This window comes from Synechococcus sp. Cruz-7E5 (genome assembly GCF_024345995.1).
GTDB lineage: Bacteria > Cyanobacteriota > Cyanobacteriia > PCC-6307 > Cyanobiaceae > Regnicoccus_A.
Map to the genome: position 1 here is coordinate 54,516 of NZ_JAGQCE010000009.1, position 53,704 is coordinate 108,219.

Below are 53,704 nucleotides of genomic sequence, written 5' to 3' on the forward strand. Positions count from 1 at the left end.
CGGTCAGCCGCCCGTTCAGCCAGTCGTCACCTACCAGGGCGGGGAAGCCATCGAGGCTCTGCAACACCAGTCCTTCCTCAGGGGAACCGGCGATCAAGGCGGCATCGTCAGCGCCAATCGGAGCCCCATCCGCCTGTCCGGCTCCAGCTGCGGCCCCACTCAGCCGCTCCAGGGCAGCGCGCAGGGGAGCGGCGCCCAATTTGGCGGCGCAGCCCCGGCAAGGGCTCTGCTCGGCCATCGGAGCCAGAGCCTGGAAGCGGGTGATGAAGCGGCGGTCGATCCAGGCCTTGCACCGCCACAGCCAAAGGGAGGGACCCAGGCAGAGCGGTCCCCACAGGGCCAGAGCACGCGGTTGGCCATCGACGGCCCCACCATCCCCCAGCAGCTGCAGAGCATGGCGTGGCGGGTTCCAGCGGCGCAGGGGTTCAGAGCGCAGGGAGCGGCGCAGGTTGAACGCCAGCACGGGAGCCACCCGCACGGCCCACACCCCGCTGGGGGGGCGTGGCAGCGAGCGCACCAGGCCGCAGTCGCCGCAGGCGAACACACCGGGATGGCCCTCCACCTCCAGGCTGGCCTCCGTGAAGACCCGTCCCGTGAGCGGGTCGCAGGGCAGACCGCCGGCCGCCAGCCAGAGCGGAGCCCGGCTGCCGGTGCAGCGCACAAGTGGACCCGATCCATGGGCCGAGGCCCTGGCATCAGCCCCGGGGTCCAGGCTCTGCAAGGGCACGCCCGCCGCCGCCAGCATCCGCTCCCCGGCCCGGTTGGCCGCAGGCGTCCCCAGGGCAAGGCTTTGCCCTCGCCGCACCAGCTCCACCCGCAGTCCCCGGGCCTTCAGGGCCAGGGCCACCTCCACCCCGGCCGCCCCGCCGCCCAGCACCCGGCAGGGAGTCGGGCCAGGTACAAGCGACTCCCACCAGTCCAGGAACGGCTCCAGCGGCTTGATCGCCATCCCACCCGTGCCCGTGGTGACAGCCCCCACATCCAGGCTGAGCCGGTCCCAGCACAGGGGGGGACGGCCGGCCAGCTGCAGCTCACGCTTGGCTGGATCCAGGCCGGTGATCTCGGCCCGCACGAAGCGCACCCCAGCACGATCGCAAAGGCGGCGGAGATCGATGGAGGCTTCGCGGCGGCTGTAAAGCCCTGCGATCAGGCCCGGCACCATGCCGCTGTAGAGAGCTGTGCTCGCACGACTCACGAGGGTGATCAGCGCCCCCCGGGGCAGGCCCTCCATGGCCCAGCGGCGCAGCAGCAGGGCATGGCTGTGGCCACCCCCGGCCAGGATCAGGTGCTGCTGGAGTGTCTCCTCAGTCCCCACGCGGCCCATAGCCCTGGGGATTGGCACTCTGCCAGGCCCAGCCATCGCGGCAGATGGCGTCGAGGTCGCGGTGCGTCCGCCAGGCCAGCCGCCGCTCAGCCAGCGATGGATCCGCCACCGTGGCCGCCACATCTCCTGACCGCCTGGGCACCAGGTCATAGGGAACGGGGGAGCCGCAGGCCCGCTCGAAGGCGGCCACCACCTCCAGGACCGAATGGCCCCGGCCGCTGCCCAGGTTGAGGGTGAGCAACTGGGGGGGCTCGACCATCAGCACCTCCAGGGCCGCCCTATGACCGTCGGCCAGATCCATCACGTGGATGTAATCGCGGACGCCGGTGCCGTCAGGGGTTGGCCAGTCGGAGCCGAACACCTGCAGCCGGGGCCGACGCCCCACCGCCACCTGGCTCAGAAAGGGGAAGAGGTTGTTGGGGATGCCGCCTGGATCCTCGCCGATGCGGCCGCTGGGGTGGGCACCGACGGGATTGAAATAGCGCAGGCGCGCCACCCGCCAGCCCGGCTCGCTGGCCCACACATCGGCCAGCATCTGCTCCACCGCCGCCTTGGTGTAGCCGTAGGGGTTCACTGGAGCGACCCGGGCGCATTCGGCGATCGGCACCGTCTCCGGGGCGCCGTAGAGCGTTGCACTGCTGCTGAAGACGATCGTGCGGCAGCCGGCCTGAACCATGGCCGCCAGCAGAGCGCGGCTGCCGCAGAGGTTGACGTCCCAGTAGCGCAGGGGATCGGCCACCGATTCAGCCACGGCCTTGAGACCGGCGAAATGAACCACGGCCTCGATCGGCGCCGCAGCGAAGGCCCGCTTCAGGTCGGCGCCGCTGCGCAGATCGCCTTCGATCAGCTGCAGCCGTGGGGCGGCCAGCGGGCCGGCCAGCTCCTGGACGCGTCTGAGGGCTTCGGGTGAACTGTTGGAAAAGTCGTCGAGCACCACCAGCTCATGACCCGCCTCCAGCAGCACCAGGCAGGTGTGGCTGCCGATGAAGCCAGCACCGCCGGTGATCAGCAGCTGGCTCATGCCAGCCTCAGATCGAGGGTGCGCAGACCGGCCGCCGGAGCGGGCCATGGGGCGCCGTGGACGCCCCAATCATCTTTGGGGTCAGGGGCCTCATTGGGCTCGAAGCTGATCCGATCCGATCCCTCTGCCCCCAGCTGGAAGCGAGCCGGGTCGGCGGCCGGGCCGCTGATCTCCAGCCGCAGCGGCAGGTGCGGATCGATGCAGGGGTGGAGGGAGGGATAGAGGCGGCTGTGGCGGTAGCGCAGGCCGAGCCAGCCGTCGCCCAGGGGAAGTTCCCGGCCGTTCAGTCGCAGCGAACAGGACTGCAGGAATGCCGTGTTGGCCTTCAGCTCAAGGCGCTGCAGGGAACTGTCCACGAAGCGGCTGGTGTTGCCCCCCTGAACCGGGGTATCGCAGAGCAGGGGCCATGGCTCGAGAGCCCTGCGAATCTCCAGCCTGGCTCCCTCCTGCTCCCAGCTCAGCAACAGCGGAAAACGCCACTCCCAGATGGCACGGAAAGGTTCAGGCTCCAGCACCAGGCCATCGCGCGCCAGCAGATCCAGCACCCCCTGGAGGTCGGACCAGATGGCCTGAGGCAGCTGCATCGCATCGTGGAGACGATCTCCGAAGGGCTCGAGCCGGGTGGGGCGGTGGGCCGGATCGAGCAGATGGGCAGCCAGTGCGCTCCAGAGCAGGGCGATGGCCGCTGTCCAGTCGGGATCGGGCAGCGTTTCGATCGCCCGGAACTCGATCAGGCCCTGGCATCCGGCCGCCCAGGCGGGATTCCAGAACTTGTCGAAGCTGATCTCGCTGCGGTGGGTGTTGCCGCTGCGGTCGGCATGGAGGTGGCGCAGGGTCTCGCTGATCAGGATCCGCTGATCCCCCTCAGGAAGAGATTCGATCGCCCGGTGGGCCAGCTGCAGATCAAGGGAACTGGCGCTGCCTTCATCGAGGCGGGGGGCCTGGGACGCAGGTCCGACGGAACTGTTTCCGAACAGGTAGGAGAGGCTGGGGTGCCGCTGCCAGAAGCGCAGGATCCCCACCAGCCAGGCCGGTCTTGAAAAGAAAGGATTGGTCTCGAGGCTGGGGCCACCCCAGAGCAGATGGTTGCCACCGCCAGTTCCTTCCTGTCGATGATCCCCCACCTGCTTCCAGCTGCGCAGCCCCACCGCTTCCGAGGCCTCGCTCAGGGTACGGATCCAGAAGCTGTATTCAGCCCAGCCGTGGCAGACCGGCAGGTTCACCTCCAGCACGCCGGGATCAGCCGTCAGGCCCAGCACGTTCCAGCGACCGTCGAGATCGTGAGGGAGGACGCCGCTGAGTTCGGGCTGGCTCCAACCGGCACTGGCCTCGGCGATCAGATGCAGCAGCTGCTCCAGGGGCTGGCGGTGCAGGGGAGGCAGGAACAGGTTCCAACCACGGGGGCTCACCTCCAGGGTGAGCACCTGGCGCAGCACTCCCTCAGGAAAGTGCTGCAGCGGCAGGCGCAGCCCCGCCGGGCCGCTGGCTGGAAGCAGCTGGCGCAGGGGTTTGGCCAGGGGCCAGCGGGCCGCCTGCCAGCCTTCGGGGAGATCGGGTTCCTCCTCTGTCGGGATGCTGTGGGACAGGGGGACAGCCCAGACCTTGGAGCTGGGATCGAGGGGATCCTTGAGCCGCAGGGGGTGGACCTCATGGCCGAGGGCCTTGCCGATCCCATGGAGAAACTCCTCGGCCCGCTTGGCCGGCAGGGGGATGGGAGCAGCCTGATCGGCCGGGGATTGGGCCGATGCCTGCTGGGGCCATGGCACCAGCGGGCTGCCATCGAGGCCTGTGATCAGCCTCAGCGCCCAGCGTGGGTTGACCTCGCCGTCGTAGCGCTTACCCGGGCAGTACATCAAGGTGCTGCCGGGCCAGACCCGCCGCTGCAGTTCGGCGGCCAGACGCCGAGCGTAGCTCAGCTTGGTGGGGCCATCGGCCGCCACCGACCACTCGGCACCCTCGGGGTCGATCGGCACCACCGTGGGCTCACCGCCAAGGGTGAGCTGAATGCCTTTGGCACTCAGGCGCCGCTCCGCCTCCGCGGCGGTGACGGCCATCCAGCCGGGATCCACGGATGCGGGCCGGATCGACTCAGTGACCACCATCGGCTCAGCGGGTGCCCGGCTGGGCCGATGACAGAACCGTGCAGGCATTGATGGGCATCGACTCCACGTTCCAGATCCGTTCTGCATAGTCGCGGATCGAGCGGTCGCTGCTGAAGAAGCCGCAACGGGCAGAGTTCAGCAGAGACATCCGGCTCCAGCCGACGGCATCCACCCAGGCCGCATCCACGGCGTTGTGAGCCTGGCGGTAATCGCCGATGTCGGCCATGACCCGGAAGGGATCGCTGCCACAGAGGTTGGCCAGCAGGGGGTGGAACAGGTCGCGATCGCCCTCACTGAAATGTCCCGAGCCGATCAGATCGATGGCCTCCCGTGCGATCGGATCATTCTCCAGCCATGGCATCGGGTGATATCCGCCTCTGTTGATCGCCTCCAGCTGCTCAGCGGTGTGGCCGAACAGGAAGAAGTTGTCGTGGCCGACGAGATCCCTGATCTCGATGTTGGCGCCATCGAGGGTGCCGATCGTGACGGCCCCATTCAGTGCCATCTTCATGTTTCCGGTGCCGGAGGCCTCCAGGCCAGCGGTGGAGATCTGCTCGGAAAGGTCGACCGCTGGGTAGACCTTCTGCCCCAGGCTGACACTGAAGTTGGGCAGGAACACCACCCGCAGGCGCCCGTCCATGGCCGGATCCATGTTCACGATCTCGGCGATGCCGCCGATCAGGCGAATGATCAGCTTGGCCATGGCGTAGCCAGGCGCAGCCTTGCCGCCGAAGATGAAGGTGCGCGGCGGCAGGTCCTCGCCATTGCGGATGCGCAGATACCGCTCCACGATCTGCAGGGCAGCCAGGTGCTGGCGCTTGTATTCGTGGATCCGCTTCACCTGCACATCAAACAGGGAGGAGGGATCCACCAGCACGCCCACCTGCTGGTGGATCAAGTTGGCGAGGCGTTGCTTGTTCAGTTCCCGCACATCGCGCCAGCGCTCCAGGAAGCCTTCGTCATCGGCATACGACTCCAGACGCGAGAGCTCGCCGAGGTCGCGGCGCCAGGTGCTGCCGATGGTGTCATCGAGCAGGCCCGAGAGGGACTGATTGGCCACGGCAATCCAGCGCCTGGGGGTGACTCCGTTGGTGACATTGGTGAACTTCTCCGGCCACAGCTCCACGAAGTGAGCGAAGAGGTCCTTGCGCACCAGCTTGCTGTGCAGCTCCGCCACACCGTTGACCCGGTGGCTGCCCACCACCGCCAGGTTGGCCATGCGCACCTTGCGGTAAGGCCCCTCCTGGATCAGTGACATCCTCTCCAGCAGAGCCGGCTGGCCGGGGTTACGGATGCGCACCATGCGCAGGAAGCGGGTGTTGATCTCGAAGATGATCTCCAGCTGTCGAGGCAGCAGCTGCTCGAACAGGTCGACTCCCCAGGTCTCGAGGGCCTCCGGCAGCAGGGTGTGGTTGGTGTAGCTGATGCAGGCTGTGGTGATCGACCAGGCCGTATCCCAGTCGACGCCGTGTTCATCGATCAGCAGCCGCATCAGCTCGGCCACCGCGATCGCCGGGTGGGTGTCATTGAGCTGAACGGCAAACTTGGTGTGGAACTCCGTGACCGGCAACCCCTGACCCTTGAGGATGCGGAACATGTCCTGCAGGGAGCAGCTCACGAAGAAGATCTGCTGACTCAGGCGCAGTTGCTTGCCCTGGTCGGTCTCATCGTTCGGATAGAGCACCTTCGAGAGGGTCTCCGAATTGATCTTCTGCAGCACCGCCCGGGTGTAGTCACCGGCATTGAAGGAGGCGAAGTCGAAGGACTCCGGCGCCTGGGCCGACCACAGCCGCAGGGTGTTGGCGGTGTGAACCCCGTAGCCCAGGATCGGGGTGTCGTAGGCCACCCCAAGCACAGTGTGACCGCCGATCCTGACCGGATAGGACCATTCAGCGCGTATCACCTCCCAGGGATTGCCCTGGGCCAGCCAGGGATCGGTGCTCTCGACCTGGCAGCCCCGCTGGATCTGCTGGCGGAAGATGCCGAATTCGTAGCGGATGCCGTAGCCGATCGCCGGCAGCTCAAGGCTGGCCATCGATTCCTGGAAACAGGCGGCCAGACGACCGAGGCCACCGTTGCCCAGACCAGGCTCGGGCTCCTCGGCGATCAGGTGCATCAGGTCGAGGCCCAGCTCATCGCAGGCGGCCTGGGCCGCCTCACGCAGACCCAGGTTGACCAGGTTGTTCTCCAGGTGAGGGCCGAGAAGATATTCGGCTGAGAGGTAGGACACCGTGCGCACCCCACTCTGGGTGTAGGCCTCGGCCGTATCCACCCAGTTCTGCAGCAGCTGATCGCGCACGGCCATCGCCAGGGCGCAGTAGTAATCGTGGTTGGTGGCCAGTGACGGGGACTTGGCCTGGGTGAAGAACAGGTGCCGGCGCATCGCCTCGGCCAGGGCGTGGCCATCCAGGGATGGCGACGCGCCAAGGTCGGTGGGAGGGACGGTACTTGCTGCCATGGAGGCGGATCGAGTCAACTTCTCCCTTCATGCTGCGGGAGCCCACCCCATCGCTGCTGGAACGGTTACCGATTCAGGTTCATTCCAGGTTCCCTGAAGATTCAGCTCAGGCAAGCAGCAGGCTGCCTCGCCAGACACGGCCGTCGTCGCGCTCACCGCCGCCTCAGCTGGCTCCAGACATGGTCGAGGGAATCAGGGCCACGGCGTCGATCGGTACCGGCTTCACCTTCCAGATGCGCTCGGCATACTCACGGATCGAACGGTCGCTGCTGAAGAAGCCGCAGCGGGCGGTGTTGAGCAGGGACATGCGGCTCCAGCTGGTGGGCTCGAGCCAGGCATCATCCACCGAATTCTGGGCGCGGCGGTAATCGCCCAGATCAGCCATCACCCGGAACGGGTCAGAGCTGCAGAGGTTTGCCAGCAGCGGATCGAACAGATCGCGGTCGCCTTCGCTGAAATGGCCCGAGCCGATCAGATCGATGGCCTCCCGTGCGATCGGATCATTCTGCAGCCATGGCATCGGGTGATACCCGCCTCTGTTGATCGCCTCCAGCTGCTCAGCGGTGTGGCCGAACAGGAAGAAGTTGTCGTGGCCGACGAGATCCCTGATCTCGATGTTGGCACCATCAAGGGTGCCGATCGTGACGGCACCGTTCAGGGCCATCTTCATGTTGCCGGTGCCGGAGGCCTCCAGGCCGGCAGTGGAGATCTGCTCGGAAAGGTCAACCGCTGGGTAGACCTTCTGACCCAGGCTGACGCTGAAGTTGGGCAGGAACACCACCCGCATCCTGCCGTCCATCGCCGGATCCATGTTCACGATCTCGGCGATGCCGCTGATCAGGCGAATGATCAGCTTGGCCATCGCATACCCAGGTGCCGCCTTGCCGCCGAAGATGAAGGTGCGCGGCGGCAGATCCTCGCCATTGCGGATGCGCAGATAACGCTCCACGATCTGCAAGGCCGCCAGGTGCTGGCGCTTGTATTCGTGGATGCGCTTCACCTGCACGTCGAAGAGGGAGGTGGGATCGACAAGAACCCCCAGGTCCTGATGGATGGCATTCGCCAGCCGCTGCTTGCTCTGATCGCGCACCGTCCTCCAGCGCTCCAGAAAGGCAGGGTCGCCAGCATGCGGCTCCAGGCCCTTGAGCTCGCCTAAATCTCGCCGCCAGCCGGTTCCGATCGCCTCGTCCATCAGAGCCGAAAGAAACGGATTGGCGACGGCGATCCAGCGGCGTGGTGTGACTCCGTTGGTCACATTGGTGAATTTGTCAGGCCAGAGTTCCGCGAATTCGGGGAACAGCTGTTGGCGCACCAGGGTGCTGTGGAGTTCGGCCACACCATTGACATGGTGACTGCCCACCACAGCGAGGTTTGCCATCCGTACCTTGCGATGCGGCCCCTCCTCGATCAGCGACAGTCGCTCCAACAGAGCCGACTTGCCGGGATAACGGATACGCACCATCCGCAGGAAACGGGCATTGATCTCATAGATGATCTCCAGATGCCGGGGAAGCAGATGGGCGAACAGATCCAGGCCCCAGGTCTCGAGGGCCTCCGGCAGCAGGGTGTGGTTGGTGTAGCTGATGCTGGCTGTCGTGATCGTCCAGGCCGTATCCCAGTCGACGCCATGGTCATCGATGAGCAGCCGCATCAGCTCGGCCACCGCGATCGCCGGGTGGGTGTCGTTGAGCTGAACGGCGAACTTCTCATGGAACTGGGTTACCGCCATTCCCTGACCCTTCAGGATGCGGAACATGTCCTGAAGACTGCAGCTTACGAAGAAGATCTGCTGACTGAGGCGCAGTTGTTTGCCCTGTCCGGTCTCATCGTTAGGATAGAGCACCTTCGAGAGGGTCTCCGAATTGATCTTCTGCAGCACTGCCTGGGTGTAGTGCCCGGCATTGAAGGAGGCGAAATCGAAGGATTCCGGCGCCTGGGCCGACCACAGCCGCAGGGTGTTGGCGGTGTGAACCCCGTAGCCCAGGATCGGGGTGTCGTAGGCCACCCCAAGCACCGTGTGACCGCCGATCGTGACCGGATAGGCCCACTCCGGCCGGATCACCTCCCAGGGATTGCCCTGGGCCAGCCAGGGGTCAGTGCTCTCCACCTGATGGCCGTTCTGGATCTGCTGGCGGAAGATGCCGAACTCGTAGCGGATGCCGTAGCCGATCGCCGGCAGCTCAAGGCTCGCCATCGACTCCTGAAAACAGGCGGCCAGACGGCCTAGTCCGCCATTGCCGAGCCCCGGCTCCGGCTCCAGGGCAATCAGATCCTCCAGGGAATGCCCCAGTTCGGCGCAGGCAACTTCCGCGGCTTGGCGGATGCCGAGATTCACCAGATTGTTCTCCAGGTGGGGGCCCAGGAGATACTCCGCCGAAAGATAGGTGGCGGTGCGTACGTGTTGCTTGGTGTAGGCCTCGGCCGTGTCCACCCAGTTCTGAAGCAACAGATCACGCACTGCCAGGGCCAGGCAGCAGTAATGGTCGTGAGGGCTAGCCAGCGACGGCGACTTGGCCTGGCTGTAGAAGAGATGCCGGTGCATCGACTCGGCCAGAGCACGCGCATCTCTCTGGGGACCGCTGAGGTCGATGGACGGCGCGGTGGAAGAAGCCATGACGTGTGGGCCTTCGATGGGCTCCTTCATGCTTCGGAAGCCACCCCGGGTACTGCGCCAACGGTTACCAATTCATGTTCATTTCCCCTTTTGTGCGCTCCCTGACCGGATCAGTAGTGGAGCAGGTTGGGGGCAACGTGCTCATCGCTGAGCACCTCAGCCTGGATCGACCAGCTCATTTCGCTCTTCACGCCCGGCGGTCCTGAGAAGGTCCCCGACACCGCCGCAGTGAGACTCGGCTTGGACGAGGTGGCCAGGGGGATGTAGCGGTCATCGATCGCGCCCATGCCGCTGGGATCGAATCCACGCCATCCTGCTCCGGGCAGGTACACCTCCGCCCAGGCATGGAGGTCATAGCGCTTGGGCGTCGGCTCGACGAGGTGATAGCCGCTCACGAACCGTGCTGGCAGGCCCACGCAACGGCAGGCCTCAATCATCAGCACCGCCAGGTCGCGACAGGATCCGACCCGCTCCCGCAGGGTCCGGCCCGCAGGCCAGGCTGGGCCGGCGTGGCGCTGGGTGTACTTCACCCGGTCCTGGATCATCTCCACGAGTTGCTGCAGAAACATCAGCGCCCTTTGATCGCTGCCCATCAGCGCCTCCTGAGCCAGCTCCACCGCCGCCGGATCGTGCTGCCCGTTGGGCAGCCAGCCTTCGAGGCTTCCGATCAGATCGCCATTGAGATGACCGACGGGATAGGGAAGCTCCGGCTCGTTGTCCGCCAGGCAAGCCTGCAGCAGGGGCGGCACCTTCGTCTCCACCTCACTGACGGCGCGGATGTCAAAGGTGTCGGTGCAGCCGATGAAGCGGGCGCGCAGGATGTCGTCTCCGCTGGCAGCCACGAGCGGGTGCAGATGGTGCGGATCCGGCGAGAAACACAGATCGAAACTGATCAGGCGCTGAAAGCCCTGAGCCCGCGGCTTCATGCACAACCTGTGGGGGCCGAGCTGGACGGGCGCGCTGTAGCGATAGCCGAGGGAATGGATTACGCGGGCGCGCATGCCAGGGGGGTGGGGGATGACGGCAGGGGGGTGGCGGGAGGAACAGCGACGGTTGCCGGGGATGGCGTCGGCAAGACGAAATAGCGCTCGTTGATCAGTTCGTGAAGACGGTTGAGATCGCCCTGAAACTGATCGATCGCCTCGTGCAGGCCCCTGTTGACCAGCTCATCAATCCGCACATAGCTCCAGTTGGCCAGCATCAGGCCGGCAAGGCATTCAAGATCGTCGGGCGGCCCCGGCACCGGATTGCCACGGATCACCCTCAGGGACTTATTCAATCCCTCCAGGCAGTAGCGCACCGAACGGGGAAAGATCGGGTCGAGCAGAAGGAAAGCTGCCACCGCCTTCGGAGCGATCGCCTGCTGCTGTGACTGGCGGAACATCTGATAGGCCCCGGCGGAGCGCAGCAGTGAGATCCACTGGAGCTCATCTAGAACACCTCCCACCTCCTCAGGACTGGGCAGGAGCAGGTAGTACTTGACATCCAGAATGCGGCTTGTCTTGTCGGCGCGCTCAACCAGCCGACCCAGTTTGCTGAACTGCCAGGAGAGATCGCGGCTGAGGGTGGCATCGGTGATGCCATAGAAGAGCTGACAGCCCTTGCGGATCTCATTGAGCTGCTCCTGGCCAGGCAACTGCCAGAATCCCTCGCTCTCCTGCAGGATGAGATACAGGTCGTTGATCTGCTCCCACATCTCGGTGGTGATCACCTCGCGGATCTGGCGGGCGTTCTCCCGGGCGAAAGCGATGCAGTTGACGATGCTGCTCGGATTGTCGGGCTCATTGACCAAGAAGCGCACCACGTCGGCAGGTCGGCCCTCGGGACAGAGCTTGTCGAACAATTCACGATCGCCGCTGGCGTCGATCAGGGGCACCCAGGGCTCGGCGCTGCCGGGTGGGCAGTCAAGCGCCATCGCCTCACTGACTTCCAGGAAGCGGGAAATGTTCTCCGCCCGCTCCACATAACGATTGATCCAGTAGAGCGAATCAGCGACGCGACTCAGCATGAGGATTCATCCACGATCCAGGTGTCCTTACAGCCGCCGCCCTGGGAGGAGTTGACCACCAGCGAACCGCGGCGCAAAGCAACGCGGGTGAGCCCGCCGGGACTAACCCAGGCACCCTTGCCGCGCAGCACATAGGGGCGCAGATCCACATGGCAGGGATAGAGCTCCCCCTCACTGAGGGAGGGAACGGTGGAGAGCTCCAGCGTGGGCTGGGCGATGAAATTGCGAGGATCGGCCTTGATCTTCTCGGCGAACTCGAGGATCTCCTGCTGGGAGGCATGGGGGCCGATCAGCATGCCGTAGCCACCGGCCTCACCCACCGATTTCACGACCAGATCCTTGAGGTGGGCAAGCACATAGGCCTGGTCGTCGGGCCTGGAGCAGATGTAGGTGGGAACGTTCTCGATGATCGGCTCTTCGCCCAGGTAGTAGCGGATCATCTCCGGCACGTAGGCATAGATCAGCTTGTCGTCGGCCACGCCGGTGCCCGGGGCATTGGCGATCGCCACCCTGCCGGCGGCATAGGCATCCATCAGGCCTCGCACCCCAAGCATCGAATCGCTGCGGAATACAGCCGGATCGAGGAAGTCGTCGTCGATGCGGCGGTAGATCACATCCACCGGCGCGTGGCCGGAGGTGCTGCGCATCCAGACGCGGTTCGCCTCGCAGACCAGATCCCGTCCCTCCACCAGCTGGATGCCCATCTGCTGGGCTAGATAGCTGTGCTCGAAGTAGGCGCTGTTGAACACCCCGGGCGTGAGCAGCACCACGGTAGGGGTGTCGGTCCAGGGGGCGAGTTCCCGCAGGGCCTGCAGCAGATGGGAGGGGTAGTCGTCGATGGGATGAACGGTGCGTCCGGCGAACAGGCTCGGGAACATCCGTTTCATCACCCGGCGGTTCTCGAGGAAGTACGCCACACCGGAGGGACAACGGAGGTTGTCCTCCAGCACCCGCCAGGTGCCCTGGCCATCACGGACGAGATCCAGGCCGGAGATGTGACACCAGCGGTTGAGGGGCGGGCGGAACCCCCGCATCTGGGGTCGCCAGCCATGGGAGGTCTCGATGTCCTCGAGCGGCACGATGCCATCAGCGACGATCTTCTGCTCGCCGTAGACGTCGCCCAGGAAGTGATCAATCGCCTCAAGGCGCTGGATCAGGCCCCGTTCGAGCGTCTGCCACTCACCGGAGCGGATCAGCCTTGGCAGGGGATCGAAGGGAAGGATGCGCTCCACTCCCTGCTCGCCGGAATCGTTGAGGCGGAAGGTGGCTCCAAGCCGCTTCAGCAGCATGCCGGCGGCTGCATGGCTGCGGTTGATCTCCTCGATTCCGAGCTGGCCGAGGGAGGAGAGGAGGGGCTGAAGCGCGGAACGGGGCTCGGCGGCGGCGCTGAAGTACTCGTCGTAGCCCTTGCTCGGCTTGTAGGCGGTGAACATCGACTCGGCCTCGGGCATGCCGTGATCATGCAGAGTTGGCATGGCTACAGCCAGTGGTCGTTGCTACGGAATCGGGGGGCTCGCTGGCACCTTCACTCTGACACCGGCATTGCCGAGGCGGAAGGGAGAGCAGATTTCAGAGCAGAAAGTAAAGCTGGGCCATCGGCAGCACCTCGGCGGGCTCGCAGGTGAGCAGTTCGCCGTCAGCGAAGACCTCGTAGGTCTGGGGATCCACCTCCACCTTGGGCAGAGCGCTGTTGTTGCGCATCTCGGCCTTGCCGATGCCGCGGGTGTGCACCACCGGTACGCAGGGCCGCTTCAGACCAAGTTTCCGGGGCAGGTCGTCGTCGAGCGATGCCTGGCTCAGAAAGGTGAGGCAGCTGGGGGCCAGGGCCGAGCCAAAGGCGGCGAACATCGGCCGGCCATGCACCGGACCGGGCGTGGGGATCGAGGCGTTGGCATCGCCCATCTGGGCCCAGACGATCGAGCCGCCCTTGATCACCAGCTCCGGTTTGACGCCGAAGAAGCCAGGCTTCCAGAGCACCAGATCAGCCAGTTTGCCCACCTCCACCGAGCCGATCTGACTGTCGAGGCCGTGGGCGATCGCCGGGTTGATCGTGAACTTGGCCACGTAGCGCTTGAGACGCACGTTGTCGTTGCGACCCTTCCCGGGACCGGCGCTGTCCTCCGGCAGTGTGCCGCGCTGCACCTTCATCTTGTGGGCGGTCTGGAAGGTGCGGGTGATCACCTCACCGACCCGGCCCATGGCCTGGGAATCGCTGGCGATGATGCTGAAGGCGCCCAGATCGTGAAGGATGTCCTCAGCGGCGATCGTCTCGCGGCGGATGCGCGACTCGGCGAAGGCCACGTCTTCGGGGATGGCCGCATCGAGGTGGTGGCACACCATCAGCATGTCGAGGTGCTCCTCGAGCGTGTTGCGGGTGTAGGGGCGGGTGGGGTTGGTGGAACTGGGCAGCACGTTGGCCTCGCCGCAGATCCGGATGATGTCGGGGGCATGGCCGCCGCCGGCCCCCTCGGTATGGAAGGTGTGGATGGTGCGACCGCCGATCGCCCGGATCGTGTCCTCCACGAAGCCCGCTTCGTTGAGTGTGTCGGAGTGGATGCAGACCTGCACATCGAACCGGTCGGCCACGGAAAGACAGCAATCGATCGCCGCCGGGGTGGTGCCCCAGTCTTCGTGGAGCTTGAGGCCGCAGGCCCCGGCGCGGATCTGCTCCTCGAGGGCCTCGGGGGTACTGGCGTTGCCCTTGCCGTAAAAGCCCAGATTCACCGGCAGCCCCTCGGCGGCCTGGAGCATGCGGGCCAGATGGAAGGCCCCAGGGGTGCAGGTGGTGGCGTTGGTGCCGGTGGCCGGGCCGGTGCCGCCCCCCAGCAGGGTGGTCACACCGCTGGCGATGGCCGTTTCGATCTGCTGGGGACAGATGAAGTGGATGTGGGTGTCGATGCCCCCGGCCGTGAGGATGTGCCCCTCGCCGGCGATCGCCTCGGTGCCGGGCCCCACCACGATCGTCACCCCGTCGGTGATGTCGGGATTGCCTGCCTTGCCGATCGCGCAGATACGGCCGTCGCGCAGGCCCACATCGGCCTTGACGATCCCCCACCAATCCACGATCAGGGCATTGGTGATCACCGTGTCCACCGCCCCGTCGGCGCGGGAGGTTTGGGCCTGGCCCATGCCGTCGCGGATCACCTTGCCGCCGCCGAACTTCACTTCCTCCCCATAGGTGGTGAAATCCTTCTCCACCTCCAGGATCAGTTCGGTGTCGGCCAGCCGCAGCCTGTCGCCCGTGGTGGGGCCATAGGTCTCGGCGTAGGCCCGGCGGTCCATCCGATAGGGCATGGCTGGTGCGGGTGACGAAGGAACGTGGGATGGGCGGGGCGGCCCCTGGGCCGATCAGTCGAGGGGGCCGTTGATCAGGCCGTTGAAGCCGAACACGCAGCGGGATCCGGCCAGGGGCACCAGCTGCACGGGGCGTTGATCCCCCGGCTCGAAGCGGATGGCTGTCCCGGCGGGAATGTCAAGGCGCTGGCCCCTCGCCGCCTCCCGATCGAAGACCAGGGCATGGTTGGCTTCGTGAAAGTGGAAGTGGGAACCCACCTGCACAGGACGATCACCCCGGTTGGCCACGTCGATCGTGGTGACCGGCCGGCCGGCGTTGAGCTCAAGGCTGCCGGGCTCGGGAAAGAGTTCGCCAGGAATCATCGGATCGGTTCATGCAGGGTGACGAGCTTGGTGCCATCGGGGAAGGTGGCCTCCATCTGCACCTCGGGGATCAGCTCAGGCACCCCCTCCATCACCTGCTCACGGCTGAGCCAGGTGGTGCCCTCGGCCATCAGTTCCGCGACGCTGCGGCCGTCGCGGGCCCCCTCGAGAACGAGGAAACTGAGCCAGGCGACCGCCTCGGGATGGTTGAGTCGCAGACCTCGCTGCAGCCGGCGCTCCGCCAGAAGCGCTGCCGTGACGATCAGCAGCTTGTCCTTCTCCTGGGGGGTGAGATACATGGGCCAGGGCGTTCCGCTGGCACTCTGGCAGTGGCGGCGGCGATGGGCAGGTTCAGCAGGAACTTTCACCGCCGCCGCCCGGCCGAGCGACCAGCATGCTGAGAATCCCGGCAGGCCCATGGCCATGGCCGAGCCGATCGATCTGATCGTGCTGCCGACGGCCCTGCGTCGCCGCACGGTTCTCGCCTACGGCCTCGGTGACGCCGGCACCGCGATGGCCGCGGCCCGCGCACCCCTGTTTCTGCCCGGCAACCTGCTCAGCTGGAGCTGCTGCGTGGCCGGGCTCGTGGAGCTGGGCCAAGGGAGCACTCCAGCCCATCAAGGATGAACTCCAGTCCGAAATCGAATGCATGAAGCCCGTCGTAGCGGCGCTCCATCACCTCACGGCTCAGCGCGTTCAAGTGGGGGAAGCGATCGGCAGGAAGCTGGGGCAGGAAAGAGGCGGCCATCGCGGCATAGTCCTGAGCCTCGATTGGGAAATTGATCTCCTGCAGGGTGAAGCCGTAAATGTGGCTGTCGATGGCGTTCCAGCCGTGGTCGGCCTGCTCCAGGGAGAAGCCCGCCGCCACCAGGCATCCGAGGGTGGCATCAATGGAGCGGAGCATGGCCGGCCCGGTGTTCAGCCGCGAGAGAATCGCCAGGGCAGCCCAGGGGTGGCGCAGCAACGCCTGATGAGCCGATAGAGCCCGCCGGCGCATCGCTTCCTTCCAATCGCCGCCGATCTCCGGCAGGGCGATCTCGCTGACCACGCTTTCAACCAGACCATCGATGATGGCGTCCCGGTTGGCCACGTGGTTGTAGAGCGACATCGCCTTGACCCCCAGCGCCTCGGCGAGCTTGCGCATCGAGAGGCCCGCGAGCCCCTCCTGATCGGCGATCTCCAGCGCCGCCGCCAGCACCCGCTCCCTGCTGAGGGGAAGTCGGGCGATCGGCGCCGAAGGGCTCGCTCCAGCCAGATTCCCCGCTGCCAATCCGATCCAGTAAAGGCGCAAACCTTACGGCGTATGCTTTGCTTACGGCGTAAGTCGTGAACGTCGATGCTGAATCCTGGCCCGTCCACGTCCACCATGCGGGCGATCGTCCAGGACGTCTACGGCTCCGCAGACGTCCTCTTGCTCCAGACGGTTGGGAAGCCCGCCATCGGTGACAAGGACCTGCTGATCAGGGTTCACTCCACATCCGTCCACGCCGGCGATTGGCACCTGATGCGCGGCGAGCCGTTTCTGGTCATTCGGCTGCTGTTCGGGGGCCTGCGCCGACCAAAGTTCCGAACCCTCGGCTGTGATGTCGCTGGAACCGTGGAGGCCGTCGGCAAGGGGGTCGGCAGATTTCGGGTGGGCGACGCGGTCTTCGGTGATCTCTCGGTCTGCGGGTTTGGCACCTTTGCCGAGTACGCCCGTGCCACGGAAGACGCCTTGGCGCTCAAACCCGCCGCGATCTCCTTCGAGGCCGCCGGCACGGTGGCCTGCTCGGGGTTGGCCGCCCTGCAGGGCCTGCGAGATCAGGGCCGGCTCCAGGCGGGGCAGCACGTGTTGATCCTTGGGGCCGCCGGCGGGGTGGGCTCCTTCGCTGTACAGATCGCCAAGGCCTTCGGGGCTGAGGTGACCGGCGCCTGCAGCGCCCACAAGAAGGCCATGGTGCTCTCCATCGGAGCTGACCACGTGATCGATTCGGCCAGGGCGGATTTCAGTGCGGGCGGCCACCGCTATGACCTGATCCTCGATACGGCGGCCTATCGCCCCCTCGCGCAAGTCCTGCCGGCCCTTGCACCCGACGGCACCTACGTGCTGGTCGGCGGCTCAACGGCACTCCTCTTCAAGGTGATGCTTTTACAGGGTCCCTGGATCTCCCGAACCAGCCGCCGCCGGATCTGCGTGCTGGTCTCGAACCCCAATCCGGCCGATCTGCAGACCCTGGCTGATCTGCTCGAGACCGGCAAGATCGTGCCGTTCATCGATCGCCGCTGTCGCCTGACGGATGTGCCCGAGGCCATCACGGCACTGGAGCAGCGCCAGGTTCAGGGGAAGGTCGCCATTACGGTTGCGCCAGAGAGCGGCTGCAACGAGCCCTCAGACCGGCCTGAAAGAGCCCTCTGAGACTTCGACAAGCCATGGGTCTTCCTGGAACGGCCAGACCCGGGGGAGAACCGGGGACGCCAGGCCTCGCTCGGCGCGGATCCGCGCCCAGATCCTGGTGAACCAGAACCGCGCCGCCTGGCTGGAAGGCCCCCGGTAGCGGGCCACCAGGCCAAGATCGAGCCGGCCACAGGCCATGTCCCCCTCCAGTCCGGCCCGATCGGCGCGGCAGAGCTCCAGCAGCGTTTCGGGCACCGGCGCCGGTGCCGCCCAGACCAGGCTGCCGAACACCGGCATCCCCGCCAGCCCGTGGGAGGAACGCAGGCTCTCCCCCGCAAGCTCCAGTTGATCGACCACGCTCCAGCGCCCCTGGCGGCGCACCTCCAGGCGGGAACGCCAGCTGCCCTCCCCCAGGGTTTCGGCATCGGCACTGCGGCCCAGGCGCACCACATCGGCTCCGAGCCAACTGGCCCCCTCGGCCAGCTCCACCCGGCAGCTCTGTTCGATCAACCCCCCGGCGAACACCACCACCTCCTGGGGCAGCCATTCCAGATCCGCCCCCTCCTGCAGCTCGAAGCTCAGCCGCTGGCGACTCCAGCTGCCGTCGGGCGCCAGGCGGGAGCGGCCCACGGACCCATACACCTTCTGGGCGGCGACGCTGGTGAGCAGCACGCGACTGTGGGGTCCGAGCTCAGCGCCGATGCTCAGCTCATCGCCCCCCACGAGGCCACCACCGGTGTGCAGCAATGGCAGTTCGCAGCGGCCATCGGCGCGGGCGAAGGCCCGCTGGATCTTGAGAGGGGCCGTGGCACCGCCCTGGTGCTGGGTGCCGCGATCAGCCTGGCGATGGAAGCTGAGGCTGGCCTCAGCGCACCAGGGCTGGGGGAGGGCGCTCAGCGTGACCAATTTGCGCTCCTTAGATGTGGGCACCATCCGGGGAATCCTGACCCAGGCAGCCAGGGCTGATTCGGTAGCCATCGGCACAATCGTTGCTCCCCGGCCTGGGGAGGCTGGCTACAGGTTCTGAGGCTGTCGGCCCTGTGTCCACGCCCCCGAGCTGGAGTACCCCCCCGGTCACGCGTCCGCTGCAGCTGGAGTTGCGTTGCGACGCCCCTGACCAGGGACAGGAGCCCGACGGGGACCTGCTGCTGCTGAGCCTGCCCCTGAGCGCCCAGGAGCGCACGAGCCTGCGCGGGCGCCGGCGCACCGCCTGCGGCCGCGAGCTGCTGCTGCAACTGCCGCGGGGACCTGCCCTCGAGCCGGGTGAGCGGTTGATGCCGGCCGATGGCCGTGTGCTGGTGGTGGTGGAACCGGCGCCTGAGCCGGTACTGGTGGTGCGCAGCCCGGATCCCCTGGTGTTGCTTCAGGCCGCTTACCACCTGGGCAACCGCCATGTGTCGCTGGAGCTGCGCCCCGGGGAACTGAGGCTGCTGGAAGATGGGGTCCTGGAGGAGCTGCTGCGGCAGCGGGGGCTGTTGATCGAGCACAGTCTGGTGCCGTTTCTGCCGGAGCCTGGCGCCTATGCCACGGCCAGCCACTCCCACGGTCACGCCGGCGCTCACGCTGGCAACCACGACAGCCATCACAATCACGGCAGCGTTCAGCCGCGATGAGTGTCGCCGGACTCCATCTGCTCCAACTGGTGAGCCCCGCCCTGCCGGTGGGAGCCTTCAGCTACTCGGAAGGGCTGGAAGTGTTGGTCCAGCGAGGAGACATCAGCACGGCGAAAGCGCTCCAGGACTGGCTCGAAGCGGAGCTGACTCGCGGCGGCATCCGTATCGAAGCGGCAGCCCTGGGCCCGCTGCAGGAGGCCCTCCGCGAGCATCAGCTCATGGCCACAGCGGGAGCAGAGAGCGATGATGCCCAGCTGGCACGGGGAGCGTTGATCGACCTCGACGGCTGGCTGCTCGCCCAGCGCGAAGCGAGCGAGCTGCGGGCCCAGCAACGTCAGATGGGACGCTCCCTGCTCCAGCTGCTGGCGCAGCTGGGCTGGCCGCTGCAGCCAGAGGGTGAACTGGCCTGGCCGGCGGCCTGGGCCTGGGCGGGGCTTTGCCTGGAGATCCCCCTGCCTGATCTGGTGGAGGCCTACCTCTATGGCTGGTGCGCCAACCAGATCAGCGCCGCCGTGCGCCTGGTGCCGCTTGGACCCACCCAGGGGCAACGGCTGCAGCTCGCCCTGGCCCCGTTGCTGGTGGAGCGGGGCCGGGAGCTGGCGATCGCCGATCCACGCGAGCAATGGAGCGGCGGTATCGGCTCCGGCCTCTGCCAACTGCACCACGCCGAGCTTTACTCCAGGCTGTTCCGCAGTTGATCGCCAAGGCAGGCCACCAGCATGAGCAAACTGCGCGTTGGAGTGGCCGGACCCGTGGGATCCGGCAAGACAGCCCTGGTCGAAGCCCTCTGCCGGCGGCTGCGTCAGGAGCTTCAGCTGGCGGTGGTCACCAATGACATCTATACCCAGGAAGACGCCCAGTTTCTGACCCGCGCCGGAGCGCTGGAGCCCGAGCGTATCCGCGGAGTGGAAACGGGGGGGTGCCCCCACACGGCCATCCGTGAAGACTGTTCGATCAACCGTGCTGCGGTGGAGGAGCTGGAGAGTGAGTTCCCCGATCTCGACCTGGTGCTGGTAGAGAGCGGCGGCGACAATCTGGCGGCCAGTTTCAGTCCGGAGCTGGTTGATCTGTGCATCTATGTGATTGACGTAGCCGCCGGAGACAAGATCCCCAGGAAAGGGGGCCCCGGCATCACCCGCTCCGACCTGCTGGTGATCAACAAGATCGATCTGGCGCCGATGGTGGGCGCCGATCTGAACGTGATGCAACGGGACACCGAAAGGATGCGACCAGGGCGCCCCTGGTGTTTCACCAACCTGCGCAGCGGAGAAGGCCTGGAGCGGGTGGAATCCTTCTTACGTGAACAATTACCTAGTTCATAGACCTGAGCCAGGCCGCAGTGCTCACCAGCAAATCCACACACGCTGCGTCACGCCAGGCATTTCGTGTGATCGGATACATAGCGCCGTGGGCAACCTCCGTAAGTTCCGAGCTGCCGTCAGCATTGCGGCATACCATCACCTTGACAAAGCACCAATGGTTCGGAATCTCTCTCGGCGGCTGTTTGCTGGACTGGCTACTACCGCCGTCAGCATCACTCTGATTTCCTGCGGTGGTGGCGGCGGCGGAGACTCCGCAGGCAGCTTCGACGGCGAGATCAAAGTTGGCATTCTCCACTCACTGAGTGGAACCATGGCAATCTCGGAAACGACCCTGAAAGAGGTCGAAGAGATGGCAATCAAAGAGATCAATGATGCCGGTGGCGTCAAGGTTGATGGCAAGTCGTACAAAATCGTCCCTGTTATCGAGGACGGAGCTTCCGATTGGCCCACCTTTGCCGAGAAATCACAGAAGCTGATTGATTCCGACAAGGTGGCCGTGGTTTTCGGCGGCTGGACTTCCGCCAGCCGCAAGGCGATGCTGCCGGTGTATGAGGCCAAAAATCATATGCTCTTCTACCCGATTCAATACGAAGGGCAGGAGTGCTCCAGGAACATCTTCTACACGGGTGCAGTTCCCAACCAGCAAGCTGAGCCAGCAGTCGACTGGCTGATGAAGACCTACGGCGACAAGCTTGGCAAAAAGGTCTATCTCGTCGGCTCTGACTACGTCTATCCACGGACTGCCAACACCATCATCAAGGAGCAGATGAAGGCTCTCGGCGGAGAAACCGTCGGGGAAGACTACATCCCTCTTGGCAACACTGAGGTGGCCCCGATCATTGCCAAGATCAAAAAGGCGTTCCCTGATGGTGGCATCATCATCAACACCTTGAACGGCGATTCCAACGTTGCCCTCTTCAAGCAGTTCAAGGCGGCTGGCATTGATCCGGAAAAATATCCGATCATGTCCTTCTCGATCGCCGAGGAGGAAATCCGCCAGATCGGCCCTGAGTACACCACAGGCACCTATGCAGCCTGGAACTTCTTCATGAGCCTGGACACCCCAGCATCGAAGAAGTTCACCTCCGACTTCCAGGCCATGTATGGCGCCGATCGGGTCACGGGTGACCCGGCAGAATCGGCCTACAACATGTTGTACCTCTGGAAGAATGCCGTCGAGAAGGCCGGTACGTTCGAAGATCTCGACAAGGTCCGCAAGACCATGATCGGCATCAAGTTTGCCGCGCCCCAGGGCGAGATCGAGATGTTCCCCAATCACCACACATCAGAGCGTGTGCTGATCGGGGAAGCCGAAGCAAACGGTCAGTTCAAGATCCTCGAAGACAGCAAAACGGCTATTCCGCCCCTGCCCTGGAACCAGTTCGTGCCCGAAACCAAGGGCTTCACCTGTGACTGGACCCAGGATCGTCCCGACGCCGGCAAGTTCAAGATGTGATCACGGCCATCTCCGGGAGGCGATGAAGGATCGGTGGTTCCTCAGGGAGCCACCTTCATCCAGATCGATACAACACCACCTTCGAACTGGTCCAGCATCGTTAATGCGACGCTGGACCTAACTTTCAATATTCATTCCGTTGGAACTCTTCTTTTCTCAGATTCTCGATGGCCTAAGCATCGGATCCGTTCTGCTGCTTGCAGCCACTGGTCTGGCCATCGTTTTTGGCTTGATGGGGGTCATCAACCTCGCCCATGGTGAGTTCATGATGCTGGGCGCTTATGTCACCTACGTGGTGCAGTCGGCGTTCAAACCCATGGGTGGTGTGATCTTTGAGCTTTATTTTCCAGTCTCCTTGGTCCTTGCCTTCATCGTCACTGGACTGATTGGCGTGCTGCTGGAGAGAACTCTGATAAGACAGCTCTACGGCAGGCCCTTGGAAACCCTGCTCGCCACTTGGGGGGTCAGCCTGATTCTCATCCAGCTGATTCGAAGTGTGTCAACGGCCATGATGCTTGGCATCATCGTCGGTGTTGCCTCCGGCATTTTAATTTCTAAGCTACTGCGCGCGAAGTTCTCACTCAAGCCTTTCTTTACCTATCTCAATGGACTCGGCTGGGCTGTATCAATTCTCATCGGTCTGATTGCCGTCAACATCTTCGATAAAGTCCGCCCGCTCTCCAAGGCCTGGTTCGGTCCCCGCAACATCGACGTGACTGCCCCGAAATGGTTGCAGGGAAGCTGGGGGATGATCGGCACCATCGAACTGCCCGGACTGAGGATCTTCATCATCCTGCTTTCGGCCCTGTTGCTTCTGGCCACCTACTGGTTCCTGAACAAGAGCGTCTGGGGTCTGCGCATCCGTGCGGTCACCCAGAACCGTCAGATGAGCAACTGTTTAGGGATTCCTACCGATCGCGTTGACAGCATCACCTTCGGCATCGGATCCGGACTCGCCGGCGTGGCTGGGTGTGCCATAACGCTGTTGGGGTCGGTGGGCCCCAACCTCGGAGCCGCCTACATCGTGTCCTGCTTCATGGTGATCGTGCTGGGCGGAGTTGGCAACTTGCTCGGCACAGTGATCGCATCGATGCTGCTCGGGATCATTCAATCCGTGATCGGCTCAGGCACCTTGCTCACCGTCTTCCCTGACATGCCGGAAGCGGCTAGAGGAGTCACCGAATTCTTCGCGACCACGAGCATGTCTCTGGTGCTCGTCTTCATCTTCATCATCGTTTTCCTCCAGTTCCGTCCCAACGGCATGTTCCCCCAGAAGGGACGATCTATCGATGCCTGACCCAATCATCCCAACCCGCAGCAGTTTCCCGTTCCATCTCCCCACGAGGAGGCCTCAACCTTGAAACTCTTCCAAAGACTTGTCCCCTGGATTCTGCTGGCGGTTGCCCTGTTCATCCTGCCGGCGGCCCTCGACGATTTCCGCCTCAATCTCTTCGGTCGTTACTTTGCGCTTGCCATCACGGCTCTGGCGATCGATCTGATCTGGGGATACACCGGTCTGCTGAGCCTGGGTCAGGGGATCTTCTTCGCGTTGGGTGGCTATGCGGTAGCCATGTACCTGATGCTCAACACCGAGAGCCTTGCTGGGGGTAACGGCATCCCCAAGTTCTTCGAGAATTACGGGGTAGCTGAGCTTCCCTTCTTCTGGAAGCCATTCTGGTCGCCAGCATTCACGCTGATCGCGCTTTGGGTGATCCCAGCGGTGGTGGCAGGTCTGGTGGGTTGGTTGATCTTCAGAAACCGGATCAAGGGGGTGTATTTCTCGATCATCACCCAGGCCGCGCTGATGGTGTTCTTCCACTTCTTCAACGGTCAGCAGAAACTCTTCGACGGCACCAACGGCCTCAAGACCAGCACATCTGAGCTGTTCGGCCAACTTGTCGGTTCCCCTGATATGCAGGTGGTGTTTTATCGCCTCACGGTGATCCTGCTCCCCTTGGCTTTTCTGGTCTGCCGCTACTTCACCAGCGGCCGCTTCGGTGATGCCCTGATCGCCATCCGGGACGATGAAACAAGATTTCGCTTTGCAGGTTTCAATTCGGTCCCGTTCAAGACCATCGTCTTCCTGGTGGCCGGAGCCCTGTGCGGAATCTCCGGCGCCCTCTACACCGTCCAGTCCGGCATCGTTTCTCCCCAGTACATGTCGATCTCCTTCTCGATCGAGATGGTGATCTGGGTTGCCGTGGGAGGTCGGGGAACCTTGGTGGGTCCAATTATCGGAGCCACGTTGGTCAATTACCTGCGCAGCCTTGTGAGCGAGGCCCTGCCTGAGGCCTGGCTCTTCGTTCAGGGGGCCCTGTTCATCTTCGTGGTGGTGCTCATGCCAGATGGCATCTATGGCTGGGTCACCAACGGAGGCCTCAGGAGTCTGCTGGCCGCCTTCGGCATAGCCAAGAAGGCAAAAACCTATCCCCAGCTCGATGAGGAGGCTGTCCCCGTGGACTAGGTAGCCCGATGATGCTGCCAGGTTTTCCTAAGTGACTGCTTTCTCGAATACGCACCTTTCCGATGTCCATGTCAGAACCTCTACTCGAGCTAAATGACGTCAGCGTGAGTTTCGATGGCTTCTATGCCCTCACCGATCTCAGCATGAAGCTGTACAAGGGTGAGCTGAAGTCGATCATCGGACCGAACGGTGCCGGCAAGACAACGTTTCTGGATGTGATCACCGGCAAGGTGCGACCCACCAAGGGCTCGGTGACCTTCAAGGGACAATCCCTGCTCGGTGTTTCGGAGCAGAAGATCTCCCGTCAGGGGATCGGCCGCAAGTTCCAGACCCCGAGGGTCTTTGAGAACCTCAGCGTGCTTCGTAATCTCGAACTGGCCGCTTCTCCGGTGAAGAACGCCTTCAGCCTATTGGGGTCCGGGCTGCCTCAGGCCGCCAAGGACGAGGTTCATCGCATCATGAACTATGTGGGACTGGCACCCTTCGCCACCGTGAAAGCCGGCTCCCTCTCCCATGGCCAGAAGCAGTGGCTGGCCATCGCTTCCTTGGTGGCCCAGGCGCCGGAAGTGCTGCTCCTGGATGAACCGGTTGCCGGTCTCACCGATGAGGAAACTCTGCGAACTGCTGAACTGATCAAGTCTTTGGCTGGCGACCACACCGTAGTGGTGATCGAGCACGACATGGAGTTCATCCGGGATCTCGATTTCGACGTCACCGTTCTACACCAGGGACAGGTGCTCACAGAGGGTCCATTGGACCAGGTCAAAGCCGATCCCAGAGTCATCGAGGTCTACCTGGGGCCCCCCGAACAGTAAACGCTTCCCGACCTTCAACAACCGCCCTCATGTCTACCACCAGCGAAAAGACCCTGCTCCAGGTCAAAGGACTGAATGTGTATTACGGAGAAAGCCATATTCTCCGCAACGTAGACCTGAGCATTCAGGAGGGGAAAATGGTCTGCCTGATCGGCCGCAACGGCGTCGGCAAGACCACCTTTCTCAAGACCATCATCGGCCTGCTGCAGCAGCGTTCCGGCACGATCGACTACGGCAACGGCCAGCTCTCTAATCAACCTCCCTACAGGAGGGCCCGGGCAGGCATCGGCTATGTCTCGCAAGGCCGTGACATCATTCCCCAGGTGTCAGTAAAAGAAAATCTCCTGCTGGGCATGGAGGCCCTACCCGGAGGGCTCGAAAAGAACCGCCACATCGACCCCCTGATCTTCGATCTCTTTCCGATTCTCGAGAAGTTCCTCAAGCGCAAAGGTGGCGACCTCAGTGGCGGACAGCAGCAGCAGCTGGCAATCGCCCGGGCTCTGCTGGGCAAGCCAAAACTGCTGCTCCTGGATGAACCTACCGAGGGTATTCAACCGTCGATCATCCTCGACATCGAGCACGCCGTTCAGCGGATCATGAAGGAGACTGGCATCAGCGTGCTGCTGGTGGAGCAACATCTTCACTTCGTGCGCCAGTCCGATTTCTATTACGCCATGCAGCGGGGTGGCATTGTTGCCAGCGGCAAGACGGAACAACTCTCCGACGATGTGATCAAGGAGTTCCTGACGGTCTGATCGACCCTGTCCCCTTTAATGGTTTCAGCAGCCTCGATTCAGCATCCAGGGACGGGTGCTGCTCTGCTTCAGTCGGGGCTTTCCAGCCGGAGGGGTATCTTGCTTGCGCACGAGTCGTGGTTCCGACTGTTCCTGCTTGAGCCGCAGGGGGCCGGTTAGGGACATCACCGGCGTGAACACGCGTGTACCTTCAGCATCACAGGCAGGACAGTTCGTGTCGCTCTGACGCTGATCGATGCTGCGCCAGACTTCATAGTTTTCGCAGCCGTTGGTGCAGCTGTATTCGTAGACGGGCATCGTTGGAGGAGACAGAGATCTTGGCAAAAGTCAGCACAATAGAAAGGGGGCCTGTGCTCAGACCCCCCGATCGACCATTGCTGATCAGCAGGGCAGAATATCCTGATCGAAGATTGATGTTGGAATCGCCAGGGTACAACAGGCATTTGGAATGTCGACGATGCCGCTGATCCGTCCCTCGACTGGCGCACAGCTCAGGAGCAGATAGGCCTGCTCACCCGTGTAGCCAAACTTCTTGAGGTACTCAATCGCATTGAGGCAAGCCCGCCGGTAGGCGATATGCACATCCATGTAGTACTGCTTGCCATCGAACTCATCCACCGAGATCCCCTCAAACACGAGGTAATCAGTGAAATGAGGCTCGACGGGGCTGGTCTTGAACATGGGATTGACCATCCCATACTTCTCCATGCCACCCTTGATGATCTCCACATGCAGATCGAGGTAGCCCGACATCTCGATGGCGCCGCAGAACGAGATCTCTCCATCACCCTGGGAGAAGTGGATGTCTCCCATCGAGAGCTTGGCCCCTTCCACATAGACGGGGAAGTAGATCTTCGTGCCTTTGGTGAGATTCTTGATGTCGCAGTTGCCGCCATGCTCACGGGGAGGCACCGTGCGGGCCGCCTCATTGGCCACCCGCTCGAACTCCGAGCTGGGCAGGGTTCCGAGGATGGCGCTGTTGGGATTGGGCAGGGCCGCCAGCACCGGCTCACTGCCCGAAAGGCCAGCTCCGTAGGTGCGCCGGTCGGGGGCGGTGTTCACCAACTCGGTTTCACGGCGGTTCCACTCCCGCAGCAGCTCATGGGAGGGAGCACAGCCGATCAGGCCAGGGTGGGTGATGCCGGCGAAGCGGACACCGGGGATATGCCTGGAGCTGGTGTAGATCCCTTCGAAATCCCAGATGGCCTTAGCCGCCTTGGGGTAGTGATCTGTGAGGAATCCACCTCCGTTTTCCTTGGCGAAGATGCCCGTGAAGCCCCATTCATCTCCCTGGAGGGCACCGACATCGAGAATATCGACCACCAAGATGTCGCCAGGCTGGGCACCATTCACCCAGATCGGCCCACTCAGGACATGGACAACCTCAAGATTGACATCGGCGATATCCTGAGGATCATCATTGTCCTTGATCTGGCCATCGGTCCAATCCTTGCATTCGATCCTGAACACATCTCCCGGATTGACTGAAACAACAGCAGGGATGTCGGGATGCCAGCGGTTATGGCCCGGCATCTCCTGCTGGTCCATCGTCTTGGTGAGATCGACCTTGAATAGTGTTTTCGGCATCGAGTGGAGGGGAACGGTGCGGTTTTCACCCACATCCAACGCGAGCACTCCAAGGCAAGCAGTATCAGCGGTTACAGGACCCCGCGCTCAGCGGCCCGGTCACTGGCGTGCCGTGCTGTCATCGAAATCACCGCGGCGGCAGAGGTTGTCCTTGAGGCGAGCCGTCCAGGCCTGAGGTTTCAAGTCACCACTGGCCTCGATCCGCCCATCAAAGTGATAGAGAATCTGCCAGCGACTCTTGCCGCTCAGCTGAGCGGCCTCGGCAACATCCGTGATGGGGTAGCCATAGAGGTTGTCGTAGCTGGGCCAGCCGGGCGTGTCCTTGATGCTGCAGACGGCGTTGAGAGCATGCAGGCGTCCATCCGTCGGCTGGCCAGGCCCATGCAGGCGCACAGCGCCCTTGTAAAGGCCGTTGGACACTCCGGGCTTGAAGGTCTGGGCAAGCTCCACCCGGGTCCCCTCCGCCACAACCAGCGCATCCCCCAGCCTGGCGTTCTGAACGGCCACCTCCTTTGGCCCGCCGCAGGCCGAAAGCCCCGCCAGCAGCACTGCCAACCCCGGGATCACCGCTGCCGCCTCGACCCTCACGCTGTTCACCCGTTGATGACCAGACGCTATGACAACTGCTTGCGGCGATGGCCCCTGGATCACTCGTCGAGCAAGCCACGCCAGAGGTGCTCCGGATCGGGCCAGGTTGGCAGCACATCCCCCTCCAGGAACCGGATCGGTCGGCAGCCGAGGCTGTTGATCAGCAGCGCACCATGACGCAACTGGGAGGCCTCGATCGGAGCCGGGGCCTCCTGGACCAGCCCCAGGGCCAGGGCCCTGGCCCGCATAACTCCTGGCAGGCAGCCACTGGTGAGCGGCGGAGTCCACCAGCCCTGGGGTTGGCGCACCAGCAGGTTGGCGCTGGTGCCGCAGCAGAGCCCCCCGGCCGTGCTCTCCAGCAGCGCGTCCTCCTGCCCCGCCCTCTGGGCCTCCAGCCTGGCCAGCACGGCAGCGCCATAGGCGAAGGTCTTGCAGGAGCTGAGCTGACTGGCGGCATTGCGCTGCTCAAGACTGCTGATCACAGCGGAAACCGAGCTGAAGTCAGGCCGGGCAGCGCTGAGCTGCAGCCAGAAGCGTCCTGGTCCGGTCGAGGCTTCGAGGCCGCGGCCCCCATCGCCCCGGCTCCAGTTGAGCCGCAGAGCCCCGCTGCCGATCCCGCTGCGCTCGATCGCCTCGCGGGCCAGCACCGCCACCCGCTCCTGCGGCGGCGGGGGCTCAAGCCCCAGCACGGCCGCGCCCCGCCGCCAGCGCTGGAGGTGCTGCGCCAGCAACCGGGGGCGGCGCCCCTCCACCAGGACCGTTTCGAACAGCCCATCGGCCAGGCTCAGGCCCCGATCCGAGAGCGGCACCGAGAGGCTGCCAGGTGCACCCCACCGCCCCCCCTCGGGTCCATCGATCCAGGCGATCGCGTTCAGGCCAGGGCCTCCAGCAGGGGATCCAGTTTCCAGGCCAGTTCCTCGGCCTCGGCGGCAGGGCTGGAATCGGCCACGATGCCGCAGCCGGCATGGGCGCGCAGGCGCCGGCCCCTGAGCATCAGGCTGCGGATCAGGATGTTGCTGTCGAAGTGGCCATCAGCGTCGAGCAGGAACAGAGAACCGCAGTAAGGGCCCCGGGCCACGGGCTCCAGGGCGCCCAGGCGCTGGCAGGCGCGCACCTTCGGGGCGCCTGTGATCGACCCGCCCGGCCAGCAGGCTCGCAGCAGGTCCACCAGATCCGTCCCGGAGCGCAGCGATCCCTCCACCACCGAGGTGAGGTGGTGCACCTGCCGGTAACTCTCCAGCCCCAGCAGCTGCGGCACACCGATCGAGCCGCTGTGGCAGACCCTGCCGAGGTCGTTGCGCAGCAGATCCACGATCATCACGTTCTCGGCCCGGTCCTTGGCGCTGGTGATCAGGTCGGCGGCGGCGGTGGCATCGGCGGCGGCTTCGGGATGGCGGGGCCGGGTGCCCTTGATCGGGCGGGTCTGGACCCGGCCGTCGGCCTGCAGGCGCAGAAAGCGTTCAGGTGAAGCTGAGAGCACCGCCTCGCCAGTATCCCCGAGCGAGGCGATCGCCACCCCCCCGAAGGGGGCCGGGCAGTGACGCCTCAGCCGGCCGTAGAGCTCCAGGGGTGAAACCAGCTGCGGCAGCAGCAGCTCGCGGCAGGCGGTGAGATTGGCCTGGAACAGATCACCTGCGGCGATCAACTCCCGCAGGGCCGTCACCTGGCGTGCGAAGGCCTCCGGGGTGGTGTGCCAGTGCCAGTGGCCGGGCGGCAGAGCCAGGGAAGGCAGCGCTCCGGTCTCTCCTGACTCCAGTCCCTCGGGGCACGACTCGATCAAGGACAGCATCGCCCCCAGCCGCTCCTGGTCGTCTCCTTCCAGCCAGAGACGCCGCTCATGAAGATCGAAGCGCAGCAGCGGGTCGTAGCGAGCGGCCCAGAGGGTGGCCGTATCCGGAGAGCGCCAGTGGGCATCCGGCTCCACCCAGGCTCCCGCCTCATAACCAAGCCAACCCAGCCAGGACCCGCCCGCCCCAAGAACGCGGCGCAGCACGGCGAAGGGATCTGCGGCCCCGGCCTCAGCCGGCAGGCCCCGGCATTCCACTTGCTCCAGGGGAGCCAGGGCCAGGGTCGAGGAGCGTCCCAGGGCCGTGCCATCCCCGTCCAGCCAGACCAGTCCCTCGAGGCCCAGCTGCTGGGCCAGGCAGTTAACCAGGGGCCAGGGTTCCCGCCAGGGCAACGGGCGGATCAGACGCTCCCGGCTCATCCAGATCCGCGGCTGGCCAGCTCGGGATGCCCGGCATCCCTCAGGGCGGCATCGCGGATACGGCAGCTGTCACAACGGCCGCAGGGGGCGGCCCCGCCCGCGTAACAGCTCCAGGTTCGCTCGATCGGCAGCTGCAACCTCAGGGCCTCCTCAACGATCCGGGTCTTGCTCCAGCTCACCAGCGGAGCCCAGAGCTGGGCTCCCTCGCCCTCCCGGCCGGCCTTGCTCGCCAGGTCCGCCAGGATCTGAAACGCGGCGAGGTAGTCGGGACGGCAATCGGGATAGCCGGAATAATCCACCGCATTCACCCCCAGCACCAGCCGGGAGGCCCCCCGGGCCTCGGCCAGGCTCAGCCCCAGGGCGATGAACACGGTGTTCCGGCCCGGCACATAGGTGGGGGGAATCACTCCATCCACCACCCCTGAGGCAGGTAGGGCGATGCCGGGGTCGGTGAGGGCCGAGCCGCCCCAGGCGGCCAGGTTCACGGCGATGGTGTGGTGCTCGATCAAGCCGAGTTCTGCCGCAAGGAAGGCGGCAGCCTCCAGTTCCTGGCGATGGCGCTGTCCGTAATCGAAGGAGAGGCCGATCAGCCGATAGCCCGCCTCGATCGCCAGAGCCGCGGCCGTGGCTGAATCAAGGCCGCCAGAGAGCAGGGCTACGGCCAGTGGTGCCGGGGCGGATGGCCGGTGGGTGGCGCCGATCAACGCTGCGCGGAAACTGGAGCGTCCATTGTGAGGCTCCGCTCAGCGGGGCTGGGGCGAGGCGTTCTCCGGCGGCGAAGGTGCCTCGGGCTGGGCAGGTCGCTGTTCTGAATCCGGCGTATCCGGATCTGTGGGCTGAAGGCGCGCTGGTCCCCCCTCCTGGCCCTCCGGCTCCGGGCGCTCACCAGTTTCCGGCGGGCTCGGCGCCTGCGGGGGAGGATCGGCCCGCAGCGACAGGGTGATGTAGGCAGGGGCCACTCCTTCGTTGCTGATCAGCAGCTGGGCCTGATCGCCGGGCACCGCCCCCAGGCTCACCACCCTGAGGGGTCCCTTGGGCTCGAGCACATTGCCCTGGGCGTCGAAGACGCTCATCTGCATCAACGGGGAGCCATTGACCCCAAGCACCAGCTGGTGGCCCCTGGGGATGCGGATCGGGAACACCCGAGCCCCGTTGGCCTCCAGTTCCGCCGACTGCACCCGGGCCTGACCGGGAGGGGCGAGGATCGGCTCGACCCGCAGGCTTTCGAGGGTCTGCTGGGCGGCGGCATACCAGAGCTGGCGGAAGGGCTCGGGTGGGATGTCCATGCTGGAGCGGCCAGGCAGCAGGGACTGTGCATTGCCCGAAACCAGCTGCCGCAGCACCGGGGCGCTGAGGCCCTGGGCGGCGAGCCGCCGCTGCTGACCCTCCCAGTCGGAGGCGCTGAAGCTGCCGAGCTTGCGGCGCACGGCGATCGGCAACTGCTCCACCCGGGCCAACCACTCCTCCGCCAGTTCATTCCAGACCTTGCGCAGGGGGGCATCCTGCAGCGCATCGCTGGGCAGGCGCCCTCCCCGCTCAGGGAACTGGGCCATCAGGTTGGCGTCCACCAGGTTGAGGAACCAGCCGCGGTCCACCTGCAGGGCCCGCAGACGGTTGAGCAGCTCCTGGCGTTGATCCACTTCACCGGGCGGCAGGCTGGCCGTGAGGGGGCGCTGGGGGGCTTCCCTGACCTCCTCGCTGGGGGCCTTGCCGCGGCCGAGCAGCCACCAGCCCAGGCTGATGCCCACCACAGCTGAGATCACCAGGGCCAGCACCATCGGCCAGAGACGGCCTTCCACAGCCTCGTCCTTGACCTGCTGGCGGCTGCGCAGCACGGCGGCAGGCGGCGGGGGAGCCGGGGCGGGCGGCTCGGCCACCTCCACTGACGGCACGGATGGAGGCACCAGCACGACGGTGCGATCGGCCCGGGCCACGGGGCCAAGACTCTCGGGCATCGGCAGCTGCTGAAAGGCCTCCAGTGCCTCGGACGCAGTAGCGAAGCGCTGATCGGGATCGGAGCTCAGCAAACGCTCCAGCTGCTCCCTCAGGGCCGGATCGAGCTGGTCGGCGGCCGGCCAGCTCCAGGCGAGGGAGGTGGGATCGAGCAGGGACGCCGGCTCCTCACCGGTGAGCAGCACCAGCGCCACCACACCCAGGGCGTGAAGATCCATCCAGGGCTGCACGGGTTCGCCCCGGCCCAGCTCCGCCGGCGCGTAGCCGGGCGTCGCCCCGCTGGCGGGAGCCTCGATCGACCCGTCGCGCACCAGGCCGAAATCGAGCAGCACCGGCAGGCCGTCGCGGTCGCGGCGCAGCAGATTGGCCGGACTGAGATCACCATGCACCAGGTCCTGGCCATGGAGGGCCGCCAGGACCGGCAGCAGCTGCCGCACCAGCAGCAGCACCTCCCCCGCACCAAAGACCAGTTGCCGCTCGCGCCGCGCCTCCAGGAGCTCCCTGTAGGTGGGTCCCCCCTGCCACTCACGCACCAACCAGAGCTCCTCCCCCCGGGAGATGGCCTCACCGATGCGGGGGATCTGGGGATGGAGCACCCCCTGGAGGCGACTCCATAGCTGGCGCCAGTGCTGCTGGTCCTGCTCGGGGCCGAGTTGGCGCAAGGCCATCAGCGCCCCGCCGGCCAGCTGATCGCTGGCGCGCCAGAGCACCCCCTGGGAACTGCGGCTGAGCTCCGCCTCCAGGCGGTAGCGATCCGCGATCAGCAGACCTGGCCCGGCGGCGGGAGCGGCATCCATCAGGCCGGAACCCGCTGGCGGCGGGGCTGGCTCAGTCCGCGCGAGGCAAGCCAGTCGGCGTCGTAAAGACGGGAGCGGTAGCGATCGCCGCTGTCGCAGAGCACGGTGACGATCGTGTGGCCGGGCCCGAGCCGGCGGGCCGTTTCCACCGCCGCCGCCACATTGATCCCCACCGAACCACCCATGAACAGCCCTTCGCGCCAGAGCAACTGATAAATGGTGTCGAGGGCGCTCTGGTCGTCGATGCGCACCGCATCGTCGATCGGGGCACCCTCGAGGTTGGCGGTCACGCGGCTGTTGCCGATGCCCTCGGTGATCGAGCTGCCCTCGGCCTGCAGCCCCGAGCCGGTGGCCCAGGAATGGAGGGCGCTGCCATGGGGATCGGCCAGCACGCAGCGCACCCGCTCGGAGCGCTCCTTGAGGAACAGGGCCACGCCGGCGTAAGTGCCGCCGGTGCCGGTGGCCGATACCCAGGCGTCGATGCGGCCGCCGGTCTGCTCCCAGATCTCCGGACCGGTGCTGGCGTAATGGGCGCGGCGGTTGGCCAGGTTGTCGAACTGATTGGCCCAGATGGCCCCAGGCGTTTCCGCGGCGATGCGGCCCGAGAGCTTCACATAGTTGTTGGGATCGCGGTAAGGCACCGCCGGCACCGTGCGCACCTCGGCACCGAGGCTGCGGAGCAGACCGATCTTCTCCGCCGACTGGGTGTCAGGAATGACGATCAGGCTGCGGTAACCACGGGCATTGCAGATGTGGGTGAGGCCGATGCCGGTGTTGCCGGCCGTGCCCTCCACCACGGTGCCGCCCGGTTGCAGAGCTCCGGACTCTTCGGCTTCCAGCAGGATGCCGAGGGCCGCGCGGTCTTTCACGGAGCCACCCGGGTTCATGAACTCCGCCTTGCCGAGGATCTCGCAGCCGGTCAGGTCGCTGAGCAGGCCCAGGCGAATCAGGGGGGTGTGGCCGACGGCTTCGACGAAACCTCGGCTGATGCCTGCCTGGGTGCAGGATCCCTGGCGGATGCCCATGGCAGCGGTTTTGTCGCAACGGTTGGCTGTGGCCGATCGTAAGGGGGTCAGCCGCGCCCGCCGATCCCCACTAGGCTCCCCCCCAGCTTGTCCCCCATGCCATGGCTTCCGCGGCACCAAGCGCGGCCCTGCTGGAGCGGCTGGGGGCGATACGCCGCCGCAGCGAGGAGCTGGTGGCCGATCTGGAGCCGGAAGACCTCTGCCTGCAGGGCATGGCTGACGCCAGCCCGCCCAAATGGCATCTCGGCCACACCACCTGGTTCTTCGAGACTTTCCTGCTCCAGCCCCACCTGCCGGGCCACGGAACAGCCGACAGCCGCTGGGGCTACTTGTTCAACTCCTACTACGACACGATCGGCGAACGTCACCCCCGCCCCCAGCGGGGGCTGCTCTCCCGTCCACCGATGCGGGAGGTGATGGCCTGGCGGCGACGGGTGGACGCAGGGCTGGAGAAGCTGCTGGATCAGCTTGTCCGTCAACCTCATACCGCGGCGGAGCCGGTGCTGGCACTGCTGGAGCTGGGGCTGCAGCACGAGCAGCAGCACCAGGAGCTGCTGCTGATGGATCTGCTCGATGGCTTCAGCCGCAACCCCCTGGAGCCCGCCTACCGCCAGGCCGCCGCCCCCCCTGGCGATGTGACGGAGCCACTGCAATGGATCGAGCATCCGGGCGGCCTGGTGGAGATCGGCGCCGATCCTGAGGGCGGCTTCCACTTCGATAACGAAGCGCCACGGCACCGCCACTGGCTGGAGCCCCATGCGATCGCCAGCCGGCTGGTGCGCAATGGGGAATTTGCGGCCTTCATCGAAGCTGGTGGATACCGCCGACCCGAGCTCTGGATGAGCGAAGGCTGGGCTCTGGTGCAGGCGCGGAACTGGCGGGCACCCCGCTACTGGCGCGGCTCTGAACGCGATGGCTGGGGCTGGGAGTTCAGCCTGGAGGGGAGGCGGCCCCTGCGTCCGGAGGCGCCGGTGCGGCATCTGAGCTGGTTCGAGGCCGACGCCTACGCCCGCTGGGCCTGTGCCCGCCTGCCAACGGAAGCCGAATGGGAAACCGCCGCCCGCGCCGCCCACCCCGCCATGGGGGAGCAGGAGAGTCAGGTGTGGCAGTGGACCGCCAGCGCCTACCGTCCCTACCCGGGCTTCGCGCCGGCAGCCGGCGCGGTCGGTGAATACAACGGCAAATTCATGAGTTCCCAGATGGTGCTGCGCGGCGGCAGCGATTTCACCCCGCCCGGCCACAGCCGCCTCACCTACCGCAACTTCTTCCCGCCTGCCAGCCGCTGGATGGCCAGCGGTCTGCGCCTGGCCCAGGATCGGCGATGAGCAGGCGGTCCGGCCTCAGCTCCCGGCCGGTCACACCGGCCCCCCCGCAGCCGCCGGAGCCTGCCATCACCATGCTCGATCTGCATCCAGCCCCGGCCGACATGGCCAGGCTGGTGATCGAGGGGCTGAACCGCACACCCAAGCAACTGCCGGCCTGGTTCCTCTACGACAACGAGGGCTCCCGCCTGTTCGATGCCATCTGCGAACAACCGGAGTACGGCCTCACCCGCACCGAAACCGCCCTGCTCAACCGCCATGCCCCCGCCATCGCCGCGGCCCTGGGCGAGGGGGTACTGGTGGAGTTCGGCGCCGGCAGCGCCCGCAAGGTGTCGCCGCTGCTGGAGGCCCTGGCCCCGCCGGCCTACGTGGCCCTCGACATCAGCGCCGAGCATCTGCAGCAGGCCTGCCGCAACCTGCAGCAGCGCCATCCCGGAATCCCGGTACTTGGCATCTGCTGCGACTACAGCCTGCTCAAGCAGCTGCCGGAGCAGCCCCTGCTGGCGGGGCAACGGCGGCTCGGCTTCTACCCCGGCAGCTCCCTGGGCAACTTCGATCATGACGAAGCCGTGACCCTGCTGGCCCAGTTCGCCCGCCTGCTGGGGAGTGATGGGCGCCTGCTGATCGGCATCGACCAGCCACGCTCGGTTGCGGCGCTGGAAGCCGCCTACAACGACCGGGCCGGCCACTCCGCCGCCTTCGCCCGCAACCTGCTGGTGCGGCTCAACCGGGAGTTGGCAGGCAGCTTCGATCCCGCCAGCTTCCGCTATGAGGCCCACTGGCAGTCGCAGGACTCGCGCATCGCCATGGCCCTGGTGAGCTCGCGGGACCAGCAGGTGAGCCTCGCTGGAGCCAGCTGGCAGTTCACAGCCGGCGAATCCCTGATCACCGAGTACAGCCACAAGTACAGCCCGGAGGCCTTCACCGCCCTGGCAGCGGCGGCGGGCTGGCACTCCCTGGAGCGCTGGAGCGCCGACGACGGCAGCTTCAGCCTGCACCTGCTGCAACCGGCGACAGTGGGAGCCGCACCAGGCAGACTCAGCACCTGATCAGCAGCGAGAAGGCCGGCGATGAGCAGGGACGACCAGCGGCGGGCGATGCGCGAAACCCGTGAAGACTTGATCGAACAACTGGAGCAGCTCTACCGCGAAGCTTTCGACCGCATCGGTGGTCAGGACCTCGGCGAAGGGGCGATCGCCCGTCTCACCCAGCTGCTGCTGCGCTCCCGCGAAGCGGCGATCACGCCCCTGGAAGAAGAGATCGAAGCCCCCCTGATCACCCGAGCCCCGGAGTGAACTCGTCCGTGACACGCCCATGAGCAGCAGCTGGTTCGAGCAGCTGGAGTCGCAGCTGGAGCAGCAGCTGGAGGCCTTCCTGGGAAACCATCCAGGCCAGCAGGAGCTGCTGGAACTGGAGGAGCTGCAGGAGCGCCAACGGCGCCTGCGCCAGCGGCGCCTGCAGATCCAGGCCCAGGCCGAGCAGCTGCGTCAGGCCCTGCTGCAGATCGCCAGCGAGATCACCCAGTGGCAGGAGCGGGTCCAGCGGGCCCGCGTCGCCGGTGCCCAGGAGCTGGCGGGACGGGCCGAAGCCCATCAGGGTCAGCTGATGGGCCAGGGGCGCGACCGCTGGCAGCAGCTGGGGGAACTGGGCAAGGAGTTCGCCCGGGTGGAGCAGGAATTGCAGGAACTGGAGCAACGGCCGCGCCCCGGATCAGGCAGACCCGCCAGCCGGCCCGCCGCCGCTGCAGCCCCACCGGCCGAGGCCGACCTGGAGCAGGCCTGGGCTGACTTCGAATCACGCCAGGAGCTGGAGGAGCTGCGCCGCCGCTCCAGGCCCTCCGGCCCCTGAGCAGGAGATCCGTCGCTTGGGCTTTCTGTTCTCGAAACTGCTGCCGCAACTGCTCTATCCCCTGAGCCTGGGCCTGCTGCTCGCTCTGGCTGGACTGCTGGTGGGGCCGCGCCGCCGCTGGAGCGGCCCCCTTGGGGGCCTTGGCATGGCTCTGCTCTGGATCAGCGCCATGCCGCTCACAGCCAGGGAACTGGTCTGGGGGCTGGAGGCCCGCAGCGCGGCCCTGACCCCCTCGCCCCTGCCCAGGGGTGACGCCATCGTGGTCCTGGGCGGGGGCCTGCGGGCGGCGTTGCCCCCCAGGAGCGGAGTGGAAGTGAATGAGGCAGGCGACCGGCTGCTGAGCGGGATCCGGCTGCTGCGGGAGGAGCGGGCGCCCTTGCTGCTGCTGAGCGGAGGCCGGGTGAGCTTCAGCGGTGGGGACCCAGCGCCTGCGGAAGCCATCAGCGCCCGCAACCTGGCGCTGGAACTGGGGGTCCCCGCTGATCGCCTTCTGCTCAGTGATCAGGCCAGGACCACCGCCGAGGAGGCGAGGGATCTGCGCCGGATCGGCAAAGCCCGCGACTGGTCGATGGTTCTGCTGGTGACCAGTGCCCTGCACATGCCCAGAGCCCTGGCCAGCTTCCGCCGCCAGAGCGGGCTCCAGGTTGTGCCGGTGGCCTGCGACTACCTGCTGCCGGCCCGTGATCAGCTCGGCACACCCACCGCCGGATCGGTGTTGCTGTCACTCTGGCCAGACGCCGGATCCCTGCTGCTGAGCAGCCTGGCCATCAAGGAACATCTGGGCCTGCTCGTGTACCGCCTCAAGGGCTGGAGTTGAACAGCTGAGGTGAAGGCAAGGCAAGGGGATGGAACGGGCGGACAGACCTACTTCTTGGGAGCAGGGGGCTCCAGGCTCACCCCCTCAGGGGGGGGCGTGGGATCCGGATCGGCGATCAGCATGTGCTGCAGAACGATCTCGGGGCGTTCACTGTCGCGCCAGCGGATGCGATAGGCCGGCATCTTGGTGCCACGGCTGGTGGTCTGCTCAACAGGCTCCATCACCCAGCCCCGGCGGGAGCGGCCCTGGGGATTGCGCTTGACCACCGCATCCGCGTGTTTGAAGCGGAAACCGACGCGCTCACCGCTCATGGGCTAAGTAATAGTCAAGTTAGGCTCCATTATCTCATTGCGCCGGATCAGCCCACCGGCGGCGGGGCTTCCGGCCGCAGCAGGGGGAAAGCGATCACGTCGCGGATGCTCGGGCTGTCGGTGAGCAGCATCGCCAGCCGGTCGATGCCGATGCCAAGCCCGCCGGTGGGGGGCATGCCCACTTCAAGCGCATGGAGAAAGTCTTCGTCGACTCCATGGGCCTCGAGATCACCGGCAATGCGGCGCTCCTGCTGGGCCTCCAGGCGCCGGCGCTGGTCGAGCGGATCGATCAGCTCACTGAAGGCGTTGGCGGTTTCCCGGCCCACGATGAACAACTCGAAGCGCTCCACCAGCCCAGGCTTGCTGCGGTGGGCACGGGCCAGGGGGGAGATCTCCACCGGGTAGTCGGTCACGAAGATGGGCTGAATCAGGGACTCCTCCACTCGTTGCTCAAAGGCTTCGTTGAGCAGACGACCGATGCTGTCGGCCGCCTCAGGCACCTCCAGGCCCGCAGCGGCCATTGCTTCAGCGGCCTGCTCGCGGCTGCTGAAGCCGTTGAAATCCAGGCCCGTGGCCTGCTCCACCAGCTCATGCATGGTGGCCCGCCGCCAGGGGGGGGTCAGATCAATGGTTGTGCCCTGATAACCGATCACCGTGGTGCCGCACACCTGCTGGCAGACCGAGGCGATCAGCTCCTCAGTGAGCGCCATCATGTCGGTGTAATCGGTGTAGGCCTGATAGATCTCGACCGTGGTGAATTCAGGGTTGTGGCGCGTGCTCACCCCTTCGTTACGGAAGATTCGGCCCAGTTCGTAGACCCGCTCGAAGCCGCCCACCACCAGCCGCTTGAGGTGCAGTTCGGTGGCGATCCGCAGCACCAGCGGCAGATCGAGGGTGTTGTGGTGGGTGGTGAAGGGCCGGGCTTCGGCGCCGCCAGCCTCGGCATTGAGGACCGGCGTTTCGATCTCCAGGAACTGGCGCTCATCCAGCCAGCGGCGGATGCCGCTCACCAGCAGGGCCCGGCGCCGGAAGGTCTCGCGGGTCTGGGGGGAGACCACCAGATCGAGGTAGCGCTGGCGGTAGCGCTTTTCCACGTCCGCCAGGCCGTGCCACTTGTCGGGGAGGGGCTGCAGGGCCTTGCTGAGCATCTGCCAGTCGGTCACCTTCACCGAGAGCTCGCCGCGGTCGGTGCGGCGCAGGCTTCCGCTCACGCCGATCCAGTCGCCGCTGTCCACCAGGGTGGTGAGCTGGGCAAAGGCCTCGGGCTGATCCGGCAGGGCAGCCGCCAGGGTGGCCTTCTCGATGAAGAGCTGGATAGGGCCGGTCTCATCGAGCAGGGTGAAGAAGGCCAGCTTGCCCATCACCCGGCGGGTCATCACCCGTCCAGCCACCGAAACCCTCACGTCGCGCTCCTGGCCGTTGGCCAGATCGGCATGCAGACGCTGCAGCTCGGCGTGGCGATGGCTGGGATCGAAGCGCAGGCCGTAGGGAGCCCGGCCCAGGCCCCTGAGGACCTCAGCCTTCTCCAGGCGGGCCTGCTCCAGGCGGTTGAAGCGCGTCTCCGGCAAGGCGGCAGAACTCAGACAGGAGCCCCATCCTGAAGGACCGAGGAGCTCAGAAAGGGCCGAGGGCCTCAGGCGGTGGCCGCAACGGCCGGCTCGGCCATCCGCTGGGAGGCATAGCCGGTGCCTCGCACCGTCAGGATCAGCTCGGGATTGCGCGGATCGGGCTCGAGCTTGCCGCGCAGACGGGCCACGTAGACATCGACCACGCGCAGGTCTGCGGCACGGCGGGGAGGATAGCCCCATAGCTGCTCGAGGATCTCGGCCCGTGGCACCACCCGGCCTGGGTCGCGGAAGAGCAGCTCCAGCAGGCTGAATTCGGTGTAGGTGAGACCGATGCGCTCACCATCCCGGGTGACCTGGCGGCGGTTGGTGTCGACCACCAGATCGCCCACGCGCATGACTCCCTGTCCGGCAGGCACGTCGCGCGGCTCGGCGGCGGCTGAGCCCCGGCCCACCCGCCGCAGGATGGTGGCGATGCGGGCTTCGAGCTCCTTGGGACTGAACGGCTTGGGCAGGTAGTCGTCGGCACCGAGATCCAGGCCAGCCACCCGCTCGGCGATGGCATCAAGAGCCGAGAGAAAAATGATCGGCACGCAGGATTCGGCCCGCAATCTGCGGCAGACGGCGAATCCATCCAGCTTGGGCAGCATCACATCGAGCACCACCAGATCGGGCTGCTCGTCATGGAACAGGGCCAGGGCCTGCTCACCGTCTTCGGCGCAGACCACCCTGTAGCCGGCCAGCTGAAGGCGCATCACCAGAACACGGCGCACGGTGGCTTCGTCGTCGACCACCAGCACGGTGGCGCGGGGTTCTGATGAAGACTCCTGGGAAGATTCACCCTGCTGCAGCCGGGGATCCGCTTCCAGGGGCATCGGAGTCCAGTCATGAAGAAAAGCAACCTTACCTTGAGAGGCAGTTGCAAAGAGGCGAGCTCCCAGTCTCTCCGAGGGGACTCAGCCAAGACTTAATGATTTATTCCACAAGTCAGGGGGCAGTGCCCGGTCAGGGCCAGCGGGCCTCGGCGTAGACGTTCCACTCGCGTTCCGCTTCCGCCAGCGCCTGATCGCTCTCGATCTGGCCGAGCATCGCCTTCTGCAGCTGGCGGTAGAGAATCGCCTGCAGCCGCTTCACCCCTGGGGTAGCCGGCACCAGCACCCGCGCCCGGCCGAGGGTCTCCACCGACTGCAGCCGGGCTTGCCGCACCAGCTGCTCCTTGGCATCTGCGGGCGTCTGCTGGCGCAATCCCTGCTCGATGCGCTCAAGGGCCTGCCGCGCCGAAGGCAGCACCCGTGCTTCCTCAGCGAAACGGGCCTGGTTGGCGGCATTGGTGAGGTACAGGGCAAAACTGAGCGCCTGCTTGGCTCTGGTGCTCTGGCGCGAGACGGCCAGATTCATCACCGCCACATTCGCCAATCCGTCGGGGCCAGTCAGCGGCGGCCCAGGCCGGGTGACGGCGGCAATGCCGGGGGCATTGGTCTGAATGCTGCGCAGGAACTCGGCGCCGCTGGAGAGCAGGGCCAGCTCACCGCTCTGGTAGAGCTCCACGGCCCTGCGGTAGCCCTGGCTCACCACTTCCCGCGGCAGCAGGCCCCGCCGGTAGAGGTCGCTCCAGAAGGCGAAGGCCCGGCGGCCCGCCGGGGTGTTGAAGGCGGCCCGCTGGCGCTGATCCTGGAGAGTCACCCCCATCTGCACCATCGACTCCAGCAACTCCGCCGAGTCGTCGGGCACCACCGTGACGAACAGGGCGTACATGCCGGTGCGGCGCCTGACCGCCTCCGCGAAGGCAGGCACGTCCTCCCAGCGGCTGGGGGGCTGGCTGTAGCCCGCCCGGTTCAGCAGATCCCTGTTGCTCAGGGAGATCCGCGCGGTGAGATACCAGGGGATGGCGAACTGCCTGCCTTCCTGGCGGCTGGCCTGCCAGATCAGAGGCAGATAACTGGCGGCGGCATCCGGAGGCAGGAGCGGATCCAGATCCATCAGCCCTCCCTTGCTGGCAAGGTTGGCTGCGAACAGCGGGTTGAGATTCACCACATCCGGCGCCGTGCGCGCGAACACCGCAGCCAGCAGCTTGCGCTCCACCGACCCCCAGGGCACATCGGTCCAGCGCACCTTGAGGCCCGGATTCTCCTGCTCCCAGGCGGCGATCACACCACGCAGGTAGTCGTTGAACTTGGGGGCCAGATCAAGGGTCCAGAACTGAAGCTCCGGTTCGCTGGAGCGACGGATCCCGCAGCCGGCCAGCAGCGCGATCAGGGCACTCGCCATCAGCTCCCGCCGGCTCCAGCGGTGTGCTGGGTTGAAGAGCCGATCCAGCATCGGTTTCGTCATCCCATCACCCCCGTGCGCTGGCACTGTGCCGTCGCCACAGCAGCAGCAGCAACGAACAGATCATCGGTGCCAGCAGGGCCGTGACCAACACCTGGGCCAGCAGGGTGTGCAGGCTCGCCGCCGTGAGCAGTGCCGCCCAGCCGCCGCCCCCCTGACGCTGCAGCAGCACACTCACCCCCAGCACTGCGCTGCCGAGCATGGCCAGCAGGCCCAGGCTGAAGCTGCGCTCGATCGGCGGGCCCCGACGCGGCAGCCGGCCCCACCACCAGCCCAGCAGGGCCAGGGCTGGCATCTGGGTGGCTCCACCGAGGTGGAGGCAGTCGAGCAGCATGCCCAGGGCCAGCCCCGCCAGGGCACCGGAGAGCGGTCCATCCGCCAGCGACCAGGGCAGCAGCCAAAGCACAGCCCAGCTGGGGGGAACCCCGCCGATCCGCAGGACGCCGGGCGCCGCCAGGGTGAGCAAGGGCACCACCAGGGCACTGACCACAAACAGGGGGCGGTGATGCAGGCTGGCCATGGTTCAGGGTCCCGCCGGGGCCGCCTCCCGGCGGGTGAGCACCTGCACCCAGTCGACCGAGGCCACCGGGGCACTCAGCTGCACCACCGCCAGCGTGGCCGGCACCGCCTTGTCATCCACCGACTGAATCACCCCCACGCTCAGGCCAGGCGGCACCAGCGTGCTGGCAGGGGAGGTCACCACCACATCACCCGGGCGCACCTGGGGATCCTTCTCGAGAAAGCGCAGCACAGGCCTGCTGCTGCCGACCCCGGTGAGCAGGCCATGGCGCTGGGTGCGCGCCACCCACACACCCACCTTGCTGGCGGTGTCGGTGAGCAGGGCCACCCGAGCCGTGGTGGGGGTGACGCTCTCCACCCGCCCGATCAGGCCGCCGGGGCCAATCACCGAATCCCCCGCCCGGATGCCCTGCAGCCCACCGACCCCCAGCACCAACTGATGCCACCAGTCACCGGGTTCACGGGAGATCACCGGCGCGGTGACCTTGCCGGGATCGGCCCGCTGCAGATCGAGCAGGCTGCGCAGGCGGCGGTTGTCGAGCTCCAGCTGGCTGAGCCTGGTCTGCTGATCCAGCTGCTGGGCCGCCTGCAACCACTCCTTCTGGGCGCTGCCGGGCCAGAAGGGGCGGCTGAGCAGGGCGTAGGCATCGCTGAGCAGGGCACCCTTGCTGAGGCGGACTGCCACCAGGGCGAACGCCACCAGGGCCCAGGGCCAGGCTCCGACCACCGGCCTCAGCCAGGGGACGCGGGAGAGGCGTCCGAACGGCACCGGACTCAGCTGGAGAGACGGGTGAAGTCAGGGGTGTCGAGCACCCGCTCCAGGCGCTTGTAATCCTCCAGCACCTGGCCGCAGCCGTTGACCACACAGAGCAGTGGATCCTGAGCCACATGGGTGAGGATGCCGGTCTCGTGGCTGATCAGCTCGCTGATGCCCCGCACCAGGGCGCCACCGCCCGCAAGCATGATGCCGCGATCGACGATGTCGGCAGCCAGCTCGGGCGGGGTGCGCTCCAGGGTCCGTTTCACCGCTTCGACGATCACGTTGAGCGGTTCGGCCATCGCCTCGCGGATGTCACCGGCACGCACGTTGATCGTGCGGGGCAGGCCGGAGAGCAGGTGCAGGCCGCGCACATCCATCGAGGATTCGTCGTGAGCGTCGTCGGGGAAGGCGGAGCCGATCCTGATCTTGATCTCCTCAGCGGTGCGCTCGCCCACCACCAGGTTGTGCACCTTCTTGAGGTACACCGTGATGGCATCGCTGATCTCATCGCCCGCCACCCGCACCGACTCACTGAGGACGGTGCCGCCGAGGCTGAGCACGGCCACTTCAGTGGTGCCACCGCCGATGTCGACGATCATGGTGCCAACGGGTTCGGTGACCGGCAGACCGGCGCCGATGGCGGCCGCCACCGGCTCATCGATCAGATGCACCTCGCGGGCACCGGCCAGACCGGCCTCCCGCACCGCCCGGCGCTCCACGCCGGTGACGCCGCTGGGAATGCCGATCACCAGCCGTGGAGCCACGATGCCGCGGCCTTCGTTGCCCTTCTGGATGAAGGACTTGATCATCATCTCGGCGGCGTCGAAGTCGGCGATCACCCCATCGCGCAATGGTCGTACGGCGCGGATGTTGCCGGGAGTGCGGCCCAGCATCAGCTTGGCCTCATCCCCCACCGCCAGGGGCACGCCCCTCTCCAGATCAAGCGCCACCACCGACGGTTCCTGCAGCACGATCCCCTTACCGGACACGTACATCAAGGTGTTGGCCGTTCCCAGATCGATGCCGATGTCACGGGATAGCTGGAAACGACGAAAAAACACTGGTGAGCAGTCAAGCGGGGCGAATCATAGGTGGGCCCCTTTGAAACCCCCTCGGCTGGACCCGGGGTGGGACATCCGGGCCAAAGGGTGGAACCAGCAGAGAGAAGCGCTGCAGGACGTGGCGCATCATGGGTCCAAGTGACCCCATCCCCCCTTTTCTGGAGATCCCCATGGGTGTGAATTCCGTGACCCTTGTCGGCCGTGCCGGCCGCGATCCCGAAGTGCGCTACTTCGAATCAGGCAGCGTGGTGGCCAACCTCACGCTGGCCGTGAACCGCCGCAGCCGCGACGACGAACCCGACTGGTTCAACCTCGAGATCTGGGGCAAGCAGGCCCAGGTGGCTGCCGACTACGTCCGCAAGGGTTCGCTGCTGGGCATCATCGGCTCCTTCAAGCTCGACCGCTGGACGGACCGCGCCACCGGCGAGGAGCGCAGCAAGCCCGTGGTGCGGGTCGACCGGCTTGAGCTGCTGGGCTCCAAGCGGGACGCCGAGCAGGGAGCTTACGGGGAGGGTGGCAGCGACGGAGGTTTCGGCGGCGGTGCCTATGGCGGCGGCGAACCCAGCAGCGAGGAGGTGCCCTTCTGAAACTGATCCAGAAGGTCTGCTGCACCGGCTTCGGTTCAGGAGCCTTGGTTCAGCGGACTCGCGTCAGGAGATTTTCTGACGCTTTTTCCAGGTCCTCAGCGCCAGCCAGGCCCCGAAGGCCAGCACCACCAGCACCAGCAGCACCTTGATCACCTGGGCCACGGGCTCCAGCCAGATCTCCACATTGGTGTAGCCCTTCCCGAGCGCCATTCCCGCCACGGTCAGCATCAGGGTCCAGATCAGGCTGCCGGCCGTGGTCCAGAGCAGGAAGGGGACGAGCGGCATCATCTCGATGCCGGCGGGCACGGAGATCAGCGTGCGGATGCCAGGCACCAGCCGGCCCCAGAACACCAGGGCCGTGCCGTGGCGGTTGAACCAGTTGCGGCTGCGGTGCAGTTCCTGAGGGCTGATGCCGATCCAGCGGCCATGGCGCTCAAGCCAGTGCTCGATGCGCTCCTCATTGACCAGACGACCGACGCCGTACCAGGGCAGGGCGCCCAGCACCGTGCCAGCCAGCCCCGCCAGCACAACAGGCACAAGGGCCAGCTGCCCCTGCTGCACATAAAAGCCCCCCAGAGGCATGATCAGCTCGGAGGGGATGGGGGGGAAGAGATTCTCCAGAAACATGGCCCCGAAGATGGCCCCGTATCCGGCAATCGGATTGGCAGCCACGGCCGCACCGATCAACTCCGGCAGCCTCTGGATCAGTTCGATCTCCATCGGGGGTCATCGGTGTTACCCGCAAGTCTTCCATGGGGTGGCGACCTGCCCAGGCTGCTGAGGCGTTCCCAGCAGCCTCTGTCCCAGGGACTGACTCAGTAGCGGTAGTGGTCCGACTTGTAAGGCCCTTCGACAGGCACGTTGATGTAATCGGCCTGCTCGGGGGTGAGCTCGGTGAGCCTGGCGCCGATCTTGTCGAGGTGGAGGCGGGCCACCATCTCATCGAGGTGCTTGGGCAACACGTAGACCTCCTTGCCGTACTGGTCGCCCTTGCTGAACAGCTCGATCTGAGCCAGCACCTGGTTGGTGAAGGAGTTGCTCATCACGAAGCTGGGGTGACCAGTGGCGCAGCCCAGGTTCACCAGACGGCCTTCCGCCAGCAGGATGATCTTGTTGCCGCTGGGCAACAGCACATGATCCACCTGGGGCTTGATGTTGTCCCAGGGGTACTGCTTGAGCGACGCCACATCGATTTCGTTGTCGAAGTGGCCGATGTTGCAGACGATCGCCTGATCCTTCATCTGGATCAGATGGTCGTGGGTGATCACGCGGAAGTTGCCCGTGGCGGTCACGAAGATGTCCACATCGCGCACTACTTCGTCGAGGCGAACGACCCGGTAGCCCTCCATGGCCGCCTGCAGGGCGCAGATCGGATCCACTTCAGCGATCATCACGCTTGCACCCAGGCCCCGCAGCGACTGGGCCGAACCCTTGCCCACATCGCCGTAGCCCATGACCAGGGCCACCTTGCCGGCCACCATCACATCAGTGGCACGCTTGATCGAATCCACCAGCGATTCACGGCAGCCGTAGAGGTTGTCGAACTTGCTCTTGGTGACCGAGTCGTTCACGTTGATGGCCGGGAACGGCAGTTCACCGCTCTTCTGCATCTGGTAAAGACGGGCGACCCCGGTGGTGGTCTCCTCGGTGACGCCCTGGATCTGGGCGTGGATGCGCGAATAGAAGCCGGGCTGAGCCGCCAGGCGCTGGCGGATGGAGTTGAAAAGAGCGATCTCCTCGTCACTGCCGGGGTGATCGAGCACGGAGGGATCCTGCTCCGCCCTGGTGCCCAGCACCACCAGGCCGGTGGCATCGCCACCGTCGTCGAGGATCATGTTGGGGGTGCCGCCGTCGGCCCACTCCATGATCCGGTGGGTGAAGGCCCAGTATTCGTCCAGGGTTTCACCCTTGTAGGCGAACACTGGAATGCCGGCCGCAGCAATCGCCGCCGCAGCGTGGTCCTGGGTGGAGAAGATGTTGCAGGAGGCCCAGCGCACTTCGGCGCCGAGGGCCACCAGGGTTTCGATCAGAACAGCCGTCTGGATCGTCATGTGCAGGCTGCCGGCGATGCGGGCGCCTTTGAGCGGCTGCTGGCTGCCGTACGTCTGACGCAGGGCCATCAGGCCTGGCATCTCGGTTTCGGCAATCGCCATCTCCTTGCGGCCGAACTCCGCCAGGCCGAGATCAGCGATCACATAGGACGCAGTGACCTGCAGGCCCGACAGGGAATTGCTGAGCGTGGAGTCGGCCACGGCCGCGGGGGGGGAAACCACCATGGGTTGAAGACACTCCCTCAAAGGGAGGACGATGGGTTGAAATATCTGCAGAGACGCCGAGGCTTCGGGCTCGCTGGAGTTGAATCTACAGGCGGTGCGAGGGCATGGGCGAGGTCAACGGCTGCAGGCAGGGCTGGCAACAGCACCTGAGCGACGCCGCGGCGACCCGTCAGTTGGGAAGTGAACTGGCAGCCTTGCTGCTGGGCGAAGGTCCCCGGCTGCTGTTGCTGCAGGGAGATCTAGGCGCCGGCAAGACCTGCCTGGTGCAGGGCCTGGCCCAGGGGCTGGGGATTACTGAGCCCATCACCAGCCCCACCTTCGCTCTCGCCCAGCACTACAGGGGTCAGCACGCCGGCCGCGGCACCGACCTTGTGCACCTTGACCTCTACCGGCTGGAGCAGCCGGAGGCGGCCGAAGAGCTGTTCGCCCAGGAGGAGGAGGAGGCCCTGGAGCTTGGGGCGGTGCTGGCGGTGGAATGGCCCGAGCGGTTGCGCTTCACGCCCGGTCCGGCCTGGCAGGTGCAACTGCTGATCGATGCTGACGGTCGCCGGGCCGTGGTTCAGGCTCCAGGCGGTTGAACAATCGATGCTGGGCCTGAAGAGGATTCCAGCCAATCCAGCAACCCAAGTTTGGCCAGCCAGACAATGGTCAGGATGATGAATTCTGCCCGGGCAGGGGGGAATGCCTGGATGAGCTTCGCTGCCATTAAACCCGGCTCGGCAGCCACCAGCTCCAGCACCCTCTGGGCTTCGTTTGCTGTGCCATGAAGGCGGCCGAAGACCCGATCGAGATCGACTTGTCTGACTCGATCGAAACCGGCTCTGGTCTGCCCCGAGCGAAGCGTAAGCCGGGTACTCGGATTGAGGACCTGGGTCGAAAATCCTGTGAAGTCAGCGAATGGCTCTCCTCTGAGAGGGCTGACCAGAGTTCTTGGGCGAACCGACGAATCCGAGAATGCCGATTGACGGCGAGCAGCCAGGTCCTCAAATAGCTCGTTGTACTGATTGACAACCACAGGCCAGGAGAAGCAATCCCTTGCTCGCCTTGCCGCCGAGGCACCCATCGCCGATCGCTTCTCAGGAGAGGTGATCAGCACCCGCAACGCTTCCGCAGCCCGGCCCACGTGAACGGCTGTGTGCTGAGCCACAGATCCAACATATGTCTGATAAGTCTCAAGACCAAGGGCATGCAGATCAGCCATTGCCCGCCCGAGTCTTGAGCCAGGGGCTCCAAGGGTGGGAATCAGGAATCCATCCAGGCCCTGTCGGACGGTGGAACGATAGCCATCCCAATCACTGACTACAACAGGCAGCCCTGCGGCCATGGCCTCCACAGGCGTCAAACCGAACGTTTCCTGGATATTATCAACCAACGAAAGGAAGATATCGGCAGCAGCCCAACAGTCCGAAAGCAGATCCTTGTTGTTGCCGTCCCAAAAGATGACATTCACATCTGGAGCGTAGATCTCCGCCGCCTGAAGGTAGCGCTTCTGATCAGCATCTCCACCCGGAAACCATCCGCAGAGGCCAAAATGAACCCTCTGGCCAGACATCCTCGCTGCTTCCTGTACAGCCTGAAACATGGCCTGGGGGAAGGCCTTCTCATAGAACGACAACCGTCCCACCCAGATCACAAGAGTCTCACCCTCTCCAATGGCATGCCGGCTTCTCAAACGAAGTCGACTCTCAGCACTTGAGGCTGATTGAGAGATTGCCTCAACATCAACAGCCAGAGGGATGATCGGTAACTGGGGGCGTGGAGAGCGGCGTGCGCCCAGTCGCTCAACAAGATGGTCATTGCAGCGGTCGAACATCTGCGCCATGGCCTGCTGCACACACGGCGAGGTGCAGATCAAGGCGTCCCACTCCGCAACTGGCGCAATCAACGCGGCCCCGATCGACTCGCGAATCGCGGGCGGTGCAATTGTGTGGATCAGCCCCACAAGACTGTAGGCACCCTCTGAGGCGGACGTTCTTCGCAACCACGCCAGCTCGGAAAGATAGGGCTGACCTCTCAGCAGAACGCCACAGCGGGCCGGAATGTCCGTGGACAACAAGGAGCCTCCACTGATCGCGCAATCGGACTCAGCGTTAGGGTCAAGGCCCTGCATCAGCTGCTCGTCAGCCAAACCAAGCTGGTTCAGCACATGTATTCGCTGATAACCGCCATACCTGACAAGGGCACGGTATAGCTGGGCATTGGCAATATCTTTGCCGAACGGATTGTCAGGGCGGGACAGATGTCCTGGTGGATGAAAGATCGAGAGCTCGCTCAACGACACGCTTCAAAGTCCTCCCTTGCCGCCGCCATCTTGAACCATGAATCAGCCTTCTCACAGCGTTATCAGGCGTACTCCAGAAACGCCAGCACCTGAGCCTGGGTGGGCTGGGGATCGATCGCCCCGGCGCCCTGGCAGACCAGGGAGCCGCAGGCGCTGGCAAAGCGCATGGCTTCCAGCACCCGTTCCTTGCTGCCGCAGGCCAGCAGCTCCGGCTCCTGGCAGAGACGGTGCAGCAGCCCAGCAAGGAAGGCGTCGCCTGCCCCGGTGGTGTCCACCACCGGCACCCTGAAGGCCTCCAGGCGGCCGGTATGGCCGCCCAGCCACCAGCTCAGAGGACCTGGACCATCGGTGATCAGCACGGCCGGGCCCTGGGGCAGGGAGTCGCTGATCTGCTGGGGGTCGCGGCTGCCGGCGATCCAGTCGGCCTCCTCGGCGGACACCTTGAGCAAGGCCGCACAGGCCAGCAGGGGTCGGATACGGGCCAGAGCCTGCTCAGGCGCGCCGGGCCAGAAGGTGGGACGCCAGTTCACGTCGAGGGCCAGGGGGATCCCGGCCGCCGCGGCGCGCTCCTGAGCCAGGTGCAGGGAAGCGGCTGAGGCTTCGGAGGCCAGCGGAATCGTGCCCACCAGCAACCAGCGGGCAGCGGCGATCAGCTCCTCCAGGGGTGCCGTCAGGGCCGTAGCTTCCACCGCCTGATCCGCGAACCCGTCGCCCCGCTCACCGGCAAAACCACCGAAGCTGCGATCTCCCGCGCTGTCGCGCCGCACCAGCACCGTGCGACTGGGACGAACTGGATCCCACTGCAGGGCGCTGGTGTCCACACCCCGGGAGCTGAAGAGTTCGCGAAAAGCGGCGCCGATCGCATCATCGCCGAGGCGCCCCAACAGGGCCGAGCCCGTACCCAGCCTGGCCAGGGCGCAGGCCACATTGGCGGGAGCGCCGCCGAGGCAGTCCTCGACGGGTTGATCCGTGGCCGGGTCACCGCCCGGGGGACCGAGACGATCCACAAGCGCTTCGCCGAAACACAGCACCTGGGGCAGGGTGGTCATCAGGCGCATGGCAGCTCCCGCCCACCATGGCCGGGATTGTCCAGTCCTCCAAGCCAGGCGTGCAGAGCGGCAATGATGCGGGTATTGGCGGCCGGAAAGGGGTGCTCGCTGAGGGCATTGGGCTCCACCCAGCGGACCTGCTGACTGGCCAGCGGCTGCGGCACACCTGCCAACCACTGGCAGAGATGCACGCGAAAGCGAAGGCGCTTGTGGCTGTAGCTGTGCTCCAGGACGATCAGCTCCTCGCCCACCTCCACCTCAATCGCCAGTTCCTCGCGCAGCTCGCGGCGAATCGTGACCTCGATCGGCTCGCCAGGCTCCTGCTTGCCGCCGGGGAACTCCCAAAGCCCCCCTAACAGACCTTCCTCCAGCCGCTGATCAATCAGCACCCGGCCGGCGCCATCGAGGACCAGCCCCACACCGATCACCTGAATCGGCAGGGGCTGACTGGCGTCCTTCACGGGGTAGGCGGCAGGGTCGCCGGCAGCGTAGGCAGCCAGCAATCGCGTCACTCAAGACCTCAGAGCATGCGCACAAGAACGGTCCCGTCCTGCACCTGCAGGCTGTACTCGGCGCTGCAGGCTGTGGTCTGCGAAGGAACGCAGGGCCCGGCAGGGAACGCTCCCGGCTCCAGCTGGCTGCGCTCGAGTGCCAGGCCATGGAACTGGAGCTGCTTGCGTCCCCAGCTCCAGTCGTCGTTGATCAGCCGGGGCACGAGGCGGTCCAGCAGAGGGAACTTGGTCTGGCTGTTGCGCAGCGTCGGGGATTGCGGCATGCCACCTTCGAAGCGGACCGCCGTGAGCCTGGCCTCCGGGAGCTGCACCTGCAGCCGGGAGATCCCGTCGATGAGCCGCGAAACTCTCCCCTGCTCATAGATCGCCTGGGCCGCAGTGGCATGGCCGTAGGCATAGGCCACCACCACCAGCAACCAGGCCAGGGCAGCCACCGCAGCCCGGGGGATCAGCCTCCAGCCGAGCTGGGCTGTCCCTGCCACGATCTGCAGGGCCAGCGCCGAGAGCAGCGGGCCAATAAACAGCAGCAGGCGCGGCACCCGGGCCAGAGGATCCTCCAGGCCCAGCAGGGCACCGGGTGACACCAGGGCGATCAGTGCCACGCCCCCCAGGACCAGAGCCGTGCAGGCCGACCTCTCCAGGCGGCCACGGCGGCCCATCGGCGGACGCCCGACAGCGATCCAGACCACGACGGCATAGGCCAGCGGCAGCAGGAGCCAGGGGACGCTGATCGGCCAGCGGCTCCAGTCATCGAATAGGACCCGCCAGAACTCCAGAGCATGGCGCAGGAGCTGGGCGGGCAGGGCCGCGTCGAGGGGGAGCGCCCGGCCCTGTTCGGTGGCGTACGACGTGCGCTCCTGCAACACCAGCCGCATCAGCATCAGGTAGCTGGCCAGCGCCAGGCCATAGGTGACCCAGACACGCACCAGCCTGTGCCGGAGGGAGGGACGGGCCAGCACCGGCGCTGCCAGGCCCAGGGATTCCCCCACCACCAACATCAGAGCAAAGGGCAGGAAGCCACTGGTGGCTGGCTGGTAGAGGCAGAGGGAGGCCAGCAACAGAGCCGCGCTCACAAGCAGCCCCTGCCTCGTGACCACCCGGTGGAGCACCACTGCAGCCACAACGGCCAGTCCCAGGGCTATGGCCATAAAGAAGGAATCGAAGCCGTAGGACAGGTTTTCCAGCGCATAGGGCTGCCCCAGCAGCGGCAGGGTGGCCAGGGCGCTCCAGAGAGGTGAGCGCAGCCCATAGGCGCGCGCAGCCACCGCAGCCGTGAGAGCCAGCACCCCGACAGCCAGAAGCTGGTGCAGCGGTGCCACGGCCACCGCCGGAGCCCCCAGGTTCACCAGGGCGAAAAGGCCATCGGCCAGAGGACGACCCACTTCGGTCCAGCGGAACTCCCCGTCCATCGAGCGGCCGTAGTCGTCGATGTAGCGGTGAACGAAGAGAAGGATCGGCAGCACCAGCAGCAGTCCAGCTGCCAGACTGGCCTTGAACTGGCGAATGAGCCCTGACCCAGGCTCCAAGAACGGGACCTGCGGAGGGTCCTCACCAAGACCATCTGAGCCAGGGTGGTGCAACATCCACGATCGCGCGGAAGCTGCGATCGTATCAATTCAGCTCAAATTGATTGGAGACGGCGACTGATCTTCGGCATTCAATTCCGATGTATCAGGAAAAAATGCGACATTAAAGTGGAGCAATTCAGGAGGAGAAAACTCGTTGCTTGGCGGCAAGAAGGCGGCCGGAAGCCAACCCTATCCCCTCCTTTCTTATTACATCTGAATCATTGCTGCATCTGAACAATTGCTATATTGGAGCCATTATTAGACCTGAATCATTGCCGCATCGCTGTACTCCTTGACCTGATCACTGAGGCGACGCAGCGACGCCAGGCCGTCGCGCTCGAGGTTACGGACGCGATCGCGGCTCATGCCCAGGATGCGGCCGATGCCCGTGAGGCTCATGGGCTCCTCCACATCGATCCCGAACCGCATGGTCAGCACGCTCCGCTGCAGCTCCGGCAGTTGCTCCAGCAGCGCCCGCATATCGCCCCGCAGACACTCGCTGTCCACGCTCTCCTCAGGCAGCTCTCCATCTCCCTGCAGCAGATCCAGCAGTTCCGTGTCATCCCCGTCGCCCACCTTCGTCTCCAGGCTCACCGGCTGGCGCGCCCGGCAGAGCAGATCCTTCACCTCCTCCTCCGGCAGCTCCACCGCCACCGCCAGTTCACTCAGCGTGGGCGTGCGGCCCAGCTCCTGGCTCAGTTCCCGCTGGCCCTTCTTCAGCTTGTTCAGCGTTTCGGTGATGTGGATCGGCAGCCGGATCG

The 53,704-nt window shown here is 65.6% G+C and carries 51 protein-coding genes and 1 pseudogene (1 of these 52 running past the window's edge); 17 read left to right on the top strand and 35 right to left on the bottom strand.

The window, feature by feature from the left end; all coding sequences use genetic code 11:
• The 11 genes from selD to KBY77_RS11100 form a co-directional block, all read right to left on the bottom strand.
• On the bottom strand, nt 1-1,324 hold the 5' portion of the coding sequence (gene selD, locus KBY77_RS11050; RefSeq protein WP_255104411.1) for a selenide, water dikinase SelD. The gene continues 812 nt to the left of window position 1, outside the view; only the first 1,324 of its 2,136 coding nucleotides appear in the window; it begins with the start codon at nt 1,322-1,324; the stop codon falls past the left edge of the window.
• On the bottom strand, nt 1,305-2,345 hold the full coding sequence (gene galE, locus KBY77_RS11055; RefSeq protein WP_255104312.1) for a UDP-glucose 4-epimerase GalE: 1,041 nt from the start codon (nt 2,343-2,345) through the stop codon (nt 1,305-1,307). Before galE ends, selD begins: the two co-directional genes overlap by 20 nt.
• Nucleotides 2,342-4,447, bottom strand: a complete 2,106-nt coding sequence (locus KBY77_RS11060; protein WP_255104314.1) for a transglutaminase family protein — start codon at nt 4,445-4,447, stop codon at nt 2,342-2,344. The genes galE and KBY77_RS11060 overlap by 4 nt, the downstream gene beginning before the upstream one ends.
• A gap of 4 nt (nt 4,448-4,451) precedes the next feature.
• On the bottom strand, nt 4,452-6,905 hold the full coding sequence (locus KBY77_RS11065) for a glycogen/starch/alpha-glucan phosphorylase (RefSeq protein ID WP_255104316.1): 2,454 nt from the start codon (nt 6,903-6,905) through the stop codon (nt 4,452-4,454).
• 163 nt (nt 6,906-7,068) lie between these two features.
• Nucleotides 7,069-9,519 (bottom strand): glycogen/starch/alpha-glucan phosphorylase, encoded by a 2,451-nt coding sequence (locus tag KBY77_RS11070; protein ID WP_255104318.1) that lies wholly within the window; start codon nt 9,517-9,519, stop codon nt 7,069-7,071.
• Nucleotides 9,520-9,629: 110 nt separating this feature from the next.
• A complete protein-coding gene (locus KBY77_RS11075; protein ID WP_255104320.1) occupies nt 9,630-10,520 on the bottom strand; it encodes a transglutaminase family protein in 891 nt (296 codons plus the stop codon).
• Nucleotides 10,505-11,527, bottom strand: a complete 1,023-nt coding sequence (locus tag KBY77_RS11080; RefSeq protein WP_255104322.1) for an alpha-E domain-containing protein — start codon at nt 11,525-11,527, stop codon at nt 10,505-10,507. The genes KBY77_RS11075 and KBY77_RS11080 overlap by 16 nt, the downstream gene beginning before the upstream one ends.
• Complete coding sequence (locus tag KBY77_RS11085) at nt 11,521-12,960, bottom strand: circularly permuted type 2 ATP-grasp protein (RefSeq protein WP_255104413.1); 1,440 nt, start codon at nt 12,958-12,960, stop codon at nt 11,521-11,523. The genes KBY77_RS11080 and KBY77_RS11085 overlap by 7 nt, the downstream gene beginning before the upstream one ends.
• 136 nt (nt 12,961-13,096) lie before the next feature.
• Nucleotides 13,097-14,821 carry an urease subunit alpha gene (gene ureC, locus KBY77_RS11090; RefSeq protein ID WP_255093672.1) on the bottom strand — a complete coding sequence of 575 codons (1,725 nt, stop codon included), beginning with the start codon at nt 14,819-14,821 and terminating at the stop codon, nt 13,097-13,099.
• A gap of 54 nt (nt 14,822-14,875) precedes the next feature.
• Entirely contained in the window at nt 14,876-15,184 is a 309-nt protein-coding gene (locus KBY77_RS11095; protein ID WP_255093673.1) for an urease subunit beta, read from the bottom strand.
• Nucleotides 15,181-15,483 (bottom strand): urease subunit gamma, encoded by a 303-nt coding sequence (locus KBY77_RS11100; RefSeq protein ID WP_006172936.1) that lies wholly within the window; start codon nt 15,481-15,483, stop codon nt 15,181-15,183. Before KBY77_RS11100 ends, KBY77_RS11095 begins: the two co-directional genes overlap by 4 nt.
• Nucleotides 15,484-15,607: 124 nt before the next feature.
• Between KBY77_RS11100 and KBY77_RS11105 the strand changes: the two genes are divergently transcribed.
• On the top strand, nt 15,608-15,811 hold the full coding sequence (locus KBY77_RS11105) for a hypothetical protein (RefSeq protein WP_255104324.1): 204 nt from the start codon (nt 15,608-15,610) through the stop codon (nt 15,809-15,811).
• Here KBY77_RS11105 and KBY77_RS11110 read toward each other — a convergent pair.
• Nucleotides 15,741-16,454, bottom strand: coding sequence for a TetR/AcrR family transcriptional regulator C-terminal domain-containing protein (locus KBY77_RS11110; protein ID WP_255104327.1), 714 nt, complete (start codon nt 16,452-16,454; stop codon nt 15,741-15,743). The two genes, KBY77_RS11105 and KBY77_RS11110, sit on opposite strands and share 71 nt — an antisense overlap.
• Before the next feature lie 96 nt (nt 16,455-16,550).
• On the opposite strand from KBY77_RS11110, the gene KBY77_RS11115 reads away from it, so the two are divergent.
• Complete coding sequence (locus KBY77_RS11115; protein ID WP_255104329.1) at nt 16,551-17,579, top strand: NAD(P)-dependent alcohol dehydrogenase; 1,029 nt, start codon at nt 16,551-16,553, stop codon at nt 17,577-17,579.
• On the opposite strand, the gene KBY77_RS11120 is transcribed toward KBY77_RS11115, so the two are convergent.
• Nucleotides 17,553-18,491, bottom strand: coding sequence for an urease accessory protein UreD (locus KBY77_RS11120; protein WP_255104331.1), 939 nt, complete (start codon nt 18,489-18,491; stop codon nt 17,553-17,555). The two genes, KBY77_RS11115 and KBY77_RS11120, sit on opposite strands and share 27 nt — an antisense overlap.
• A gap of 107 nt (nt 18,492-18,598) precedes the next feature.
• Here KBY77_RS11120 and ureE point away from each other — a divergent pair, with 107 nt between their 5' ends.
• The 8 genes from ureE (at nt 18,599) to urtE (ending at nt 25,983) form a co-directional block, all read left to right on the top strand.
• Entirely contained in the window at nt 18,599-19,171 is a 573-nt protein-coding gene (gene ureE / locus KBY77_RS11125) for an urease accessory protein UreE (RefSeq protein ID WP_315856482.1), read from the top strand.
• Nucleotides 19,168-19,869: an urease accessory protein UreF gene (locus KBY77_RS11130; RefSeq protein ID WP_255104334.1), complete on the top strand. Its 702-nt coding sequence runs from the start codon at nt 19,168-19,170 to the stop codon at nt 19,867-19,869. Before ureE ends, KBY77_RS11130 begins: the two co-directional genes overlap by 4 nt.
• 21 nt (nt 19,870-19,890) lie before the next feature.
• Nucleotides 19,891-20,493, top strand: coding sequence for an urease accessory protein UreG (gene ureG / locus KBY77_RS11135; protein ID WP_255104336.1), 603 nt, complete (start codon nt 19,891-19,893; stop codon nt 20,491-20,493).
• Nucleotides 20,494-20,647: 154 nt separating this feature from the next.
• Nucleotides 20,648-21,949 (top strand): urea ABC transporter substrate-binding protein, encoded by a 1,302-nt coding sequence (gene urtA, locus KBY77_RS11140; protein WP_255104417.1) that lies wholly within the window; start codon nt 20,648-20,650, stop codon nt 21,947-21,949.
• 139 nt (nt 21,950-22,088) lie between these two features.
• Entirely contained in the window at nt 22,089-23,246 is a 1,158-nt protein-coding gene (locus tag KBY77_RS11145) for an urea ABC transporter permease subunit UrtB (protein ID WP_255104339.1), read from the top strand.
• A gap of 60 nt (nt 23,247-23,306) precedes the next feature.
• On the top strand, nt 23,307-24,413 hold the full coding sequence (urtC, locus tag KBY77_RS11150; protein WP_255104341.1) for an urea ABC transporter permease subunit UrtC: 1,107 nt from the start codon (nt 23,307-23,309) through the stop codon (nt 24,411-24,413).
• Nucleotides 24,414-24,481: 68 nt separating this feature from the next.
• Complete coding sequence (urtD, locus tag KBY77_RS11155; protein ID WP_255104343.1) at nt 24,482-25,228, top strand: urea ABC transporter ATP-binding protein UrtD; 747 nt, start codon at nt 24,482-24,484, stop codon at nt 25,226-25,228.
• A gap of 29 nt (nt 25,229-25,257) precedes the next feature.
• Nucleotides 25,258-25,983, top strand: a complete 726-nt coding sequence (urtE, locus tag KBY77_RS11160) for an urea ABC transporter ATP-binding subunit UrtE (RefSeq protein ID WP_255104345.1) — start codon at nt 25,258-25,260, stop codon at nt 25,981-25,983.
• A gap of 24 nt (nt 25,984-26,007) precedes the next feature.
• Here the strand turns inward: urtE and KBY77_RS11165 are convergent, their stop codons facing one another.
• From KBY77_RS11165 to KBY77_RS11200, 8 genes are all read right to left on the bottom strand, one after another.
• Complete coding sequence (locus tag KBY77_RS11165; RefSeq protein ID WP_255104347.1) at nt 26,008-26,280, bottom strand: FmdB family zinc ribbon protein; 273 nt, start codon at nt 26,278-26,280, stop codon at nt 26,008-26,010.
• Nucleotides 26,281-26,364: 84 nt separating this feature from the next.
• Entirely contained in the window at nt 26,365-27,570 is a 1,206-nt protein-coding gene (fmdA, locus tag KBY77_RS11170) for a formamidase (protein WP_255093687.1), read from the bottom strand.
• 99 nt (nt 27,571-27,669) lie between these two features.
• The gene (locus KBY77_RS11175) at nt 27,670-28,167 is read right to left on the bottom strand and encodes a hypothetical protein (RefSeq protein WP_255104349.1); all 498 of its coding nucleotides are present in this window, start codon (nt 28,165-28,167) and stop codon (nt 27,670-27,672) included.
• 50 nt (nt 28,168-28,217) lie between these two features.
• Nucleotides 28,218-28,967, bottom strand: coding sequence for an aminotransferase class IV (locus KBY77_RS11180; protein WP_255104351.1), 750 nt, complete (start codon nt 28,965-28,967; stop codon nt 28,218-28,220).
• A 62-nt stretch (nt 28,968-29,029) separates the two neighbouring features.
• A complete protein-coding gene (locus tag KBY77_RS11185; protein ID WP_255104354.1) occupies nt 29,030-30,364 on the bottom strand; it encodes an anthranilate synthase component I family protein in 1,335 nt (444 codons plus the stop codon).
• A complete protein-coding gene (gene queC / locus KBY77_RS11190) occupies nt 30,361-31,029 on the bottom strand; it encodes a 7-cyano-7-deazaguanine synthase QueC (RefSeq protein ID WP_255104419.1) in 669 nt (222 codons plus the stop codon). Before queC ends, KBY77_RS11185 begins: the two co-directional genes overlap by 4 nt.
• 78 nt (nt 31,030-31,107) lie before the next feature.
• Nucleotides 31,108-33,114, bottom strand: a complete 2,007-nt coding sequence (locus tag KBY77_RS11195; RefSeq protein ID WP_255104356.1) for a protein kinase domain-containing protein — start codon at nt 33,112-33,114, stop codon at nt 31,108-31,110.
• The gene (locus KBY77_RS11200; protein WP_255104359.1) at nt 33,114-34,139 is read right to left on the bottom strand and encodes a cysteine synthase A; all 1,026 of its coding nucleotides are present in this window, start codon (nt 34,137-34,139) and stop codon (nt 33,114-33,116) included. Before KBY77_RS11200 ends, KBY77_RS11195 begins: the two co-directional genes overlap by 1 nt.
• Nucleotides 34,140-34,240: 101 nt before the next feature.
• Here KBY77_RS11200 and egtB point away from each other — a divergent pair, with 101 nt between their 5' ends.
• The 5 genes from egtB (at nt 34,241) to KBY77_RS11225 (ending at nt 38,126) form a co-directional block, all read left to right on the top strand.
• Nucleotides 34,241-35,464, top strand: a complete 1,224-nt coding sequence (gene egtB, locus KBY77_RS11205) for an ergothioneine biosynthesis protein EgtB (RefSeq protein ID WP_255104361.1) — start codon at nt 34,241-34,243, stop codon at nt 35,462-35,464.
• Between the two features lie 71 nt (nt 35,465-35,535).
• The gene (gene egtD, locus KBY77_RS11210; RefSeq protein ID WP_255104420.1) at nt 35,536-36,510 is read left to right on the top strand and encodes an L-histidine N(alpha)-methyltransferase; all 975 of its coding nucleotides are present in this window, start codon (nt 35,536-35,538) and stop codon (nt 36,508-36,510) included.
• 21 nt (nt 36,511-36,531) lie between these two features.
• A complete protein-coding gene (locus KBY77_RS11215) occupies nt 36,532-36,756 on the top strand; it encodes a hercynine metabolism small protein (RefSeq protein WP_094556192.1) in 225 nt (74 codons plus the stop codon).
• A gap of 19 nt (nt 36,757-36,775) precedes the next feature.
• Nucleotides 36,776-37,309, top strand: a complete 534-nt coding sequence (locus tag KBY77_RS11220; protein WP_255104363.1) for a hercynine metabolism protein — start codon at nt 36,776-36,778, stop codon at nt 37,307-37,309.
• Nucleotides 37,310-37,325: 16 nt separating this feature from the next.
• Entirely contained in the window at nt 37,326-38,126 is an 801-nt protein-coding gene (locus KBY77_RS11225) for a YdcF family protein (protein ID WP_255104366.1), read from the top strand.
• Between the two features lie 47 nt (nt 38,127-38,173).
• On the opposite strand, the gene KBY77_RS11230 is transcribed toward KBY77_RS11225, so the two are convergent.
• From KBY77_RS11230 to KBY77_RS11260, 7 genes are all read right to left on the bottom strand, one after another.
• Nucleotides 38,174-38,437 carry a hypothetical protein gene (locus tag KBY77_RS11230; RefSeq protein ID WP_006172906.1) on the bottom strand — a complete coding sequence of 88 codons (264 nt, stop codon included), beginning with the start codon at nt 38,435-38,437 and terminating at the stop codon, nt 38,174-38,176.
• 47 nt (nt 38,438-38,484) lie between these two features.
• Nucleotides 38,485-40,005, bottom strand: a complete 1,521-nt coding sequence (gene lysS / locus KBY77_RS11235) for a lysine--tRNA ligase (RefSeq protein ID WP_255104368.1) — start codon at nt 40,003-40,005, stop codon at nt 38,485-38,487.
• A gap of 65 nt (nt 40,006-40,070) precedes the next feature.
• Nucleotides 40,071-40,877 (bottom strand): response regulator transcription factor RpaB, encoded by an 807-nt coding sequence (gene rpaB / locus KBY77_RS11240; protein ID WP_255104371.1) that lies wholly within the window; start codon nt 40,875-40,877, stop codon nt 40,071-40,073.
• A 130-nt stretch (nt 40,878-41,007) separates the two neighbouring features.
• Complete coding sequence (locus tag KBY77_RS11245; RefSeq protein ID WP_255104373.1) at nt 41,008-42,333, bottom strand: sugar ABC transporter substrate-binding protein; 1,326 nt, start codon at nt 42,331-42,333, stop codon at nt 41,008-41,010.
• Between the two features lie 4 nt (nt 42,334-42,337).
• Nucleotides 42,338-42,850 carry a rod shape-determining protein MreD gene (gene mreD, locus KBY77_RS11250; RefSeq protein WP_255104375.1) on the bottom strand — a complete coding sequence of 171 codons (513 nt, stop codon included), beginning with the start codon at nt 42,848-42,850 and terminating at the stop codon, nt 42,338-42,340.
• A 3-nt stretch (nt 42,851-42,853) separates the two neighbouring features.
• Entirely contained in the window at nt 42,854-43,618 is a 765-nt protein-coding gene (gene mreC / locus KBY77_RS11255) for a rod shape-determining protein MreC (protein ID WP_255104377.1), read from the bottom strand.
• Nucleotides 43,619-43,623: 5 nt separating this feature from the next.
• Nucleotides 43,624-44,670, bottom strand: a complete 1,047-nt coding sequence (locus KBY77_RS11260; protein ID WP_255104379.1) for a rod shape-determining protein — start codon at nt 44,668-44,670, stop codon at nt 43,624-43,626.
• A gap of 170 nt (nt 44,671-44,840) precedes the next feature.
• On the opposite strand from KBY77_RS11260, the gene KBY77_RS11265 reads away from it, so the two are divergent.
• A complete protein-coding gene (locus tag KBY77_RS11265) occupies nt 44,841-45,257 on the top strand; it encodes a single-stranded DNA-binding protein (RefSeq protein ID WP_255093704.1) in 417 nt (138 codons plus the stop codon).
• A gap of 63 nt (nt 45,258-45,320) precedes the next feature.
• Here KBY77_RS11265 and KBY77_RS11270 read toward each other — a convergent pair whose 3' ends face one another.
• Together KBY77_RS11270 and ahcY are read right to left on the bottom strand one after the other, a co-directional pair.
• Nucleotides 45,321-45,977 carry a DedA family protein gene (locus KBY77_RS11270; protein WP_255104381.1) on the bottom strand — a complete coding sequence of 219 codons (657 nt, stop codon included), beginning with the start codon at nt 45,975-45,977 and terminating at the stop codon, nt 45,321-45,323.
• A gap of 95 nt (nt 45,978-46,072) precedes the next feature.
• Complete coding sequence (ahcY, locus tag KBY77_RS11275; RefSeq protein ID WP_255104383.1) at nt 46,073-47,533, bottom strand: adenosylhomocysteinase; 1,461 nt, start codon at nt 47,531-47,533, stop codon at nt 46,073-46,075.
• A 104-nt stretch (nt 47,534-47,637) separates the two neighbouring features.
• Here ahcY and tsaE point away from each other — a divergent pair, with 104 nt between their 5' ends.
• On the top strand, nt 47,638-48,111 hold the full coding sequence (gene tsaE, locus KBY77_RS11280) for a tRNA (adenosine(37)-N6)-threonylcarbamoyltransferase complex ATPase subunit type 1 TsaE (protein WP_255104393.1): 474 nt from the start codon (nt 47,638-47,640) through the stop codon (nt 48,109-48,111).
• Here the strand turns inward: tsaE and KBY77_RS11285 are convergent.
• The 5 genes and pseudogenes from KBY77_RS11285 to KBY77_RS11305 all read right to left on the bottom strand — a co-directional run.
• A complete protein-coding gene (locus tag KBY77_RS11285) occupies nt 48,093-49,808 on the bottom strand; it encodes a glycosyltransferase family 4 protein (RefSeq protein WP_255104395.1) in 1,716 nt (571 codons plus the stop codon). The genes tsaE and KBY77_RS11285 overlap by 19 nt on opposite strands.
• Nucleotides 49,809-49,876: 68 nt before the next feature.
• A complete protein-coding gene (locus KBY77_RS11290; RefSeq protein WP_255104397.1) occupies nt 49,877-50,863 on the bottom strand; it encodes a carbohydrate kinase in 987 nt (328 codons plus the stop codon).
• Nucleotides 50,863-51,360, bottom strand: a pseudogene (gene mutT / locus KBY77_RS11295) (8-oxo-dGTP diphosphatase MutT); the annotation flags it as partial. The gene KBY77_RS11290 and the pseudogene mutT, both read right to left, overlap by 1 nt.
• A gap of 23 nt (nt 51,361-51,383) precedes the next feature.
• Nucleotides 51,384-52,901: a glucosyltransferase domain-containing protein gene (locus tag KBY77_RS11300; protein ID WP_255104399.1), complete on the bottom strand. Its 1,518-nt coding sequence runs from the start codon at nt 52,899-52,901 to the stop codon at nt 51,384-51,386.
• 300 nt (nt 52,902-53,201) lie between these two features.
• Nucleotides 53,202-53,704 (bottom strand): sigma-70 domain-containing protein (locus tag KBY77_RS11305; protein ID WP_315856483.1); only part of this gene is annotated, 503 nt, incomplete at its 5' end.

Coding starts and splice junctions, on each gene's coding strand:
- galE (WP_255104312.1), bottom strand. CDS start 2,345: ATGAGCCAGCTGCTGATCACCGGCGGTGCTGGCTTCATCGGCAGCCAC.
- KBY77_RS11060 (WP_255104314.1), bottom strand. CDS start 4,447: ATGGTGGTCACTGAGTCGATCCGGCCCGCATCCGTGGATCCCGGCTGG.
- KBY77_RS11065 (WP_255104316.1), bottom strand. CDS start 6,905: ATGGCAGCAAGTACCGTCCCTCCCACCGACCTTGGCGCGTCGCCATCC.
- KBY77_RS11070 (WP_255104318.1), bottom strand. CDS start 9,519: ATGGCTTCTTCCACCGCGCCGTCCATCGACCTCAGCGGTCCCCAGAGA.
- KBY77_RS11075 (WP_255104320.1), bottom strand. CDS start 10,520: ATGCGCGCCCGCGTAATCCATTCCCTCGGCTATCGCTACAGCGCGCCC.
- KBY77_RS11080 (WP_255104322.1), bottom strand. CDS start 11,527: ATGCTGAGTCGCGTCGCTGATTCGCTCTACTGGATCAATCGTTATGTG.
- KBY77_RS11085 (WP_255104413.1), bottom strand. CDS start 12,960: ATGTTCACCGCCTACAAGCCGAGCAAGGGCTACGACGAGTACTTCAGC.
- ureC (WP_255093672.1), bottom strand. CDS start 14,821: ATGCCCTATCGGATGGACCGCCGGGCCTACGCCGAGACCTATGGCCCC.
- KBY77_RS11095 (WP_255093673.1), bottom strand. CDS start 15,184: ATGATTCCTGGCGAACTCTTTCCCGAGCCCGGCAGCCTTGAGCTCAAC.
- KBY77_RS11100 (WP_006172936.1), bottom strand. CDS start 15,483: ATGTATCTCACCCCCCAGGAGAAGGACAAGCTGCTGATCGTCACGGCA.
- KBY77_RS11105 (WP_255104324.1), top strand. CDS start 15,608: ATGGCCGAGCCGATCGATCTGATCGTGCTGCCGACGGCCCTGCGTCGC.
- KBY77_RS11115 (WP_255104329.1), top strand. CDS start 16,551: ATGCGGGCGATCGTCCAGGACGTCTACGGCTCCGCAGACGTCCTCTTG.
- KBY77_RS11120 (WP_255104331.1), bottom strand. CDS start 18,491: ATGGTGCCCACATCTAAGGAGCGCAAATTGGTCACGCTGAGCGCCCTC.
- KBY77_RS11130 (WP_255104334.1), top strand. CDS start 19,168: ATGAGTGTCGCCGGACTCCATCTGCTCCAACTGGTGAGCCCCGCCCTG.
- ureG (WP_255104336.1), top strand. CDS start 19,891: ATGAGCAAACTGCGCGTTGGAGTGGCCGGACCCGTGGGATCCGGCAAG.
- urtA (WP_255104417.1), top strand. CDS start 20,648: ATGGTTCGGAATCTCTCTCGGCGGCTGTTTGCTGGACTGGCTACTACC.
- urtD (WP_255104343.1), top strand. CDS start 24,482: ATGTCAGAACCTCTACTCGAGCTAAATGACGTCAGCGTGAGTTTCGAT.
- urtE (WP_255104345.1), top strand. CDS start 25,258: ATGTCTACCACCAGCGAAAAGACCCTGCTCCAGGTCAAAGGACTGAAT.
- KBY77_RS11165 (WP_255104347.1), bottom strand. CDS start 26,280: ATGCCCGTCTACGAATACAGCTGCACCAACGGCTGCGAAAACTATGAA.
- fmdA (WP_255093687.1), bottom strand. CDS start 27,570: ATGCCGAAAACACTATTCAAGGTCGATCTCACCAAGACGATGGACCAG.
- KBY77_RS11185 (WP_255104354.1), bottom strand. CDS start 30,364: ATGAGCCGGGAGCGTCTGATCCGCCCGTTGCCCTGGCGGGAACCCTGG.
- KBY77_RS11195 (WP_255104356.1), bottom strand. CDS start 33,114: ATGGATGCCGCTCCCGCCGCCGGGCCAGGTCTGCTGATCGCGGATCGC.
- KBY77_RS11200 (WP_255104359.1), bottom strand. CDS start 34,139: ATGGGCATCCGCCAGGGATCCTGCACCCAGGCAGGCATCAGCCGAGGT.
- egtB (WP_255104361.1), top strand. CDS start 34,241: ATGGCTTCCGCGGCACCAAGCGCGGCCCTGCTGGAGCGGCTGGGGGCG.
- egtD (WP_255104420.1), top strand. CDS start 35,536: ATGCTCGATCTGCATCCAGCCCCGGCCGACATGGCCAGGCTGGTGATC.
- KBY77_RS11215 (WP_094556192.1), top strand. CDS start 36,532: ATGAGCAGGGACGACCAGCGGCGGGCGATGCGCGAAACCCGTGAAGAC.
- KBY77_RS11220 (WP_255104363.1), top strand. CDS start 36,776: ATGAGCAGCAGCTGGTTCGAGCAGCTGGAGTCGCAGCTGGAGCAGCAG.
- KBY77_RS11230 (WP_006172906.1), bottom strand. CDS start 38,437: ATGAGCGGTGAGCGCGTCGGTTTCCGCTTCAAACACGCGGATGCGGTG.
- rpaB (WP_255104371.1), bottom strand. CDS start 40,877: ATGCCCCTGGAAGCGGATCCCCGGCTGCAGCAGGGTGAATCTTCCCAG.
- KBY77_RS11245 (WP_255104373.1), bottom strand. CDS start 42,333: ATGACGAAACCGATGCTGGATCGGCTCTTCAACCCAGCACACCGCTGG.
- mreD (WP_255104375.1), bottom strand. CDS start 42,850: ATGGCCAGCCTGCATCACCGCCCCCTGTTTGTGGTCAGTGCCCTGGTG.
- KBY77_RS11265 (WP_255093704.1), top strand. CDS start 44,841: ATGGGTGTGAATTCCGTGACCCTTGTCGGCCGTGCCGGCCGCGATCCC.
- KBY77_RS11270 (WP_255104381.1), bottom strand. CDS start 45,977: ATGGAGATCGAACTGATCCAGAGGCTGCCGGAGTTGATCGGTGCGGCC.
- ahcY (WP_255104383.1), bottom strand. CDS start 47,533: ATGGTGGTTTCCCCCCCCGCGGCCGTGGCCGACTCCACGCTCAGCAAT.
- tsaE (WP_255104393.1), top strand. CDS start 47,638: ATGGGCGAGGTCAACGGCTGCAGGCAGGGCTGGCAACAGCACCTGAGC.
- KBY77_RS11290 (WP_255104397.1), bottom strand. CDS start 50,863: ATGACCACCCTGCCCCAGGTGCTGTGTTTCGGCGAAGCGCTTGTGGAT.